This is a genomic window from Allobosea sp. GW823-FHT02B03, from assembly GCF_058797755.1.
In genome coordinates this window covers 172,305-227,010 of record NZ_JBXAJY010000003.1, presented here as the reverse complement: position 1 = coordinate 227,010, position 54,706 = coordinate 172,305, and the positions used below count along the sequence as shown (strand labels likewise).

The window sequence follows — 54,706 nt, the reverse complement described above, 5'->3', positions numbered from 1 at the left end:
ACGCTCTTGGCGTCCTCGCCCTCGCCGGCGATCACGCCGATGATCTCGTTGACGGCGACGTCGGCGGTGCCCTCCGGCACGACGATCTTCGCCAGCACGCCCTCATCGACCGCCTCGACCTCCATGGTCGCCTTGTCGGTCTCGATCTCGGCGATGATGTCGCCGGCCTTGATCGAGTCGCCCTCCTTCTTGAGCCACTTGGCGAGGTTGCCCTTCTCCATGGTCGGAGACAGCGCGGGCATCAGGATGTTCACGGGCATGGCTGGAGGCTCGCTTTTTCCAATGCGATGATCAGCATACGGCGGACAGTGCCCATGCCGAAGCTGAGGGAGACGAGAACGAAGGCGATATAGTCGAGACGTTCGAGCGCGGTGCCGGCGATTGTCCGCCCTCCCATCAGCTCGGGCGCGAAGGCCTGGACCGATTCAGGAATGAGCGTCAGGACGCCGGCCGCCGCCAGCACGAAGGAGATGAGGTCGACGCGGTGCAGGCTGAGCCTCGCCAAAGCGAGGTCGCGCGGCACCAGCGGGCGGGGCGCCAGCCGACGCTTCGGCTGGACATAGGCATAGGCCGACAGCCCCCCGATCAGTGCGAGGGCGACCGAAGCGATCATGGCTCCGATCGTCAACTGCACGTGTCAGGCCCTGTAGCAGACGGCCTTGGCCGCCGCGACGACCTCGCCGACATTCGGAAGCGCGAGCTTCTCGAGATTGGCTGCGTAGGGCATCGGCACGTCCTTGCCGGTGACACGGGCGACCGGGGCATCGAGATAGTCGAAGGCAGCCTCCATGATCTTCATGCCGATCTCGGCGGTGACGCCGGATTGCGGGAAGCCCTCCTCGACCGCGACGCAGCGATTGGTCTTCTGCACGGAGGCGATCACGGTCTCGATGTCCATCGGCCGGATCGTGCGCAGGTCGATGACCTCGGCCTCGATGCCGTCCTTGGCCAGCGCCTCGGCGGCGCCGAGCGCATAGGTCATGCCGATGCCGAAGGAGACGATCGTCACGTCGGTGCCGGGGCGCACCACCTTGGCCTTGCCGATCGGAACCAGGAAATCGTCGCCCTTCGGCACCTCGAAGGAGCGCCCGTAGAGGATCTCGTTCTCGAGGAAGATGATCGGGTTGGGATCGCGGATCGCGCTCTTCAGCAGGCCCTTCGCGTCCGAGGCGCTGTAAGGCATCACCACCTTCAGGCCCGGCACGTTCGAATACCAGGCGGCGTAGTCGTGGCTGTGCTGGGCGCCGACGCGGGCGGCCGCGCCGTTCGGGCCGCGGAAGACGATCGGGCAACCCATCTGACCGCCGGACATGTAGAGCGTCTTGGCGGCCGAGTTGATGATCTGGTCGATCGCCTGCATGGCGAAGTTGAAGGTCATGAACTCGACGATGGGCCGCAGGCCGGTCAGCGCCGCGCCGACGCCGATGCCGGCAAAGCCGTGCTCGGTGATCGGGGTGTCGATCACACGGCGCGCGCCGAACTCCTGCAGCAGGCCCTGGGTGACCTTGTAGGCGCCCTGGTACTCGGCGACCTCCTCGCCCATGACGAAGACGTCGGCGTCGCGGCGCATCTCCTCGGCCATCGCGTCGCGCAGCGCCTCGCGCATCGTCATCGTGACGACCTCGACTCCGGCCGGGAACTCCGACGAGGCGTCGTAAGACTTGGCCTGGGCCGGGACGCTCGGGGCCGATGCCGGCGCAGGCTTCTCGGCCGGCGCCTCGGCGGCCTTCTCCGGTTCGGCCGCAGCGGCCGGCGTTGCTTCCGCCTTGGCGGCACCGCTGGCGGCGGCGTTCACATCCTCGCCGTCGGCGGCGATCACGCCTATCGGCGTGTTGACCGCGACGTTTTCGGTGCCGTCGGCGATCAGGATCTTGGCGAGGATGCCCTCGTCGACCGCCTCGACTTCCATCGTCGCCTTGTCAGTCTCGATTTCGGCGATGATGTCGCCGGCCTTGACCTTGTCGCCTTCGGCTTTCAGCCATTTGGCGAGCTTGCCCTGCTCCATGGTCGGCGACAGCGCAGGCATGAGAATGTCGATCGGCATGAACGCACCTGGATTTCTGGAAAGCCCGTCGGGGCTGAAAGGTCGATGAGGGAGCGCAGCGCCTGGTCAGGCCTGCGCCGGCTCCAGCAGGATGTCGGTGAAGAGCTCCGAGACGTCCGGCTCGGGATCGTGCGTCGCGAACTCGGCTGCGTCGTTGACGATCTCGCGAACCTTGGCGTCGATCGCCTTGAACTCGTCCTCGCCGATCTTGTGCTCGCGCGTCAGACGGCCCCGCACCTGCTCGATCGGGTCGTGCTCCTCGCGCATGCGCTGGACCTCGTCCTTGGAGCGGTACTTCGCCGGGTCGGACATCGAATGCCCGCGATAGCGATAGGTCTGCATCTCCAGGATGTAGGGCCCCTTGCCGGACCGGGCGTGGTCGATCGCCCGCTGACCGGCGGCGCGCACCGCGCGCACGTCCATGCCGTCGACCTGCTCGCCGGGGATGCCGAAGGAGACGCCGCGGCGCGAGAAGTCGGTCTGGGCCGAAGCGCGGTTGACCGAGGTGCCCATGGCGTAGCGGTTGTTCTCGATCACGAACACCACCGGCAGCTTCCAGAGCTGCGCCATGTTGAAGCTCTCATAGACCTGGCCCTGATTGGCGGCGCCGTCGCCGAAATAGGCCATCGATACTCGCCCGTCCTGGCGATACCAGTTGGCGAAGCCGAGACCGGCACCGAGCGAGACCTGGGCGCCGACGATGCCGTGACCGCCATAGAAATTCTTCTCGCGGCTGAACATGTGCATCGAGCCGCCCTTGCCGCGCGAATAGCCGCCGCGCCGGCCGGTCAGCTCGGCCATCACGCCGCGCGATTCCATGCCGCAGGCCAGCATGTGGCCGTGGTCGCGATAGCCGGTGATGATCTGATCGCCTTCCTTTGAGGCCATCTGCATGCCGATCACCACGGCCTCCTGGCCGATATAGAGATGGCAGAACCCGCCGATCAGGCCCATGCCGTACATCTGGCCGGCCTTCTCCTCGAAACGCCGGATCAGCAGCATCTCGCGATAGGCGTGCAACTCCTCTTCCTTGTCGAAGACCGGAGTATTCGGGATCGCCTTGCTGTCACTCTTGGCCGTTCTCGCCGCAGCCTTCGCCGGGGTCTTTCCGGCCGCCTTGGCAGGAGCACCCGCCTTCGTCTTACGCGCGGCAATGGCCATAAGCAGTCCTCCGAAGCTCAACTGCTTCGGTTGTAGAGGAACGCCAAAGCCTTGGCGAGATAGGCATCTCGCACTGCAACATGATCTAACATGCTGGAATTACTTTATTATAAGAACTTAACTTGAATTCGGTTAATCGATCTTTTTGCGACTAATGCAGGGGCTGCCGACGCCTCAACGCCCCATCACGACGACGTCGTTGCGATGGATCCGCCCCAGGCTCGCCCGGGCACGCTCCTCGAGAAGGTCGCGATCGACGGCCTGGTCGCGCATCAGGCTGAGGCGCTTCTCCCAGACCTGCCGCTCGGCAGTGAGCTCCGCGATCTCGACTTCCATCTCGCCGAGCTTCTCCCGGAGACCGCCCAGCGCCTCCAGCCCGCGCGCACCGTGTTGCGCATGGAACAGGAAGTAGCCGACGACCCCGCTCGAGACGAGGTAGAGCGCCAGAGTGATCAGGATGGAGCGGACGCCGCGACGAATGACCATGCCACGACGCTAGAACGGCTTGGTTTATGCCGCGTTAACGAATGGGTTCAACCACCTGCAGAGCCGGGTCCGCCGGTGGCTTTTCACCCCTGCCAAGCGCGATCAGGTCGGCCTCGATCCGCCGCGCGATCGGCAGCCGGTAATGCAGCGGATCCCAGTAGTTCGTGTCCTCGCGGGTCAGCGGCGAGAGATGGGCATAATCGGCGATGATCGCTCCGTGCCGGGCCGCGATCGCCGCGATCCGCGCCTTGCAGGCCTGCTGCCGCTCGAACCCGGCCGTCCCCTCGCGCGGCAAGGTCGCGCCATGGATCGGAGGCAGGACAAGGATGCGGCGCGTCTGCTGCGGAAAGGCGGCGAGAGCCTGGTCGAGCCACGCCAGCGCCGGAAAGCGCCACGCGGCCCGCTGCTCCGCCGCGACGAACTCCGGCGGCGAGAGCGGCGCCAGATCGGACACCTTGCCGTCAGTGTGGCGATAGAGATGGAAACGGGCGCGGGCGAGGTCGTAGCTGGCTTCGGGCGGCGTGAAGACCTCATAGCCGTCACTGCGGATCCGCGGCGGCACCAGACCGAGCCGATGCCCGGCGAGTCGGACGGCGATTTCGAGCGTGGTGAAGTTGAGCTGCTTCGCCCAATCGTTCCATGTGGCATCGTCGTAGAGCCAGGGCGGGAACGGCCGCGGCGTCAGTCGCTTCTCTTCCGCTGTCGCGTCGGCGTCGCACCACAACGGGTCGATACCCCAGATCACGTATTTCGGCGCCGCGGTTTTGCGCGCGAACAGCGTGGCGATCTGCACCTGCTCCCAGGGCGTGGCGGCGTTCATGCCGAGATTGACCAGGTGCGTCTGCAGGCCTTGCGACAGAATCGCCGGATCGAGCAGCCGCAGGGTCGAAGTGCCGAGAATCGCGGAGTCGAAGGCGCCGGAGCGCACCAGCTGCGGGTACATGAAGCGCTGGTTCAGATCCATCAATGGCCGGGCCGACTGCCCGGCCTGAACGCGGGCCCCATAGGGATCAAGGGCCGCGATGAAGCCGAACAGGGCAGCGATGACGCCGAGCGCTGTCAGCCCGAATACCCTTGTCCAGCCGCGCCAGCGACGGATTTCCTCGCTCGCCATCGGCTCAGGCTGCCGCGATGGGGCGGGACCGTGGCAGGGCGCGTGAGCCCGCGCCGGCGGGCGCGGTCCGCATCTGGCTTGGCTTTCGGGACATGGCGAACGGTGACATCGGGAACCTCTGCGGGGCTTCTGCCATGAGGAAGCGCTACGAACAATGTTGACCGGAAGGCCGGCCCTGCCTATGCAGCGCGTCAGTGAGGGCGGGTAGCTCAGTGGTAGAGCACGTGACTTTTAATCATGTGGTCGAGGGTTCGATCCCCTCCCCGCTCACCACGGCCTTGGCGACGCCAGTCCGTCGCTTGGATCGAAACGGCAGCTCCGCAGAGCAAGCTTGAACGTCAGCCGGCCGGTTTTGCCCTGACATGGCCACCCCTCGCTGCTGCTCCGCCCGCGCCTTCCATAAAATCGGTAGAGAAAGCTCTCTTCGCGCGGCCGGGAGGCCGCCGCGGGGACAAGCACAGACGAAACAGAATTCAGTCATTGCCCGTAGTAATGCGAGGGGAGCCTCGGCATCCTTCATCCGCAGTGGTACAGCGTGTGCCGTTTCGACGATAACGAGAGCCGTAAGTGACATCGCGTCTACAACTTGACGGTATACAGGCGCTGCGGGGCCTTGCCGCCGGGCTGGTGCTCGTAGAGCACACAGTGAACGCAATCTCGACCCGCTATCTGGGGATTGCCCCTATAGATTCGCCGCTGTCGATATTTCCCTTCCCCGTGGGCGTCGACATCTTCTTCGTCATCTCGGGCTTCATCATCGCTTACTCCAGCCGCTCCCTCTACGGCCAGCCGGGAGCATGGCGGCAATTCGCCCTGCGGCGTTCAGCACGCGTCGTCCCTCTGTACTGGCTGACGACGAGCTTCATGATCGTCGCCTTCATCGCGATCGGAAGCCGGGCCTGGAGCGATGCATCCTGGTGGTCGGTTGCGGCGTCCTATCTTTTCCTGCCGGCCGCCAATGCCGAAGGACTGGTCTATCCGATCCTGACCGTCGGCTGGACACTCAACTATGAGATGGCGTTCTACGTGCTTTTCGCGATGGCCCTGGTTTTCACGGAACGCGTGGCGCTGATCGTCGTGGTCGGCCTGCTCGTTCTGCTTGCAGCGCTGGGGGCATTGGCTCAGCCCGTCGCTCTGGCGCCGCGCTTCTGGACGAGCCCGATCATCCTCGAATTCGCTGCGGGCATCGGCCTTTACTGGCTCTATCGGACTGGAAACCTCAGCCTTCCCAGCGGAGCGCGGTCATTCCTGGCGATTGCAGCAGTGAGTTGCCTCGCCTTGGCCACCGCCGATCCTGGGGCATGGAGGTGGCTCGTCTGGGGCGGTCCCGCAACGCTCCTCGTGGCTGCGGCGCTCGGGACTGGTACGGTTCACGGCGCGATGGCAACGGGGATCCGACGGGCCGGCGACTGGTCCTACGGCATCTACCTCGCCCATGTCCCGATCGCGATGATCGGCGCAATGGCCTGTCAGCTCCTGTTGCCTCAGACGAACTGGGTTTGGTTCGGCCTCTTCCCCGTCTACGTCGTCGTCACCTCGCTCGCCGTCGCCGCGCTTCTGCACCGCTGGGTCGAGCGTCCCCTGATGGATCGGGCGCGCAACGCCTTCCCGGCCAAGGAGGCAATCATGGCCGAGACGGGAGCCGGCGCTCCGAAACGGCTAGCGAGAAATGAGTTGGGGGCCGCGCAAGCGGAAAGCTAGCAGCCCGCCCTCGAAAAGGGCGGGCTGACCGCATTCAGGGGCGATTGACCGAAAGCACCTGATAGGTGTGCATCTCGTCGCCGTCATGGATGGAGACATATTCTCCGGCGACGAAGCGCTCCTCGCCGAGGCGATAGCCAGCCTCGTCGTCGTCCTCGCCTTCCTTGTAGTCGATGAACCAGCTCCCTCCCGGCTTGCGACGCAGCAGGCCGATCATGTCGGCCTGGCCCGGCTGGAAGCGGCGTACCCGGCAAGCCGCGCGATTGGCTTTCCATTCCGCCGGGTCGAGGCGGCTGTCGTCGTCGAGCGGAACCAGGAGATCATAACCGTTGCGGTCGTCACCCTGTGGCGCCCCCTTCTCACGTGCCAGCACAAGCCGGACATGCCTGAAACTGCGAGGGAGTGTGCTCATCACATGCCGTTCCTTGTCTGAGGTCGGGCAGGCCGGCTCCGGCCTGCTGCGGGAAGCGACTCACTGGCTCGATAGCGCCTGGCTGATCGCGTCCTTGATCCGCAGACGCTCCTTGCGAAGCTCGGTTTCTGTGAGCTGGTCGACGGGGGTGATGTTCGTTTCGGCCAGATGGACCTGATCGTTGACCTCGTCATAGCGAACCAGGAGCTGGGCGAAGTCGGGATTCGCGATCTTCAGCTTGTGGATCGCATCCCCAAGGCCCGGGAACTCGTCGGCCAAGATGTGTGGTGTGTTGGACATGGCAGAATCCTGTCTGGAAGAACGTTCTGCAGGCGATGCTACGGGCTCGGAACGAGGCGGGACTTGATTCAACGCAATTGTCCGCTGGCGGCATGGACCTTCGCGCAGGTGCGGCTGCGGCCAACTCGCCTGGCCAGCATCGATTTCCCGATGGGCAGCGTTCCGGGAGACCCCCCATTTGGGGGAAGCGCAATCTCGCCGGGCTGGACAATACTCCCTGGCAGGGGGAATTGCCGTGCCGGAATGTGAATGCGAGAGGCGCTTTCAGGCGCAGCTGGTTGCCGCCACGTCGCATTGGCTGGTGACGCTGGTCAATCTTGCAGGGGCGGGAGCTTTGCTCTTCCTCTGCTGGCCGTAGACGCGACCTCGCGCTTCAGTCCGCCCCGCTGCCGGCCTTTCTGGCGTGGCGCCGCGCACCATTTCGGACCGACCCGGACGGAGAGGCCTCCACCCCGCCTTTTACGCGAGACGGACATGCTGGACGTGCTCCCGTTCGCATGCATGATCGTCATGGGGCGACGGGACGACGACCGAGGAGCAAGCATGCAGCGTCGATCTTTCATCACCGGACTGTTGGCGCTCGCCGCCGGCGGCACCGGAACCCTGGCCGCCTTCGAAGCCGCGGCGGCACCCGCAACCCAGAGCATCGTTCCCCTGCTCCCGAATGCGGCCGCCGAGGATGCGGCTATGGCGGCGCCCGACGGAACGCCGATCGAGTCCGCCCAGAATCGCAACTCGGTGCATTGGCATCACCGCAACCGGCGGCACCGCCATCACCGGCGCCATGTTCGCCGCCGGCGCGTCTGCCGCATCCACTTCGATCGATGGGGACGCCGGGTGCAGCGCTGTCATTGGGTCTGGGGCTGACGCCCGCCAGCCGAGCACACACTCAATGGCCGGGCGATGTCATCGAGCGCCCGGCCTCCGCTGTGTCGCCTCGCCGGCTCGGGCCGGCGGGCTTCAGCCCAGCCGCCTGACGACAGGTCCCGAGCGCAGCGTTGGTCGCCGCCATTCGCGCCCGGTCGGGGGTGGGTAGAGTTCGATTGCAGGGACGCCAAAGGACATCGGCACCTGCCCGTCCAGCTCCCAGCAGCGCCAGCGCTGGAAATCGACCTCGTTCGCGACCGCCGAGCAGGCCTGGAGCTGCGTGCGCGGCCAGAACGCCTCCGCCGGTGTGGTTAGGCCTGCGCTGCCCACAGCAAGGCCGGCGATGAGCAAGCTCCTGTGCATCCGAGCGCCTTTCAAGTCGTAAGCCCCGCCTCGCGCAGTCCCCCTAAACGAGCCGTACTGAGCGCGAAGACTTGCTGAGTATGAGCCCTTTTGCCCCTCTTTCAGAGCGCTTGTTCAAGACGACGTGAACAAAACCCTGCTGCCGGCGTTGTTCAGGCATCCCGCATCATGCGGAAAGCCGACAGGAGGAAAACGATGTACAAGCGTCACGTTGCATTGACGGCGATTGGCGGCGTCATGCTTGCCGCCGCTGCGGTCGCCCAGACCACCTCTCCCAGCACGCCTCCGAGCCCGCAGCCCAGCGCGCCCGCGACCACTGCGCCGGCCATGCCAGCCCCAGCCCCTGAGACGGCGAAGGCGCCCGAGAACAATCTGGCCGGCCAGGGCAAATGGCGCGCTTCCAAGCTGATGGGCGTCGATATCTACGGGCCCGACAACAAGAAGGTCGGCGACGTCACCGAGGTCGTATTCGACAAGACCGGCAAGATCGAACTGGTCACCGTCGGAGTAGGCGGCTTCCTGGGCATCGGCTCGAAGGATGTCGCGATCCCGTTCGAGCAGGTCACCTGGAGCGACCAGCCCATGGCCGCCTCGGCCCCGGCTCCGTCGGGCAGCGCCGGTGGCGTCGTAAGCCAGCCGGCGCCTACCCCGCGTGCTCCGGAAATGTATCCGGACCACGGCAAGATCAACATGAGCAAGGAGCAGCTCACCAGCGCTCCGGCCGTGACCTACGCCGCCCGCTAAAGTCCTCCCTGAGGGCTTAGCGGCCGGACAAGAAGCCCGCCTCCGCAAGGGGCGGGCTTCTCCTTGCCGCCTGCCCCAGCCCGGATGCCCTACTCAGCCGGCGACCAGCCGCAGCGCGCCGGGCAGTGCCTCGGGCAGGTCGTCGGCGATCAGACCGAAGCCGAGCGCCTCTCCTGCCTTGCCATGCAGCCAGACTGCGGCGCAGGCCGCTTCGAAGGCCGGCATGCCCTGGGCTAGCAGGCCCGCGACGATACCGCCTAGCACGTCGCCGGAGCCTGCCGTCGCCAGCGCGGCCGAGCCCGTGGCATTGATGGCTGCCCGCCCGTCGGGAGCCGCAATCACGCTGTCCGGCCCCTTCAGCACGACCACCGAAGCGGTCGCTGTCGCGGCCGTCCGCGCGCGGACGAGACGCGATGCTCCGGCGGCGTAAGGGGGGCGATCGCCGAAAAGACGCAGGAATTCGCCTTCATGCGGCGTCAGCACGGTCGAAACCGACCGCCGGCCGGCGAGCTCCTCCAGCAGCTCGGACCGCGCTGCCAGAACCGTCAGCGCATCGGCATCGAGCACGAGCGGAAGCTTCGAGCACAGCGCCGCCGTCACAACCTCCGCTGCCATGGCGTCGAGGCCCAGTGCCGGCCCGGCGAGCAGCGCCGAGAGCTTTCGCGTCGCCAGTGCCGCCTCGAAGGCCGCACCGTCCGCCGCGGCAATCTGCATGAGCGCGTCGGGGCCACGGCCGGCATGGGTCGCAAGCGCTTCCGGCCGGCAGATGATCGTCGCCAATCCCGCCCCGATCCGCAGCGCCGCCCGCGCACCGAGCCGCGGCGCGCCGACACCGGCAAGCCCGCCAGCGGCGACCGCCACCGCACCGCGCCGGTATTTATGCGTCCCCGCCTCGTGCCGGGGAAGTTGACCCTGCCAGAGCGCCGGCTCGTTGCTGAAGGTCATCGGCGGGGGCTTGCCCGGACCGAACACCATCTCGGCAGTGATCCCGATATCGGCGAGGGTGACGACACCGCAGAGCGCCCTGCCGGGATACAACAGATGTCCGGGCTTCAACCGGAAGAAGGTAACGGTTTCGTCGGCCCTGATCGCCGGGCCGGCCGTCATGCCGCTGTCGCCGGAGACGCCACTCGGCACATCGACGGAGATGACGGGAAGGTCGCTCGCATTGACGCGCTCGACCAGCGCAGCGACGGCGCCATCGAGCGGGCGGTTGAGCCCTGCCCCGAACAGGGCGTCGACGATGATGGCGTGATCCTCCGGCCGAATCTCCGCCACGGCCAGGACGGGCCCCTGCCAGCCTGCCGCCGCTTCGCCGGCATCGCCGGTAAGCTGCCCGCGTTCGCCTGCCAGCGCCAGGGTGATCGCAAAGCCGCGCGCCTCGAGCAGACGCGCGGCGACGAAGCCGTCGCCGCCGTTCTTGCCAGGGCCGCACAGCACCAGGACGCGCTCGCCCGGGCGGCCGCGCCGCGAGACCGCATCGGCCACCGCGCGGCCCGCGCGCTCCATCAGCGTAAAGCCCGCAATGCCCGCCGCGATCGCGGCCTCGTCCGCGGCGGCCATCTCGGCGACGCTCAGCAGGGCAAGTGAATCTGGCGCGGGCTTGGTCATTCCCGGATCATCCATGAGCCGCAGCGCACCGACAAGAACGGCACGCTCGACCCGGATGTCCAATTATGCAGCACATGCACAAATTTTAGCCGGTTTTCTGCCGTCTGAACGGGCGCTTTTGCAGGCCTGCCGACATGGCGAGCGGGCCGCGCCGATGCTATGAGCAAGACGGCGGGGCTTGGTTGACCCGGCACGGTCGATGCTGGACGGTTGCCGAGGGCAGAACCGGGCCTGGGACTGCGAATTCGGTAATCTTACGCCACGGAGGCTGGTCGGCGCATGAAGAAGATCGAGGCGATCATCAAACCCTTCAAGCTCGACGAGGTGAAGGAAGCGCTCCAGGAAGTCGGCCTCCAGGGCATCACCGTGCTCGAAGCGAAGGGTTTCGGCCGCCAGAAGGGCCATACTGAGCTCTATCGCGGCGCCGAATACGTCGTGGACTTCCTGCCCAAGGTGAAGATCGAGATCGTGCTCGCCGACGACATGGTCGAGCGCGCCATCGAGGCCATCAAGAAGGCAGCCCAGACCGGCCGCATCGGCGATGGCAAGATATTTGTATCGTCCATCGAGGGGGCGATCCGCATCCGCACCGGCGAGTCCGGCGCGGACGCGATCTGAAGGAATTTTTCCGGAACCCGGCAGGCGTGCACCGGCGGCAAGGAAGCCGCGGACGACGTCGGTCGTGAGAACTGCAGTCGAGAGGAATGTCGAAAATGAAGAACGCCAAGGATGTGCTGAAGGCCATCAAGGAAAATGACGTCAAATACGTCGACTTCCGCTTCACCGACCCGCGCGGCAAGTGGCAGCACGTCACCTTCGACATCTCGATGATCGACGAGGAGATCTTCGCCGAGGGCACGATGTTCGACGGCTCCTCGATCGCCGGCTGGAAGGCGATCAACGAGTCCGACATGCTGCTGATGCCCGACCCGACCACGGCCTGCATCGACCCCTTCTTCTCGGCCTCGACCATGGTCATCACCTGCGACGTGCTCGAGCCGGCGACCGGCGAGCCCTATGGCCGTGATCCGCGCGGCATGGCCAAGAAGGCCGAGGCGTACCTCAAGTCGACCGGGATCGGCGACACCGTCTATGTCGGCCCGGAAGCCGAGTTCTTCGTCTTTGACGACGTCAAGATCGCTGCCGACCCCTACAACACCGGCTTCAAGCTGGACAATGTCGAGCTGCCGATCAACGGCATGACCGAGTACGAAGGCGGCAATCTCGGCCACCGCATCGCCACCAAGGGCGGTTACTTCCCGGTTCCCCCGCAGGATTCGGCGCAGGACATGCGCGGCGAGATGCTGGCTGCCATGGCTGCCATGGGCGCCAAGGTCGAGAAGCACCACCACGAGGTCGCCTCGGCCCAGCATGAGCTCGGCCTGAAGTTCGATACGCTGACGCACATGGCCGACCAGATGCAGGTCTACAAGTACTGCATCCACAACGTCGCCCAGAGCTACGGCAAGACTGCGACCTTCATGCCGAAGCCGGTCTATGGCGACAACGGCTCGGGCATGCACGTCCACCAGTCGATCTGGAAGAACGGCAAGCCGATCATGGCCGGCAACAAGTATGCCGACCTGTCGCAGGAGTGCCTCTGGTACATCGGCGGCATCATCAAGCACGCCAAGGCGCTGAACGCCTTCACCAACCCGTCGACCAACTCCTACAAGCGCCTGGTCCCGGGCTATGAGGCTCCGGTGCTGCTCGCCTATTCGGCGCGCAACCGCTCGGCTTCCTGCCGTATTCCGTGGACGACCTCGCCGAAGGCGAAGCGCGTCGAGGTCCGCTTCCCCGATCCGATGGCGAACCCCTATCTCGCCTTCGCGGCGCTGACGATGGCCGGCCTCGACGGCATCATCAACAAGATCGATCCCGGCCCGGCGATGGACAAGGACCTCTACGACCTGCCGCCGCGCGAGCTGAAGAAGATCCCGACCGTCTGCGGCTCGCTGCGCGAGGCGCTCGACGCGCTCAAGAAGGACAACGCCTTCCTCAAGGCCGGCGGCGTCTTCACCGACGACTTCATCGAGAGCTATATCGAGCTCAAGATGCAGGATGTGATGCGCTACGAGATGACGCCGCACCCGGTCGAGTTCGCGATGTACTACTCCTACTGAGCGTCGCGCTCAGGAGAAGATAACCTCCCGACCGCGACCTGTTTCGCGATCCAACTGACGAACCGGGGCGCAAGCGCCCCGGTTTTTTGTTGGAGGAACAGCGCCTCAGAGATAGCGATTGTGGCCGAAGGTGACGCTGCCGGCGGTCGTCGCCAATTGGTTGCCGTACTCGGTCGCGCCAACGCGGTTGAAAGTTGTGCCCGCGAAGAGGGTCGGAACGATCCCTCCGAGAGACGCGCTGCGGACGATGTTGCCGGAGACGACAACGCTGCGCCCGGTGTTCGACACCGCATCGTTGGAGACACCGATTCCGATCGGAGTGTTCATCACCAAATTGCCGGTCACGACCAGATCCCGCGCGCCAGTGTTGATGCCGGCCTGAATACCGACTCGCGATGCTCTATCGATGATATTGGCCGACACGACGCAATCCTGCTCGATCATTATGCCATTGCCGATGGTTGAGGGCGGATAGTAGCCCGCGTCCGGAATCGGATTGTTCAGGACATTGGCGATCCGATTGCCCTCGATGATGACACTGCGTGAGGTGCCGTCGCCGAACTGACCGGAATTTGCGACGTTGATGCCGTTTCCGACGGTTTCGAGCGAATTGTTCGCGATGATGGCGCCGTGGAGGTCGATGTTGGCACCAGGCGCCTCGACGAAGATCGCGACCTCTCGCGTATTGTATACGCTGTTGTTCGACACGATGAACTGCCCGCCCCCGTTGCAGCGGACAGCGGAGAATTTGGTATTGAATATCTTGTTGTTGGTGATCGTTACACCGATCGCCCGAAAGACGCTGACACCGTTGCCGTTTTGGCCTGTGCCGCCCGCAGCCGACTCGATGCCGTTGATTTCGTTGCCGGAGATCGTCGAGCTGTCGCCGGTCACGGCCGAGCGCCAGATCGCGATGCCGTTGTTCGACAGCAAGCTGAGCTTGTTGTCGTGGGCGCTGATCTTCGCGTTCTCGCTCCAGATGCCGATCGAGTGCGACGACAAGGAGCAGGATCGGATCAGCGCCTCGGCGCCGCCCGTAACGTAAAGCCCGATGCCCGGTGAGTTGGCGACACGGCAATCTTCGAAGACGATGCCCTTGGCAGCAGCTGACACCGCAATCAGGGCTGGGCGCTGCGCCACATAGTCTGTCAGCGCGCGATTCTGCCCGTCGAAGATCAGACCCTGAAAGCAGACATTCGACTGCCCTTCGACGCGAAGGAAAATATTCACGCCATTGAAGCGCAAAGTTACCGAGCCGGGGACAGCACGCGCCAGCAACGGCTTGCCGCCGCCATTGCTGGTCAGGACCGTGGCGGTACCGGAATCATAGATACCCGGCTGGAAGAACAGTGGCCGCCCCTGGTCGCGGGCATAGTCGAATACGGTTTGCAAGCCGGAAAAATCGGTCCAACCCGCCGTGGCAGCCGCCGTACGAGCAACTACGACATCGTCGAAAAGAATGAAGGATGGCATCAGAGGTTCCTAACGTGAACATAACGCGAACATTCCTATAGAAGGAATATTATCCTGTCAAGAAAATCCGAAAGGCAACTGTTTTCATTTGCTCAACCAGACCGTGCTAGTCGGACTGGTGGAGACCCGCCTCATGCAGACCGACACCAGACAAATTCCCGCATTGAGCCTTGATCGGACGACCGGCCGCGCCCGCGCATCGACCCCCGCCGATCGCTGCGCCCTGATGCTGCTCGATGCCTATGGAGGGCTGTCGCGCGCCTTTCAGCAGCGGGGTCTGTATCGAGCCTGCCGCCTCGCGGGGAACCTGCTCTGGAGAAAGCGGAGCGCCACGATCGTTCTCGCCCCGGAGGCCGCCGTTTCGTTTCCGGCGTCAGATCCGTACTGGAACCGCATGCTGCTGCGCTCCTACGATCATGAGCCGGAGCTCGCCCGCTTCCTTCGCGCACTCGAAAGCGTCGACTACGGATTCGTCGATTGCGGCGCCAATATCGGCTACTGGTCGGTATTCGCGGCGTCGAGCGCCGCCGGTGGCAAGTCCGTCCTGGCCGTCGAAGCGTCGGCATCGACCTTCACGTTGCTGTCCGCCAATGTGGCACCGCATTCAGGCAGGGTTCGAGCCTTCCACCGCGCCATTCTCGATCGCTCCGGCCTCGAGGTCCGGCTCAACGACGCCGCACACGAGGCCCGCGGCATAGCAGCCGACAACGAGGCGCCATTCGGCGAGGCAGTGCTATCGATCACGATCGACGACCTGATCGCGCAGGAAGGCTGGCAGGATCGCCGGCTCGTCGTGAAGCTGGACGTCGAGGGCGTCGAGCGAGAAGCACTGGCTGGCATGGAGGCCGCTCTCGAGGCCGACGCCCTAGTCATCTACGAAGATCACGGCGCTGATCCCACGCACGCGCTGACGCGGCACCTGATCGAGGATCGCGGTTTCGATGTGCATCTTCTGCTGGATGCGCGCACGATTCCGGTCGCGCGCGCACACGAACTGGATGGCTGGAAACGCGACCGCACCAAGGGTTACAACCTCGTGGCGCGGCGGAACAAGAAGAGCTGGAACGAGGTGCTGACCTGACCGACTGCCGCTCAGGTCTGCAGTGGCCTCATCCCACAGCAGACAAATCCCCTGCGCGGAGCAGCGAGCGATAGGCCGCGATCGTGCGTGCAACATGGCGCTCGGTGGTGAGTGGATCGGCCCAGTAGCGGCGGTAGGCCGACTGTCCCAATGCACGCACAGCATCGTCGTCGCGCAGCCGCGCCAACGCCGCTGCCAGCCCGTTGACGTCGCCGCCCTCGACGAGCATCCCGTCCTCTCCGTCGACGATCCAGCTCGCGGGCCCGGTCGTGCGGGCGAGCACGACCGGCACGCCGAGCGAACGGGCTTCCGCGACGACCAACGGGCCGGGCTCATACCAGAGCGAGGGCAGAACGAGGCAGCGCGCCTGCCCGATCTCATCGAAAACCCGATCGGCCGGCACCCAGCCCCTGATCTCGGCGTCCGGGTTCGCTGCACGGATCGCATCGGCGATCGGCCCCTCGCCGACGAAGCGCACGGGCATGCCGGCGCGGGCGGCGGCGCGCGCCAGGACATCGCCGGCCTTTTCCTGCGTGAAGCGGCCGAGGAAGAGCGCGTGTCGGTTGGCACCTGCATCCACCGGCGCCCGCCGCGGCGCTTCCATCATGTTCTCGACCACGACATGGCGGGCCGATTTCGGCAGAAACGGCTCGGCGAAGCGCCGGGCGAATTCGCTGACATGGATGAAGAGCGGCGCCTTCAGGCCGCGCATAGCTTCGTCCGAACGCCACTGCCTGGCGACCCGGACCAGTTTGTGGACATAGGACGCCCGGTCGCAATTGGCGGTGACGCAGCCGACCGACATCGGTGTCTGCTGGCATGGCGCGCCCGTCTTGAAGTCGAAATAGGCGCCGGTCGGGCAGAACGAGAAGTAGTCGTGCATGGTGATGGCGACCGGCAGGCCGCTGGCGCCAGCCGCCGCGATTGCCGCCGGGCTGAAGGCCTTGGTCCACTGGTGCAGGTGCACGAGCGTGTCGCCGCGCGGCTGTTCCGCCAGCAGCGCTGTCAGGAAGTCATGTGCGGCGGCGTTCCAGATGCCCTGGCGGGCCGCTGCGATCTTGCTGCCGACCTGCCAGACCTCTTCGCCCTGATAATGCGCGACCTCGATCCTCGGATGATCCAGCCGGTCGGAGACCGGGCCGATGGCGCAGGCGAAGACGACATCGACGCCGGCCTCGGCGAGCCCGCGCGCGCTCTCGATCGCGACCTTGGCGGCGCCGCCGTTGACGGCCCCGAAATCACTGACGATGACTACGCGCATGACGACCTCCGCAGAGGCGTTCTAGCGGCGAAAGATTGAGGAAGGGCTGACGCGCCTCAGCGCAGCGCGAGGGCGACCAGCCCGACCAGAGCGACCGCCGCTGCGAGCCACCAGAGGCGGCGCAGCTGGGCAGACTCCGCATCGCGTGTCTCGGGATGGCCGGAGAGCTCCTCATAGGCGAAAGCCTCACCGGCATGGCGCGCCGCACGCTCGAGCCCGGCAAGCCTGATCTTCGGCACTACGGCACGCGACGCCACGGCATTCCTCCCCTTGAGCACCAGCATATCCAAACCACCGACCAAGCCAAGCCCGCGCCGGACAATGGCGAGCATCGGGGCGGCATGGTTAACGATGCCTGAACCGCGCAGCGGCGACCGAAGTTCCCTTGCCTCTTGACAGCGGAGCGTGACGGCGCAGTGACATTACGTCTCGCGCCTCGTCATCCGGCCTTCCTGCCGAGGCGATATCGGTCTATTGCGGGCGGGTAGCGCCCTGCTTGCCACTGCCGGGCAGCGAATGCGCTATATTTTCTCGTTACGAATCACCTGGGCGCAAAAGCGATGGCTGACGATCTTTTCGGCGACGACGAAGGCAGGCTGGAAGGCGTGGAAGCACGCGCCCCCGCCGCCGCGCCGCCGAAGCCGGCACGCGCCCCTGCCCGCTCCGGCACCCTGTCCGAAACTGGCTACGACGCCTCCGCGATCGAGGTCCTGGAAGGGCTCGAACCGGTTCGCCGCCGGCCGGGCATGTATATCGGCGGCACCGACGAGCGCGCTTTGCACCACCTCTTCGCCGAGGTGATCGACAACGCCATGGACGAAGCGGTGGCCGGCCACGCCACCTTCATCGATGTCGAGCTGTTCGAGGACGGCTCGCTCGCCGTCACCGATAATGGCCGCGGCATCCCGATCGACCCGCACCCGAAATTTCCCGGCAAGTCGGCGCTGGAGGTCATCATGACGATCCTGCACGCCGGCGGAAAATTCGACTCCCGCGCCTACGAGACCTCGGGCGGCCTGCACGGTGTCGGCGTCTCCGTCGTCAACGCGCTGTCCGACCGGCTCGAGGTCGAGGTCGCGCGCGGCCAGGTGCTGTACCGCCAGATCTTCTCGCGCGGCATTCCGCAGGGGCCGCTGGAGACGGTCGGCCGCGTCGCCAACCGGCGCGGCACCCGCGTGCGCTTCCATCCCGACGCCCAGATCTTCGGCGAAGGCGCGCATTTCGTTCCGGCACGCCTGTTCCGCATGGCACGCTCCAAGGCCTACCTCTTCGGCGGTGTCGAGATCCGCTGGCGCTGCGCGCCGAGCCTGCTCAAGCCCGAAGGCGATGTCGCAGCCGAGGCGGTCTTCAAGTTCCCCGGCGGCCTGCGCGACTATCTCGCCGGCGAGATCGAGGGCAAGGACCTCGTCGCCGAGCCGATCTTCGGCGGGAAGCTCACCAAGGAGGGCGGCCACGGCTCGCTCGAATGGGCGGTCGCCTGGCTCGCTACCGGCGAGGACGGCTTCAGCTCCTCCTACTGCAACACCATCCCGACGCCCGAGGGCGGCACGCATGAGCAGGGCCTGCGCATCGCCCTGCTGCGCGGCCTGCGCGACCATGCCGAGCGTATCGGCCAGAGTAAGCGCATGGCGCAGGTCACCTCCGACGACGTGATGGCGACCTGCACGGCCATGCTCTCGGTTTTCATCCGCGAGCCGGAGTTCCAGGGCCAGACCAAGGACAAGCTGGCGACGCTCGAGGCGGCGCGCATCGTCGAGAACGCGGTCCGCGATGCTTTCGACCATTGGCTCGCGGCCTCGCCGCAGCAGGCCCTGAAGCTGCTCGACTGGTCGGTCGACCGGGCCGACGAGCGTCTGCGCCGCCGGCTCGAAAAGGAGGTCTCGCGCAAGACCGCGACGCGCAAGCTCCGCCTGCCCGGCAAGCTCGCCGATTGCAGCAATGCCGGCGCGGCCGGCTCGGAACTCTTCATCGTCGAGGGCGACTCGGCCGGCGGCTCGGCCAAGCAGGCGCGCAACCGCGCGACGCAGGCGATCCTGCCGCTGCGCGGCAAGATCCTCAACGTCGCCAATGCGACCCGCGACAAGCTCAACGCCAACCAGCAGCTCGCCGACCTGATCCTGGCGCTCGGTTGCGGCATCGGCACGCAGTTCCGCGAGGACGATCTGCGCTACGAGAAGGTCATCATCATGACCGACGCCGACGTCGACGGCGCCCATATCGCATCGCTGCTCGTCACCTTCTTCTGGCGCCAGATGCCGCGGCTGATCGAGAAGGGCCACCTCTACCTTTCGGTGCCGCCGCTCTACCGGCTGCGCCATGGCAGCAAATCGGTCTATGCCCGCGACGACGCGCACAAGGCCGAACTGCTCGAGACGGTGTTCAAGGGCAAGAAGCCGGAGATCGGGCGCTTCAAGGGCCTCGGCGAGATGATGCCGGCCGAGCTCAAGGAAACGACCATGGATCCGGCCAAGCGCATGCTGCTCAAGGTCATGGTCGACCACGAGAACAAGCAGGAGACCTCGGATACGGTCGAACGGCTGATGGGAAACAAGCCCGAAGCCCGCTTCGTCTTCATTCAGGAACGCGCTGCCTTCGCCGGCGAGCTGATCGACCTGTGATCTCGCGGCCCGGCAGCAGCGCGCGCGCCGGGCTCCCCCGCATTCCTGCCGGGCTGCGGCAACGGCGCCATGCGGACATCCTGTCGGCATGCGAAACCTCTCATCCTGTGCCTGCCATGAAACGCCGGAGCGCCCTGCCTCCACGCCCTGCCGCTGGCAGCTGATCGCATGGGGCAGCCTGCTACCCCTCCATCTCGACGCGACGGCGTGCCCGGGGCCCTGCCTTGGGAGGATATCGAGATCTTCCACGCGGTCGCGACCGCCGGTGCGCTGGCCGTGGCGGCGGTGGCGCTCGGGCTGAGCGAGACCACGGTCGCAAGACGGCTGCGCAGCTTCGAGGCAAGGCTGGGTTTCCCGCTGTTCAGGCGCGGCGCCAACCGGCTGATCCCGACCGAGATCGGCGCGGCGCTGGCGCAGGAGGCGGCGGCAGTCGCCGCGGCGGCTGCCCGCTTCGCCAATCGTGCGAAGGCGGCCTTGCCCGCCGACGACGCGCCGGTGCGGATCACTGCAACGACCTCGATCAGCCTGCTCCTGACGATGAATGCGACGAGGCTGTCGGCGGCCGCCGGCGGCGTCGAGATCGTCATCCTCAGCACGCGCGAGCGGCTCGACCTCGCGCGCGGCGAAGCGGAGATCGCGATCCGCATGCGCAAGCCGCCGGAAGGCACGGGCTATTTCGGCCAGAAGGTCGGCCGGCTCGTGCAGGCGCTCTATGCCAGGCGCGGCGTCGACCCTGCGAGTGCACCGATCATCTCGGTCAGCCGCGATGTCTCGTCGCGGATCGACGAACACATCCTCGCCTGGGCTGCCGGCCGGCCGATCGCGGCACGGGTCGCCGATTCCGCTGCACGCTACGAGAGCATCCGCTCTTCCGGCGCCGTCTCGATGGCGCCCTGCTTCATCGCCGATGCGGACGAAAACCTCGTCCGCATCGAGGAGCCGCCCGAGGCGACCGCCGACGCGATCTTCCTCGTCTCGCACGAGATCGCCCGCCAGCGACCTGCGGTGCTGGCCGTGCTGGCGGAGCTGCGCCGGGTGTTCCGGGAGAACCGCGCCAAGCTCGAAGGGGGCGACCGAGGCATCGGTACCCTGCCCTTCGCGAGCTGACCTTCCGACCCGGCGGCTTATGCAGTCATCGGGCGCGTGAAAATGTCGCTAACCAAGTCTTTACAGGCTCGGTTGCATTCTCTGCTTGTCGGCGTCTGACGCCATGCCTTCTTCAGGAGAGCGCGATGCGCCTCGTCATGGCCTTTCTGCGCAACGAACATGGCGGCATGGTCGCCGATGTCGCCAAAGCCGGCGCAGCGATCGCCTTCCTCTCGGTAATCGCGGCCAATTTCGTCTCCTACCAGACGGCGCATCTCGACCGCGACGGCATGCGACAGGCCGCCTCCGCCGCGGCCAAGGGACAGGTGATCGACCCGATGGTCACCGGTTCGCTCGCAAAGCGGGCCGGCGAGACCAGACTCGACCCCTGCGTCGTTCCGCGCTGACACCTCAATCGAGCCAGTCGAGCAGAGCCCTCGTCACGATCTCCGGCGCCTCCAGCGTCGAGAGATGACCGCAGCCGGGTATTTCCAGATAGCGCGCACTGGCGCCGATCCCGCTGGCGATCGCCTTCGCCTCCACTGGCGGCGTGATCTCGTCCTCGGCACCGACGATCACCAGGCTCGGCACCGTGATGGTCGACAGGCCGGGCCGTGAATCGACCCGCCCCATGATCGCCCGCTGCTGGCGGACGAAGCCGGCCGCGCCAACATCCTCGGCCATCTGGCGCACCAGGAGCCGCAGCGGCTCGTCGGCGAGCCGGGCCGGCGCCACCAGCTTCTGCCACAGCAAGGTCGTGACGTTGTCGAACGCTCCCTTCTCGGCGAGCGCGATCATCTGCTCGCGGGGCTGGTTGGTTTCCGGTGTCGCAGGCTTTGCGCTGGTGTCCAGCAGCGCCAGCCGCGTCACGCGCTCCGGCGCGCGCCGCATCACCTCGAACGCGACATAGCCGCCCATGGACAGCCCGCAGAGCGCGAAACGCTCAGGAGCGGCCGCCAGCAGACGCTCGGCGATCGCGCCAATAGTCTCGTCAGAACTCGTTTCAGCGACAAGAATCGGCCTGCCGGACGCCAAAGCCGGCCATTGCGGCGCATAGAGCGCTGCGGTGCAATTCAGCCCCGGGACCAGCACCAAGGGCTCGGGAACTGCCATGCTTCTCGCGCTCATCATCGTCTAACCTCGCTAGAATGTTGACTTTGCCCTGCTTTTTCTGCATTCCACGAACGTCCGAAGGCGCGCAGGCAAGCAAAGTCGCGCCACCGTGGTGGTCGATCGGTCATCCCGCCACGTGTCACCGACCCAGAAGAAGCGCAACCCTCGATGTCCTTCGCCGAACTCGGCCTCAGCGATAAAGTTCTGACGGCCGTCACTAACGCAGGCTACACGACGCCGACGCCGATCCAGGCCCAGGCCATTCCGCATGTTCTCGCCCGCAAGGATGTTCTGGGCATTGCCCAGACCGGTACGGGCAAGACCGCGGCCTTCACGCTGCCGATGCTGACCATCCTGGAGAACGGCCGCGCCCGCGCCAGGATGCCCCGCACGCTCATCCTCGAGCCGACCCGCGAGCTCGCCGCACAGGTCGAGGAGAACTTCACCCGCTACGGCGTCAACCAGAAGCTCTCGGTCGCGCTGCTGATCGGCGGCGTCTCCTTCGGCGATCAGGATGCCAAGATCACCCGCGGCGTCGACGTGCTGATCGCGACGCCCGGCCGCCTGCTCGACCATGTCGAGCGCGGCAAGCTCTTGCTCACCGGCGTCGAGCTGCTCGTCATCGACGAGGCCGACCGGATGCTCGACATGGGGTTCATCCCCGACATCGAGCGGATCTGCAAGCTGGTGCCGTTCACCCGCCAGACGCTGTTCTTCACGGCGACCATGCCGCCGGAAATCACGCGGATCAGCGAGCAGTTTCTGCACAATCCGGTGCGCGTGGAGGTCTCGCGCCCGGCGACCGCCGCCGCGACCATCACCCAGCGCCTGATCGCCTCGAACAGTCAGGATTACGAGAAGCGCGATGTCCTGCGGAAGCTGATCCGCGACGCAAAGGACCTGCAGAACGCGATCGTCTTCTGCAACCGCAAGCGCGATGTAGCAACGCTGCACAAATCCTTGCAGAAGCACGGCTTTCCGGCCGTCGCCCTGCATGGCGACATGGACCAGTACGCCCGCATGGCGGCGCTCGAATCCTTCCGCACCGGCGAGAACCCGATCCTGGTTGCGAGCGATGTCGCGGCCCGCGGCCTCGACATTCCCGCCGTCAGCCACGTCTTCAACTTCGACGTGCCGACGCATGCCGAGGACTATGTCCACCGCATCGGCCGCACCGGCCGCGCCGGGCGCGAAGGTGCCTCCTTCACCATCGTGACGCGCCATGACGACAAGCTGGTCGCGGCGATCGAGAAGCTGACCGGCAAGACCATCGAATGGGAAGGCCCGGGCCTCGACTCCCTGCCGCCGGCTGAGCCGCGCGAGGAGCGTCGTGGTCGCCGCGGCGAGGAGCGCCGGGGCGGCCGCAACGCCCGCGGCGGACGTGACGCCAAACCGCCGCGCAGCGAGCCGAAGGCGGAGGCCGAAGCCACCCGCGAGGCGGCGCCGCAGAGCGAGCGTCAGCCGCGGCGCGAGCCGGTCGCCGACCACGCCCCGCGCCGGAGCAGCGAACGGCCGCGCACGCCGCGGCGGGATGAGATCGACGACGGGCCGAAGGTCAAGGGCCTCGGCGATCACGTGCCGGCGTTCCTGCTGCGCTCGGTTCGGGCCGACTGAAGTCTTTCTCAAGCATCGGGCCCGCCGAACGGCAGAATTCGGCGAGGAAACGTTGCCTTAACTCCACTCCCTTAAGGTCCCGTCCGGGTTGAAGGTCGGCGCTTGCCGGCTTTCGGCGGGAAGCTTGTTCCAGCCAGACCAGGACAGGATGTCCCGTTTCGGTTGATGCAGGGCCGGTCATCGTCGCGAGACGAGAGATCGCCCGGCGGGGGACAGGCGTGATGAGCACCGACAATTCAGCTTCGCCGCAGGTTCACGATCTGGCGGAGCGCGTCGTCGCCGCCATGCGCCAGCATTACTCGCCCGGCTACCCCCGCTCCTTCGAGGTCTGGTACGCCCATCTCAGCGGCGAGATGCCGGCACTGAGCATCGCGATGAACGCGATCATCGCCGGCAGCAATGGCGAGGTCGGCATGGCCGACATCGACACGCTCTATGAGCGCTTCATCGGCACGGAGCGGCTTTCCCGTCAGGCCGAACGCACCAGCCTGCAGGTCCTCGGCGAGATCGACGCGATGATGGCGCTGGTCGACCAGACCCTCGCCTCCAGCGAAAAATACCATGGCCGGCTCTGCGCCATGTCCGACGAGGTCCCGCCTTCGGCCGATCGCCAGCGCCTGCGCGAGTGGGTCGAGGCGCTCGTGCTTTCGACCCGCGAGGAAGTGGCGCGCAAGACCCAGCTCGAAACCCAGCTCAGGGAAAGCGCGCACGAAATCCGCAACCTGCGCGAGGCCTTGGAATCGACGCGGGCCGAAGCGCTGACCGACCCGCTGACCGGACTAGCCAACCGCCGCCATTTCGAGGAGATGCTGCAGAAGGCGATCGATCAGGCCACCTTGCGGCGCGAACCCTTCGCGCTGGTCATGGCCGACATCGACTTCTTCAAGCATTTCAACGACACGCATGGCCACCTCACCGGCGACCAGGTGCTGCGCCTCGTATCACGGACCATGAAGGACAAGTTCAAGGACAAGGCAGTGATCACCCGCTTCGGCGGCGAGGAATTCGCGATCATCCTGCCCGACGCCGACGTCACCGCCGGAAAGTTCGGTGCCGAGACCGTGCGGCAAGCCTTGCTGACCCGCGAGCTGGTCAAGCGTTCGACCAATGAGAATCTCGGCCGCATCACCATCTCGCTCGGCGTCGCGGTCTATCATCGCGGCGACACGATCAGCTCGATCGTCGAGCGGGCCGACAGCGCGCTGATGCAGGCCAAGCGCGACGGCCGCAACCGGACCGTCACCGAGGACGCCGTGATGGATTCGACCAGGGTCGCCTGAGGGGCGCTACTGCGCCGCGACTGCACTCTCAGCCCGCGGCTTGATCTCGACCGATTCGCCGCAGCCGCAGGCCGAGACCTGATTGGGATTGTTGAAGACGAAGGTCGACGAGAAGCGATCCGTCCTGAAATCGAGCTCGGTACCCAGCAGGAACAGCACGGCCTTGCCGTCGACGACCACGGTCGCGCCCTTCTCGGTCACGACCTCGTCGCCCTTCCTGGCTTCGCGCGCGACCTCGAAGGTGTATTCCATGCCGGCGCAGCCGCCCTTCTTGACGCCGACGCGCAAGCCGAGTGCCGGCGTCCCCGCATCGTCATTGGCCGATTGCGCCATGATCTCGCGAATGCGCGCCGCAGCGGCGTCGGTCAGCGAGACCACCTTCAAACCAGGTATCGAGAACATTCCCTCGCCCCTCCTCGACCGGATTCAAGGTCCGGTGAAAACAGGATTGCATCCCGCAACATAGGGATTGGTGAACGCAACGTCGAGATGCGCCAATGCAGCCATGCCAATTCACCGGGGTGCATTGCGCGGCATCGCTGCCCGTGCACTGTGGCGCCTCATCTCCATTGTCCGGATATCGACCAGAAGCCGCCATGACCTATCGCCTGCACCGGCCCGAAGCGCTCCGCGCCCTCACCGCCGCCATGATCACCGCCGCCGGCTGGAGCGAGACCGAGGCCCGGGAGACGGCCGAGCATCTCGTGCTCGCCAATCTCAGCGGCCATGACAGCCACGGCGTCGGCATGCTGCCGCTCTATTTCAACTCGCTCGCCGACGGCAATCTGAAGCCGGAATCGAAACTGTCGATCCGGATCGAGGCCGGGCCGTTCCTGATCGCCGACGGCAATGTCGCGCTCGGCCAGCCGACGGCCCGCGATGCCGTGGAACGCGGCATCACCATCGCCCGGGCCGGTGGCGTCGCCATCCTGAACCTGCTCGACGCCCACCATATCGGTCGCATCGGCCACTATGCGGAGGTCGCTGCGGCGGCGGGGCTGATTTCGCTGTTCTGGGTCAATGTCGCCGGCCGCCCGCCGATCGTCGCCCCCTATGCCGCAAAGGAAGCGCGTTTCGGCACCAACCCGCATGCGATCGGCATTCCGGTGCCCGAGAATGACCCGATCATCCTGGATTTCGCCACCAGCCGCATGGCCCATGGCAAGGCACGCGTCGCGCTCAACAAGGGCGTGCCGGTGCCGGAGGGTTACATCATCGACGGCGAGGGCCGCCCGACGACCGACCCCAAGCACGTGTTCCAGCACGCCATTCCCGACCTGCCGCTCGGCGCGCTGCTGCCCTTCGGCGACCACAAGGGCGCCGGCCTCTCGCTGATCGCAGAGCTGCTCTCGGCCGGGCTGATGGGTGCCGCCCGCATCGACGAGAAACCGCACCGCAGCTGGATCATCAACTCGCTGTTCGGCGTGCTGATCGACCCTGCAAGGCTGGAACCCGACGCCAGCCTGCGCCGCAAGCGCATCGAGAGCTATCTTGCCTTCGTGCGCGCGGCCGCGCCGCAGGACCCGGCGGCGCCGGTTCTGGCTCCGGGCGACAAGGAACGTACCACCCGGATCGAACGCCAGCGCGACGGCATCCCGCTCGACGACGAGACCTGGTCGCAGATCGTCGCTGCAGCCAAGCGCCACGGCATCGACGCAGAAAGCTTCTGAGGCGATATGACCCTCGCCGAGTACAACGCCTTCTGCGCCGCCCTGCCAGCGACGGCCCATGTCGTGCAATGGGGCGGTGCCGATGTCTGGAAGGTCGGCGGAAAAGTCTTCGCCCTCGGCCGGGACGAGGCTGGCGGGTCCCTCTTCGTCTCGTTCAAGTGCTCGCCCATGGCCTATGAGATGCTGCGGGACGCGCCCGGCTGCCGCCCGGCGCCCTATCTCGCCTCGCGCGGCATGAAGTGGATCCAGCGCTTTTCCGATGAAAGCCTGCCGGACGATGCCTTTCGCGACTATCTGCGCGAGAGCCATCGGCTGGTCGCCGCCGGGCTGACGAAGAAGGTCCGCGCGGATTTGGGCTTGAGCGGCTGAGACGTGCGTGAGTCTCGGGCGCAGCGAAGCGCCGACCCGGGAACCTCATGACCAGAAGGTGCCATCCAGAGCCTCTTTCGGCCTGAGTTGCTCGGTTCAAGCCCGAGCATGAGGCGCCTTGCTCACAACGTCGCTTCACCGCGCAGCACTGGTACGCAGCCGCCGCCCACGGTCGCGCGGATTTCTCCGTCGACCCGCCGTGCAGCGACATGCAGCAGGCTCGGCCGCCCCATCTCGACACCTTGGGTGATCTCGAAGGCGACCGCCTCCTCGCTTCCCAGCGACAGCGTCAGCGCCGCCAGCGTTGCGCTGGCGCTGCCGGTCGCCGGGTCTTCCCATGTGCCGGCGAGCGGCGCGAACATCCGGGCGCGGGCGTTGCCCCCATCCCAGGCATAGAGGAACAGGGACAGGCGGCCTTCGAGCGCGGGGTTGGCACGCTCGAGCCTACGGTAGGCGTTGATGTCCGGCGTCGCGCGGGCGAGCGCTTCCGACTTGATCTCGACCAGCACGAACTTCACGCCGACCGAGGCCTGCTGCGGCTGGTGGCGGCTGACGACGATATCCTCGGGGGCGAGCCCGACGCAGGCTGCGATCGCATCGACCGGCAGCGTCAGGCCGAGCGAGAGCGGCTGCGGCGCGGCAATTGTCGCGCCGGTCACCCGGCCCTCGCCATCGCGCATCACCTTGACCTCGACGAGTCCCGCCATTTCCTCGAACAGCAGTAGGCCGTCGCGATCGCGGCCATGGGCGGCGAGCACGCAGGCCGTGCCGACATTGGGATGGCCGGCGAAGGGCATCTCGGCAGTGCGGTGGAAGATGCGGACCCGGGCGGTGTTCGCCGGGTCGCTCGGCGGCAGGACGAAGGTCGTCTCGCTATAGTTCATCTCGGCCGCCAGCGCCTGCATCTCGGCGTCCGACATGCCGCGCGCATCGGTGAAGACCGCGAGTTGATTGCCGCCGAAGCGACGGTCGGTGAAGACGTCGACGGTCTCGTAGGGATAGGTCGGCATGGCGGTTCTCCGGCAGCGCGATCAGGCTGCCGGGAGAGTGCCATTGGCGGCCCTGCGCGGGAAATCAGGATTCGGAATGCGACCGATCAGCCCGCGCTCGCCCGATGTCAGAAGCCAATCAGGCCCACCAACGCTCGCCGATCGCGAAACGCCCAGCCGCCTGCTCGATCACCTCGCCGAGCGAAAACAGCGTCTCCTCGTCGAAGGGCCGGCCGATCAGCTGCAGCCCGAGCGGCAGGCCCTGGCTGTCGAGGCCAGCCGGCACGGCGATACCCGGCAGACCCGCCATGTTCACCGTCACCGTGAAGATGTCGTTGAGATACATCTCGACGGGGTCGGCGGAACCCTTTTCGCCGATGCCGAAGGCGGCCGACGGCGTCGCCGGCGTCAGCACCGCGTCGATGCCTGAGGCATAGGCCTCCTCGAAGTCGCGCTTGATCAGCGTGCGGACCTTCTGGGCGCGCAGGTAATAGGCGTCGTAATAGCCCGAGGACAGCACATAGGTGCCGATCATGATGCGGCGCTTGACCTCGGCACCGAAGCCGGCGGCGCGGGTCTTCTCGTACATCTCGACGATATCGCGGCCCGGCTCGCGCAGGCCGTAGCGCACGCCGTCATAGCGGGCGAGGTTCGACGAAGCCTCGGCCGGCGCGACGATGTAGTAGGCCGGCAGCGCGTATTTGGTGTGCGGCAGCGAGATCTCGACGATCTCGGCTCCGGCAGCCTTCAGCCAGGCAATGCCCTGCTGCCAGAGCGCCTCGATCTCCGGCGAGATGCCGTCGATGCGGTACTCCTTGGGAATGCCGATCTTCATGCCCTTGACCGAGCGGCCGACGGAGGCCTCGTAGTCCGGCACCGGCTGGTCGACCGAAGTCGTGTCCTTCGGGTCATGCCCGGCCATCGAGCGCAGCATCACGGCGCAGTCGCGCACCGTCTTGCCGATCGGGCCGGCCTGGTCGAGCGAGGAGGCGAAGGCGACGACGCCCCAGCGCGAGCAGCGGCCATAGGTCGGCTTGATGCCTACCGTGCCGGTGAAGGCGGCCGGCTGGCGGATCGAGCCGCCGGTATCGGTCGCGGTCGCGGCGAGGCAAAGATGTGCGGCGACGGCCGCGGCAGAACCGCCCGACGAGCCGCCGGGAACGAGGTGGTTGCCCTCGACGCTGCCGGCCGCACCAGCGCCGACATTCGAGCCTTCCCGCCGCCAGGGATTCACCACCGGACCGAAGGCCGAGGTCTCGTTCGACGAGCCCATGGCGAATTCGTCATTGTTGAGCTTGCCGAGCATCACGGCGCCATCGCGCCAGAGCTGGCTCGAGACGGTCGATTCATAGGCCGGCACGAAATTGCCGAGGATCTTCGAGCAGGCGGTGGTGCGCACGCCTTCAGTCGCGAACAGGTCCTTGATGCCGAGCGGAAGGCCTTCGAGCGGCCCGGCCTCGCCTTTCGCCAGCCGCGCATCGGAGGCAGCCGCCTGCTTCAGCGCGTGCTCCGGCGTTTCCAGCACATAGGCGTTGAGTGCCCGCGCCTGCTCGACGGCGGCAACATGCGCCTTGGCGAGCTCGGTGGCGGAAAAGCTCTTGGCCTTCAGCCCGTCGCGGGCTTCGGTCAGGGTCAGGCGGGTGAGATCGGTCACGATGGAAAATCCGAAAAACTGGGCTGTCGGGCGCTTGGTCAGTACGGGCGCAAGGGCTGGTCCGCCTCGCAAGGCTCGCCGCGATGGCGAGCGCGCGCCTTACTCGATGACCTTCGGCACCATGAAATAGTCGTCCTCGGAGGCCGGGGCGTTGGCGACGATCGTCTTGGCGATCTCGCCATCGGTGACGACGTCCTGGCGCTTCTTCATCGCCATCGGCGTGACAGAGGTCATCGGCTCGACACCCGCGACATCGACCTCGTTGAGCTGCTCGACGAAACCGAGGATGGCGTTGAGCTCGCCTTGCAGCTTCGCGACATCAGCGTCCTCGACGGCGATGCGCGAGAGATGCGCGACGCGTTTGACGGTGGCGGCGTCGACCGACATGGGTGGGCTCCTGAACTTCGCAGCGCTGGCGAACATGAAGTGTGGTCACGGGCTATACGGCCCGCGAGGCCGGCCCGCAACACGCCGGGCGACGGGCCATGCGGGGGATCCCCTCTGCTGGAAGGAGAGGGTTCCCCGCGCTCAACGAGGATGCGGCGTGGCTTTCAGACCGCCACCGCCTTGCCCGTCTGCGGCACCAGCACCTCGATGCCGCTGCCCGCCATCGCCGAGACGAAGGCCGAAGCGTTCTGATCGATGATCGGGAAAGTGCCGTAATGGCAGGGAATCGCCAGCTTCGGCTTGACGAAACGCGTCATCGCAAGCGCTGCGGCCTTGCCGCCCATGGTGAAGCGGTCGCCGACCGGGCAGATGCAGATCTCGACGCCGTGCATCTCGGAAATCAGCGCCATGTCCGAGAAGATGTCGGTATCGCCCATGTGCCAGAGCGTCTTCTCACCGGCCGCCTTGACGATGGCGCCGTTGGGGCTGCCGACGGGTACGACGACACCGGCCTCGCCCATCCCGGCCGAGTGATCCGCGCGGACGAGGCTGACCGAGAAGGCGCCGAGATCGACGGTGCCGCCGGTGTTCATCGGCTCGAACTTCTTCAGGCCCTTGGACGCCAGGTGCATGCAAAGGTCGTAATTGCTGATCACGGTGGCATCGTTCGCCTCGGCGATGCTGAGCGCGTCGCCGACATGGTCGCCATGGCCATGGGTGATCACGATGTGGCTGACGCCCTTGGCCGCCGCTGCCGCATCGCCCTCGAAGGACGGATTGCCGGTGAAGAACGGGTCGATCAGGATCGAGGTGCTTGGCAAGTCGACGCGAAAGGCCGAGTGGCCGAACCAGGTGAGCTGCATGTCGGTCTCCACGAAAGTCTGGATGGCGGGTATAGCGGCTGCCGCCCACTCAATCGAGATGGACGGTGGGATACAGATCGTTCCAATCGGGATTGGAACGCCCGATCAGCGCGATTTTCCAGGACCGCCACCAATGCTTGACGCGCTTTTCCTGGGCGATCGCCTCGTTCGGATCGACAAATGATTCCGCATAAACCAACCGCATGACGCGATATCGCCGGGCGAACTCGGAGCCTTGACCGTCGCGATGTTCCCCGACGCGCTTCGACAGAGAATTGGTCACGCCCACATACAATGTGCCATTCTTCTGACTCGCAAGAATGTAGAGCCACATCAGCCGACCCTAGTCGTCCCGGGCGTAGCGGCGCAGCTGCGCAGACCCGGGACCCATGCCCGAAGATTGAGAGACTAGCCTGACTGCCCGCGGTCTTGACCACAACTCGATAGGCGCTCCGGCATGGGTCCCGGGTCTCCCTTCGGTCGCCCGGGACGACCGCTGTCATTCAAAGTCGAGGACCCAGCCATGACCGACGCAGCCACCCTCGCCCGCCGGATCGCTCAAGGCCGTGGTGACGAACCGGCCGATCTCGTCATCCGTGGCGCAAAACTGCTCGACCTCGTCTCCGGCGACCTCATCGAGACCGATATCGCGCTCTGCGGCGATACGATCGTCGGCACCTATGGCCACTATGAAGGCAAGGTGGTCTTCGATGCCAAGGGGCTGATCGCCGTCCCGGGCTTCATCGACACGCATCTGCATGTCGAATCCTCGCTGGTGACACCGCTCGAATTCGAGCGCTGCGTCCTGCCGCACGGCGTCACCACCGCGATCTGCGATCCGCACGAGATCGCAAACGTGCTGGGCGCCGAGGGCATCCGCTATTTCCTCGCCTGCGCGCAGGCGATGCGGATGGATCTGCGGGTCCAGCTCTCGAGCTGCGTGCCGGCGACGCATCTTGAAACGGCAGGCGCCGCGCTCGAGGCCGGCGATCTCACGCCGTTCATGAACCATCCCAGGGTGATCGGCCTTGCGGAGTTCATGAATTTCCCCGGCGTGCTGCATCGCGACCCCGGCTGCCTCGCCAAGCTCGCGGCCTTTGCCGAACGCCATATCGATGGCCATGCGCCGCTCGTGCGCGGCATGGACCTGAACGGCTATCTCGCCGCCGGTATCCGCACCGACCATGAGACGACGACGCTCGACGAAGCCAGAGAGAAGCTCGCCAAGGGCATGGCGGTACTCATCCGCGAGGGCTCGGTCTCCAAGGACCTGCACGCCCTGATCCCGCTGATCACGCGCGATGCCTCACCCTTCCTCGCCTTCTGCACCGATGATCGCAATCCGCTCGACATCGCCGAGGAAGGCCATCTCGACTTCATGATCCGCACGGCGATCGCCCATGGCGCCGACGTGCTCGCGACCTATCGCACCGCGAGCCTGTCGGCGGCGCGCAATTTCGGCCTTTTCGACCGCGGCTTCATCGGGCCGGGCAAGCGCGCCGACATCGTCTTGCTCGACGATCTCGCCGCCTGTCGCGTTGCCCATGTCTTCGCCGGCGGCAGGTTGGTCGAGGAGGCGCTGTTCGCCGATCGCCGGCCAGTCGCGCCGGTCGGGCTCGCCAGCGTCAAGAGCCGGCACCTGACGCCTGACGACTTCACGGTCCGGGCCCGCTCCGGCGAGACGCCGGTGATCGGCGTCGTCCCCGGCCGCATCATCACCGAGCGGCTGTCCATGCGCCTGCCGGAGCAGGACGATGCCGCCCTGCCCGATCTCGCCCAGGACGCGATCAAGGTCACGGTGATCGAGCGCCATGGCCGCAATGGCGGCATCGCCACCGGCTTCGTCCACGGCTTCGGCATGAGGCACGGCGCCATCGCCTCCTCGGTCGGCCATGACAGCCATAATCTCTGCGTCGTCGGCGTGGATGAGCCTTCCATGGCGGCGGCGGCGAACCGGCTGATCGCGCTCGGCGGCGGCTTCGCCGTGGCGGAAGCCGGCGAAGTCACGGCCGAACTCGCGCTTCCCGTCGCCGGCTTGATGAGCGAGCGGCCCTTCGAGGAGGTTCGCCATGGGCTGGAAGGGCTGCGCAGCGCTGCGAAGGCGCTCGGCGTCGTCCTAGCCGAGCCTTTCCTTCAGGTCGCCTTTCTGACCCTGCCGGTGATCCCGCATCTGAAGATCACCGACAAGGGAATCGTCGACGTCGATCGCTTCGACTTCGTCTGACGGCAGGCAGGCAAGTCTGACCTGCGTGCCGAGACGCTGCCTCAGTCGCGCGCGAAAAGTTCCGCGCAGCGCGAGAAGGACAGACCCATGCCGCCGGTATCGCGGCTGATGCGGATCGACTCGATGATTCCCTGCGGATCGGCCGCGATCTGGGCTTCGCAGACATAGTTGAGCTGCCGCGGCGGCTGGTAGCTCGTTGTCGTGGTCATGGTGCGCCGGCCGTCCAGCGTCTGGGTCGGCACGCTACGGGTCTGGAAGCTGCCGGGGCGATACGAGGTCGCCTCGCCGCCGCGCCAGGTGTAGATCTGGCCGCCATTGTCGCGCGGGAATCCGGTCACCGGCGGGCCGTTCGCGACGAAGAAGGAATCGGCGCTCTGTCCGACCCAATCGCTCCTGAGGTTCTCCGCCGCCTGCTGCGTGGTCTGGCATCCAGCCAGAGCCACGGCGATCGCGGCAACAAGCATAGTCGTCTTCATCTCGTCCCTGAACGGTTTCCCCGGCCCCCTATGCCGGCAGGGATGATCTCCTAGCGCAGAGACCTTCAGGTTTCGCGACGCGGTTCCGTAAAATCGACGGCACGCGATTAACCGGCCGGTCGCCGCAGCGCCGGCCGGATGAGCGTCAAAGATCGACCTCGATCCCGTCGGCCTTCGCCTTCGCGCGCAGGCCGTAGCGGCGCATGCCGGGGAGTCTGGTTCCGTCCTGTTCCTCAATGGCATGCGCCAGGAGCTTCATCCGTTCTGCGAACCAGTTCCCGCCCATGCTCGCCGGATCGATGGCGAGGATGAGCTGGCCGGTATCGGGCGGGCCGCCCTTGTCGTCGAGGAAGGAGGAAGCCTGGAAGGCGAAATGCGTACCGACCAGCGCGGCAGCCAGGATCTCGACCATCATGGCGAGCGTCGCGCCCTTGGCGTCGCCGAGCGGCACCATCGTGCCGGCGAGCGCGGCGGCCGGGTCCGTGGTCGGCTTGCCGGCTGTGTCCAGCGCCCAGCCCTCGGGGATGCTCTCGCCCTTCTGCTTGGCGGCAACGATCGGCCCGCGGGCGACCTTGGACAGCGCCATGTCGATGACCAGCGGCTCGCGACCGGCGAGCGGCGCGGCAAAGGCGATCGGATTGGTGCCGAAAACCGGCTTCGCCCCGCCCCAGGGCGCGATCGCTCCCGGCGTGTTGGCGAACAGCAAGGCGACCAGCCCCTGTTCGGCGAGTCTTTCGACATGCAGCCCGGCTGCACCGCAATGGTTCGAGCGACGGATCGGCGCCGCGACGATGCCTTGCCGGCGCGCGAGCTCGGGCAGCTCGACGATGGCCAGGTCGATCGCCGGATAGGCGAAGCCATGGGCGGCGTCGATCGCCAGCACGCTGGGCTTGGGCTGGCGTGCCGTCGGCACGGCCTGCCCGTCGATCTTGCCGGACTTCAGCATGGCGAGATAGGTCGGCACCCGAGACAGGCCGTGGCCCTTAAGGCCGTCCGCCTCCGCCGCCACGAGAGCCTGCGCCACCGAGGCGGCGTTGGCGGCCGACGCGCCGACGGCGACGAACAGCCCCGCGACCTTCTCTTCCGCCTGTATCAGCGACAGCCGCGTCATGCCCGGCCCTCCAGGGCAGCGATGACCCGCTCGGCGACGAGCCCGGAGACCCGCCCGTTCGATTCCACCGTGTTGCCCGCGATGTGCGGGGTCAGGATCAGGCTCGGCGTGCCGGCAAAGAGCTTGGCGCCGTCCGCCTTGAGCGGCTCCTGCTCGAAGACGTCGAGCGCCGCTCCTGCGAGCCTGCCGCCCTTCAGCGCCGCCACAAGGGCCGCCTCGTCCATGACGCCGCCGCGCGCCGCGTTGATCAGCACCGCATCGGGCTTCATCTTAGCGAAGGCGGCCTCGCCGATCACGCCGCGCGTCTCGGGCGTCAGCGGCAGATGGATCGAGATCACGTCCGACGTTGAAAGCAGGCCATCGAGTTCGAGTTTCTCGACGCCCTGCCAGACCGGCGCGCCCGCCGGCACATAGGGGTCGTAGGCGGCGACCGTCATGCCGAGAGCCTGAGCATGCCGGGCGACGTCGCGCGCGATCGCGCCGAAACCGACCAGCCCCATGCGCTTGCCGGCGATCTCGCGGCCGATCAGCTTGGTCTTCGGGAACTCGCCGGCGAGCATCGCCGCGTTGGCGAAGTACGCCCCGCGCAGCAGTGTCATCGCCGTGCCGATCACGTACTCGACCACGGAGAGGCTGTTGGCCCCGGTCGCCGGGAAGACCTTGATGTCGCGCGCCGCGCAGGCCGCCATGTCGATATTGTCGAGCCCGACGCCGAGCCTACCGACGACCTTGAGATTCCCAGCGGCCGCCAGCAGCTCGCCCCGCACCTGCGTCTGGTTGCGCACGATCAGGGCCGGCACCGTGGCGACCAGCCGGGCGAGTTCCTCCGGCTTGCCGAACAGCTCGGGATCGTGATGCACGGCATAGCGTGCCTTGAGCGACTCGACCGCCGCCTCGTCCATGAATTCGGTGATGACGATGTCGGTCATGGCGTCTCGCAGGGTTGGCTGTCTTCAGCCCATGAGGATAAGGCCGCCGGTCGCGACCACGAGGATGACGAGGCTCGTGCCGGTGACGAGCGCGATGTGGCGCCAGCCAAGCCGCGCCATCGCCGCGATCGAGGTGCCGAGGCCCAGCGCCGCGATGGCGATCAGCAACCCCCAGCGCGAGGCTTCGAGCAAGGCGGCCCGGATCGGCTCGTAGACGCCGGCAAGGGCGGGCTGTGTGGCGATGGCGCTGTTCACGAGGCACAGGATGAGGAACACGATCGCGAAGACCGGCACCGGCACCTTGGCCGCGCCGTGCTCGCCGCCATGGCGGGTCATCCACCAGCCGACGACCAGCACCGAAGGCAGGAGCAGGAAGACCCGGAAGAGCTTGACGATCACCGCCGCATTGGCCGCCTCGTCGGAGACCGACTGACCGGCACCAACGACCTGCGCGACGTCGTGGATGGTCGCGCCCAGCATGACGCCGGTCTGTTGCTCGTTGAGGCCCAGCCAGACACAGATCAGCGGGTAGGCCAGCATCGCGACCGTCGCCAGCGCATTCATGGCGATGACGGTGAAGGCGATATCCGCCGCCTTGCCGCGATAGTCGGGCACGACGGTCGCGGTGGCGAGCGCGGCCGAGGCGCCGCAGACGGCCGTCGCGACGCCGCCGAGGGCGCCCATGCCGGTCTCGCGGCCGAGCAGGCGCGCCAGCGCGAAGCCGACGACGATCGTCACGGCCATGGAACCCACGACCAGCACCGCCGTACCGATCCCGAGCGCGATGATGTCGCCGAGCGCGATGCGCAGCCCGAGCAGCGCGATCGCCCAGCGCAGCATTTTCTTGACGCAGAAGGTCATGCCCGGAAGGAAGCGCTGGTTGTTTGCGACCAGATGCAGCGCCATGCCGATCAGGAGCGCGATGACGACGGCGGGGATGCCGACCTTGCCGCCAGCCAGCTGCTTCAGCACCGGCTCGGCGAGCACCGAGACGATGGCCACGGCTGTCGAGAGCGCGATGCCCGGCAAAAGCTTGGCCAGAACGCCGCCGCGCGCTTCCTCGGTCAGAGCAGCCATATCATTCCAGTCCGATTACGAAGCGCAGATGCGGCTCGTCGCCGTAGCGCGGATTGACGAAGGTCTCGGTGAGCACCCCGCCATTCTTTTCGATGACGCGGCGCGAGAGGTGATTGTCGTGGTCGCAGACGATCTCGACCTGCGATAGCCCGACATCGCGCGCCTCGTCGAGTATCAGCGCCAATGCTTCAGTCGCATAGCCGCGGCCGCGATGGACCGGGAGCAGCGTGTAGCCGACATGGCCGAGCACATGCTCCGGCAGTTCGGCCGTGCCGTCTTGCCAGCGTAGGCCGATCGTGCCGATCAGCGGCTCGCCAGGCTGGTCGAGCGCGACGATCCAGCGCAGCCGGTCGGGCAGGCGCTGGACTTCGGCTCCATCGGCCAGGCGGATCATCTCGCCCGGCCGGAGCAGCCAGGCAATGAACTCGCCCGGATCCTGTTCGATCCGGGCAAGATATTCGCCGGTCACGTCGCGCGAATTGTTCGGCGACCAGCCGGCGCGCATCGCATCGGCATAGGCGTCGAGCAGCGCGAGCGAAGGCACGCGCAGGCCGACCCGCGACGCCTCCCCCGCCGAGCGCTGCCCTGGCGCCGCCACCTGGCTCACGCGCTCCGATAGAGCTTCGTCATCGAGAACTCGCGATGGCCCAGCGCCTCGGCTGCCGTGAGGCGGCCATTCGCCGTACGCACGATATTCTCGATCAGCGCGTCGCCCGCCTGCGGGATCGTCATGTCGCGGCGCAGGATGCCGGAGACGTCGACGTCGATATGCTCGGGCATGGTCCGCATCGTCTTCGGGTTGCCGGTGATCTTGATCACCGGGACGATCGGGTTGCCGATGACGTTGCCCTGCCCGGTCGGGAAGGTGTGCACGACATAGCCGCCCGCCGCCATCAGGGTCACGCACTCGGCCGCCGCCGAGGAGGTGTCCATATAGTAGAGGCCCGGCCCGCTCGCGGGCGCCTCGGCCGGCTGCAGGATGTCGATGAACTTGCACTCGCGGCCGATCTTCTCGAGGTTGCCGAGCGCCTTCTCCTCGATCGTCGTCAGGCCGCCGGCGATGTTGCCCTTGGTCGGCTGCGAATCGGAGAGATCGTCGGTCTTGTGGGCCTCGATGACGTCGTCCTGATAGGCCTTCCACATCTTGTACCAGCGCTCGCCGACCTCAGGCGTTGCCGCCCGGGCCTTGCAGAGATGCTCGGCCCCGGTGATCTCGGAGGTCTCGCCGAAGACGCCGTAGACGCCGCGCGGAATCCACTTGTCGTACATGTTGCCGACGGTCGGGCAGGAGGACAGGCCGGTGGTCGTGTCCGACTCGCCGCACTTGGTCGAGACCCAGAGCTCCTCGATGCCGCACTTCGTGCGCTGCAGCTCGGTCGCCCACTGCACGAACTCTTTGGCCACATAGGAGGCGCGGGCGATCGTCGAGATGTCGCCATGGCCCTCGATGCCGAAGCCGACGACCGGCTTGCCGGTCTTGGCGATGCCGTCGACGACGCGCTTGGTCCAGCCATCCTCGATGCCGATGACCACGACGGCGGCGACGTTCGGGTTCGAGCCGGTGCCGATCAGCGTGCGGAAATGGACCTCGAGATCCTCGCCGAACTGCAGGCGGCCATAGGCATGCGGGATCGCCAGCGTGCCCTTGACGTTGTTGGCGACGGCTTCGCAGGCGGCGTTGGAGAGGTCATCGAGCGGCAGCAGCAGCACATGGTTGCGCACGCCGACGCGGCCATTCTCGCGGCGCCAGCCGAAGAAGGAGTCGAGCGAGCGGCCGGTCGGGCGCTTGATCTGCGGCACCTTGAACTCGGGCGCCTCGATCTTGCGGCCTTTGACGCGGCCGAGCTTGCCCTTCACGAGATCGAAATTGGCGACGATGGACGACATCAGAAAATCCTCGACTGGGGGGCTCTACCGGCTGCGGGAGCCCGAATTTCAGGAACGGCGACAGGCAGCGCTCACCAGCGCTTCGTCTTCACGTTGTGGACGTGGAGATGCTCGCCCTGGCGGATGTCGCCGATGGCCTTGCCGATGTCCTGGCCGTACTTCCAGATCGTGTCGCCCTTCTTGATGTCCTTCAGCGCGACCTTGTGGCCGATCGGAATGTCCATCTTGGCGGTCAGCCGGAAATCGGAATTGTCGTGGGTGATGACGCCCAGCATGTCGGTGCCGGCCTTCAGACCCTCGACCACGACGACGCCGACGGTGTCCTTCTTCTCGTGCACCAAGAGATGCGGCTTGCTCATTCCGGCCTCCTTGCTTGTTCCTCGGGCGATTTGTCGGGCCTCGTGAAAATCGGGCTCGACCTTCCCGGCGCCAAGTCTTATATAAGACACATGAGTGTGCACAAGCTGGAAAATGCAGCACCGTCGAACGAAGCCGGCATGCCCGAGGCTCTGGGCTTCCGGCCGCTCTATCGGCAGGTGAAGGCGATCTTCGTGCGCCGCCTCGTCGATGGCGTCTGGGCGCCCGGCGCCGTGCTGCCGAGCGAAGGCCAGCTCGCGGCCGAGATCGGCGTGAGCCAGGGCACGGTGCGCAAGGCGCTCGACGAACTCGCGGCCGAGAACCTGGTCGTGCGCCGCCAGGGCCGCGGCACCTTCGTCGCCGAGCATGACGAGCGCCGCATCCTCTTCCAATTCTTCAAGCTCGCGCCCGACCAGGGCGCGCCGCGCTTTCCCGACAGCGTCGTCCTGAGCACCGCGACCGGCCTCGCCGATGCCGGCGAGCGCGAGGCGCTCGACCTTGCCGAGAGCGACAGCGTGATCCGGATCCGGCGCCTGCGCTCCTTCGGCGAGACGCCGCTGATCATCGAGACGCTGAGCCTGCCGCAGAGGCTCTTTCCCGGGCTCGAAGCGGGCCCGATCCCGAACAATCTCTACAGCCTCTATGCCGGCCATTACGGCGTGACGATCGCCCATGCGCGCGAGCGCCTGAAGGCGATCGCGCTCACGGCGGAGGATGCAGCCGTACTCGGCGTCGCCGCCGGCGACCCGGCCTTGCAGATCGACAGGCTCGCCTTGTCGCTCGACGGCATGCCCGTCGAGCGAAGGCTCAGCCTCTGCCTGACACAGGAGGTCCACTACCTCTCCGACCTGCGCTGAGGGGCGCCGGGCGGCAGAGACCGCACTTTCCAAGCAAGCCGCCGCAGAGCGGTCAGACTTAACCGGAGGAAGTGAATGATTGCAGGTTTCAGACGCTTGCTGGCGACGCGCCGTAGCGCCCTCGCCGGCTTGATGGCATTCGCGCTTTGCGCACCCGCCGCAGCACAGAATTTTCCCACCAAGCCGATCACCCTGATCGTGCCCTTCGCGGCCGGTGGCCCGAGCGACGTGATCGCGAGGCTGCTCGGCGAGCATATGGGCCGGACGCTCGGCCAGCAGGTCGTGGTCGAGAACGTCGCCGGCGCCGGCGGCACGGCAGGCGCCAAGCGCCTCGCCACGGCCGAGCCCGACGGCCACACCTTGCTGATCCACCACCTCGCTTTGGCGGCCGCGCCCGCGCTCTACAACAATCTCGGCTACGATACGCAGACCGCGTTCGCCCCGGTTGGCCTGGTCAACACCGGGCCGATGGTCGTTGCCGGCAAGCTCGCCCTGCCCCCGGTCGACGGCAAGGCCTTCTTCCCCTTTGCCAAGCAGCAGGCCGACAAGCTGACCGTCGCCCATGCCGGTGTCGGCTCGAACGCGCATCTTTGCGCCGTCCTGCTTTCGCAGGCTCTGGGCGTGAAATTCGCCCAGGTCGCCTATCGCGGCACCGGACCGGCCATGAACGACCTCGTCGCCGGCCAGGTCGACGTGCTCTGCGACCAGTCGACCACCGCGGTGCCGCAGGTGCAGGGCGACAAGATCCGTGCCTATGCGGTGACCTCGGCCGAACGCCTCGATGTCCTGCCCAATGTTCCGACTGCGGAGCAGGCCGGCACCAAGATCGACATGACGATCTGGCACGGGCTCTATGCGCCGAAGGGCACGCCCGCAGCGGCGCTCGACAAGCTCAACGCTGCCCTGACCGCTGCGCTGAAGCAGCCGAGCGTGCTCGAACGCTTCAAGGCCGTCGGCACCAGCGCCTTCCCGCAGGCCGAGTGGACCCGCGAAGCGCATGCAAAGCGCTTCTCCGCCGAGGTCGCGAAATGGGCGGCCTCGCTCAAGGCGGCCGGGGTCACCCAGCAGAACGTCAACTGATCGGCGACACGCGCCGCTCGCAACTGCGGGCGGCGCGTGCTACCGGCGGAACCATGTCCGCCAATCTCGTGCCCCTCGAAAGTCTCCTGGACCTGCCGAACCATGCCCGCCTGCTCGGGCTCGATCTCGGCACCAAGACGATCGGCCTCGCGCTTTCCGATGTCGAGCGCCAGATCGCGACGCCACTGGAGACGATCCATCGCGTCAAGTTCGGCCTCGATGCCGCAGCCCTGCTGAAGATCGCCGAAAAGCACGCCGTCGCCGGGCTGGTGATCGGCCTGCCGCTCAACATGGACGGCACCGAAGGCCCTCGCGCCCAGTCGACACGTGCCTTCATCCGCAACCTGTCACCGCTGACATCGCTTCCGATCGTCTTCTGGGACGAACGCCTTTCAACGCTCGCCGTGACGCGGACCCTGCTCGATGCCGACGCCTCGCGAGCCAAGCGTGCGGCGGTCGTCGACAAGATGGCCGCCGCCTATATCCTCCAGGGCGCGCTCGATAGGTTGGCCCGGCTGGCGCCGGAAGAAGAATAGACCGCAGCTCAGGGCATAGCCTGGTCGCAGACTGGCGACTTCAGCCGAGAAGGCATCGTCGTGCTCCGAGGTCGCAGGGCACATCCTCCCCCATGACGGCATGCGCCCGCAAAAGAATCGCCACCGCCGGCAGGCGATGGCGATCGATCAAGCGGATTGGCTGACGCAGAACTGCCTAAGCCAAGTTCGTGCCAGCTTTGTGCTCAGCGGTAGCTGCCGCCGGCCGGGTCGCGAATATTGTCCGGAGCATAGCCGTAGCCATAGTAGCGCGGGGCGTAATAGCGGCGCGGTGCGACATAGACCGGTTCCTCATAGACATAGCGCGGCCCATACCCGTACCCGTAGCCATAGACCGGTTCCGCGTAGGCCGGCCGGCTGGCCGCGATGGCCGCCGCGCCGAGGACGCCGAGACCGACGCCTGCTGCAATGGCGGCGCCGCGATTGGCCCGCCAACCGCGGCGGTAATAATACTGCGAGTACTCGGCCTGTGCTGAGTCGAGACGGCTCTTGTCGAACGAAACAGCGCGACCCTGCTCGGCCGATGCCGGTGCCATCGTCGCTGCCAGCAGGCCACCGGCCAGCGCTGCGGTCAGGGCGAGGCGGCTCTTTCCAAATTCAAGCATGGCTCTCTCCTCTAGGCGGGGTGTCCGCCCGTACCGTGGAATCTGGAGGTGGGCCGGTGAATGGCAGCTGAACCAATCGCGGCCGACCATTTTCTGGGACAATCGCCTTTCGACGCTGGCCGTCACGCGGACCTTGCTCGATGCCGACGGGCATGACGCCGACGGTCATCGCCGTGACATTGAGCCGACGCTGCAGACCGCAGCGCTGGCCGGAGGGCGCCGAAATCGGTGGGGAGTTGTCATCCTTCTCAAAACTCGCAGGAACCAAACAGGGTGGTGTACTGCCCGAAAGGCCGTCACCGCCGGAAAGCGGTGACGCTTTCACGATCTCGATCAGCCACGATCAGGCCCTTCTAAGGGCTGTCGCCGTTCGGCGAGAACGCGGCCGAACCGAAAGCTCAACGATACCCTGGACCCATAGGGTCCCAAGTATTGTTGGGGTAATAGACATAGGGCTTCTGGAGATAGGTTCCGCCCGCCGGGTCGCGAATGTTATCGACATACTGGCCACCAACATAATAGTAGCCATTGCTGCCCAAGTAACCGGGGGAACGTTGGACATAGCTTCCGCCCGCCGGATCCCGGATATTGTCCGGCGGATAGGCATAGGGGCTCGGCGTGTAGGTACGAACGGCAGGAGAACGATAGCCGGGCTCTACATAGACCATGTTACGCCGATATTGCATGTAGTTTGCGGGCACAGTGTCGAGACGACCTCTGTCGAGCTGCGCTTCTCCGCGCTCCCCCGCTATCGCCGGGGCAGTGGTCAAAGCGACGAGGCTGCAGGCAGCGGCGGCCGCTACGACGAGACACCTCTTTCCCAGTTCAGACATGGTTTTCTCCTCTCAGAGAGTATCCGCCCTGTCGGGGAAACCTGCCCAGGCTCGTTGCTGCGCCTGAACCTCCCGGAGCAATCGCGGACGGAGATAAACGTCGCCGCTGCCGAAAGGTTCCATGGCCGAAAGACTGCACGCAAAGATTGCATTTCAGGCAAGGCGAGGTCATGATCGGCGTACAGTCTTGTGCCAGAATGATTGTCAGAAGCAGCCAAACTCGATGAGCCAGCCCTCACAAAAGCGCCGACAAACCGCGAAAATAAAACCTAAAAACAATATGATAAGCGAAGGCGTGCCGCGTGATTCAGGTGTAATTCGGCATGGATCACGAGCCACTCCAACCCCACCCGCGGCTACACAACTTTCAGTTGCTCTCTATATCGAGGAGATGAGCCAGGAACTCGCGGTCATGGCGCGCGCTGCCCGGCTCGACAGCCTGGCCTACTTCATCGACATGACCCGGCTGGAGGCCGAGATAACCCGACGCAGCTGCGAAGCTCAGCAACTGGCGGGCAGGCGCACACAGGCGTGATTCAGAAGCGGCGCGACAGCGCTCCGCCCGCATGGCGCTGTACGGCGCCCTCCAGCTCCAGTTCGAAGATCGTCCGGCTGACCTCGCGGACCGGATCGCCGCTGGCTCGGACGAGATCGTCCAGGCCGATGGGCGCGACGCCAATCAGGCCGAGCAGCCGAGCCTTGCGATCTCCGGCATCCGGCGCTCGAAAGGCAGCCTCCGTCCGCGAGGCCCCGGCGTCCAGGCGGGGGGCCGCGCCGATACCCGGCAGGTCGAGCTCATCCCAAAGCGACTGCGAGGTCGCCGCCTCGCTTCCTTCCTCGCGCGCCAGCAGCGGCGGAGAGGCGAACAGATCGTTGCGCCCGAGCATAGGCCCCAGCACCTCGATCACATGCTCGGCTTCCGCACACAGGATCGCGCCTTCGCGTATCAGGTGATTGCCGCCCTCGGCCCTCGGATCGAGCGGCGAGCCCGGCACGGCGAAAACCTGCCTGCCCTGCTCATTGGCGAAACTCGCCGTGATCAGCGATCCCGATTTGCGCGCCGCTTCGACGACGATCGTGCCGAGCGCCAGCCCGGACACCAGCCGGTTTCGCCGAGGGAAATCGCGTCCGCGTGGCGCCCAGCCGATCGGCATCTCGCTGACCGCCGCGCCGCGCTCGCACAAACGTTCGAGCAGGGGCAGGTTCTGCGGCGGGTAGACCTCGTCGAGGCCGCCGGCCAGGACCGCGACGGTGCCGCTTTCGAGGCTCGCCCCATGCGCAGCGGTGTCGATCCCGCGCGCCAGCCCGGAAACGACCACGAAACCGGCGTCGCCGAGCTGCCGCGCGAGCAGCGCCGTAAGCTTCAGCCCGGCCGCCGACGCATTGCGCGAACCGACGATGGCGACGCAGGGCCGGTTCAGGACGGACGGATTGCCCTGGACGGTGAGCAGCGGCGGCGCCGAGTCGATCGCCTGCAAGGGCAGCGGGTAATCCGCTTCGCCCAGCGCAATCAGCCGCGCGCCGCGGCGCCCCAGCGTCTCGAATTCGCGCTCGGCCTCTGCCGGCGAGCAGATCTTCAGGCGTTTCCCGGCCTGGCGGGCGAGGTCAGGCAAGGCGTCGAGCGCCGCGGCGGCCCCACCGAAACGGTTGAGCAGCGCGCGGAAGGTGCGCGGACCGATGCTCTCGCTGCGGATCAGGCGAAGCCATTCCAGGCGCTGCCGATCGTCGAGAGCCGGGCCCGGCATGAGATTCTATCCCTTCTGGCCGATCTTGCCTTCGCTGCCCGCGAGCAGGCGCGCAATGTTCTCGCGATGCATGAACCAGAGCAGCACGGTGAGGATCGCCATCAGAGCGGCCGCCTGCGGGTCTCGCACCCAGAACCAGAACAGGAGCGGCGTCAGCAGCGTCGCGACCAGCGCCGACAGCGAGGAGTAGCGGCTGAGATAGGCGATGCTGAGCCAGATCGCGGCGAAGGTCACCGCGATCGGCCATTTCAGTCCGATCAGGATGCCGAGATAGGTCGCGACGCCCTTGCCGCCCTTGAAGCTGAGCCAGACCGGAAAGAGATGCCCGACGAAGGCGCCGAGACCAGCGACCAGCGCGGCATTCCTGCCGCCCAGCAGATAGCCGGCGAGCACGACCGCGGCCGTGCCCTTCAGCATGTCGCCGACCAATGTCAGCGCTGCGAGCTTCTTGTTGCCGGTGCGCAGCACATTGGTCGCGCCGATATTGCCGGAGCCGATGCTGCGCAGATCGGGTCCGCCAGAGAGCCGGGTCAGGATGATTCCGAAGGGGATCGAGCCGAGCAGATAGCCCAGGACGAGGGCCATCGCGCCCTGCGGGCCCGACAGTGCCCAGGTCAACGTGTCAGCCATAGAGCCTCCCCTGCCCTTTGGGCGAGATTAGAGCAGGATTCCGGAAAGTTGGAACCGGTTTTCGCATGGCGACCGCCAGGATGCTTGCTGCGGCAGCGGTGCTTCGGGCCTTCAGACGTGTTCGCCACGATAGACCGCAACGCCGCCGACCATGGTCACTTGCACCATGCCCTGCAGCCTCGCCTCGTCGAAGGGCGAGTTCTTGGCCCGCGACTTCAGTTTGCGCTTGTCGACGACAAAGGGGGCATCAGGATCGAGCAGGATGAGGTCCGCCGGCGCGCCGGCGACGAGCCGGCCGCAATCGAGGCCGAGCAACCCGGCCGGCCGGCCCGACAGCGCGGCGAAAAGCGCCGGCAGATCGATCTGGCCGGCGTGGAACAGCCGAAGGCTCGCGGAAAGCAGAGTCTCGATGCCGAGCGCGCCATTGGCCGCCTCGGCGAAGGGCTGGCGCTTGGTCTCGACATCCTGCGGGTCGTGGTCGGAGACGATCACGTCGATCAGCCCCTCCGCGATGCCCGCGACCATGGCAAGGCGCTCGTCCTCATGACGCAGCGGCGGCGAGACCTTGCAGAAGGTGCGGTACTCGCCGACATCGTTCTCGTTGAGGCAGAGATTGTTGATCGAGACTCCGCAGGTGACGGCGAGACCGTCCGCCTTGGCGCGGCGGATCAGCTCCAGCGAGTCGGAGCAGGAGATCATCGCGGCGTGGTAGCGGGCCCCGGTGGCCCGGGCGAGACGGATGTCACGCTCGAGCATCACCGTCTCGGCCTCGACCGGAATGCCGGGCAGGCCCTTGCGGCTGGCGAACTCGCCGAGATTCATCACCCCGTCGCCACGCAGCTCGGGGTCTTCGACATGGTTGATCAGCAGCGCGTCGAAGTCCCGGCCATAGATCATCGCCCGGCGCATCACCTGCGGGTTGCGCACCGCCTTCGCGCCATCGCTGAACGCGACCGCCCCGGCCTCCAGCAACAGGCCGAACTCTGTGATCTCCTTGCCGGCGAGCCCCTTGGTCAGCGCAGCCGACGGCAGGACGTTGACGATCGCCTTGTCACGGGCCCGGCGCTTGATGAAGTCAATCACCGAGGGATCGTCGATCGGCGGGTCGGTGTCAGGGCGGCAGAGCACGGTGGTGACGCCGCCGGCTGCAGCGGCCTGCGAGCCGGTGCCGAGCGTCTCGCGGAACTCCGCGCCAGGCTCACCGAGAAAGGCGCGCATGTCGACGAGGCCGGGCGCCAGGACGAGGCCGCGTCCCTCGATCCGCTCGGCCCCTTCCGGCAGTGCCGGAGCAGCTTCGCCCCAGGCGACCGAGGCGATCATGCCCTCGCGCACGAGCACGGAACCGCGCTGCTCGCGGCCGGACGCCGGATCGACGAGCGTGGCGTCGAGAATGGCGAGGTCACGCGCCTGCGTCATCGGGGTCTCCTTGCGGCCGGCGCTGCCGGCGAACCAATTCGGTCTGCGCGTGAGCGACCTGCTCCATGCGCGCGACATGCCGCCAGAAGGCACAGGCTCCGGCAACCAGGGCGGCGGCGATCAGCCAGTTCGTAGCCGAGCGCGGATCGGCGGCCAGGAAGATCGCGGCGCCAAACCCGAACATTGCCGCGACGAAGGCGCGCGCACGCCGCAGAATCCCGAGCGACCAGCCGAAGAAGCGGGAGATGAACCACGCCACGGCTCAGGCATTGGGCAGGTGCTGGGACAGCGCGTCCAGCACCGCCATGCGCACCGCGACGCCCATCTCGACCTGCTCGCGGATCAGCGACTGCGCGCCGTCCGCGACCTCCGAGGAGATCTCGACGCCGCGATTCATCGGGCCGGGATGCATCACCAGCGCGTCGGGCGCCGCCAGTTCGAGCTTGTCCCGGTCGAGACCGAAATAGCGGAAATACTCCTTGGGGGACGGCACGAAGGCGCCGTTCATCCGCTCGAGCTGCAGACGCAGCATCATCACGATATCGGCGCCCTCAAGGCCCTTGCGCATGTCGCGGAAGACCTCGACGCCCATGCGCTCGACCCCGGCCGGCAGCAAGGTCGAGGGCGCGATCAGCCTGACCTTGGCGCCGAGGGCGTTGAGCAGGATGATGTTGGAGCGGGCGACGCGCGAATGCAGGATGTCGCCGCAGATCGCAACGGTCAGCCCCATGATCCGCCCCTTGTTGCGGCGGATGGTCAAAGCGTCGAGCAGCGCCTGCGTCGGATGCTCATGGGCGCCGTCCCCGGCGTTGACCACCGAGCAGCCGACCTTGCGGGCGAGCAGGTTCACCGCGCCGGCCGCATGGTGGCGCACCACCAGGATGTCGGGGCGCATCGCATTCAGCGTCGCCGCGGTGTCGATCAACGTCTCGCCCTTCTTCACCGAGGAGGAGCCGACCGACATGTTCATGACGTCGGCGCCGAGCCGCTTGCCCGCCAGTTCGAACGAGGCCTGCGTGCGGGTGGAGGGTTCGAAGAACAGGTTTATTTGGGTGCGGCCGCGCAGGGTCGCGGTCTTTTTCTCGACCTGTCGCGACAGCGCCACATAGGCGTCGGCCCGGTCGAGGAGCGCCTCGATATCCAGATGCGAAAGCCCCTCGATTCCGAGGAGATGGCGGTGCGGATAGAGGGGTGCTTGCGAGGTCATTAAAGCAGGCTGTTTAGGCGCGCCCCAACCCGCGCGCAAGATGGCGCGCGGGCTGCTGCACAGGCTTTCTCAAGCAATCTCCACGCCGGCACCTGCCGACATGCGAAGCTTCACTCGCCCTTCACCGCATAGACGTGCTCCGGCCCGGGGAAGCGACGTGCCTTCACCTCGTCGGCATAGGCCGACACCGCCTCCCGCACCTGCCCGGCGAGGCTGCCATAGGTCTTGACGAATTTCGGCACGCGCCCGGTCAGCCCAAGCATGTCGTCGAGCACCAGGATCTGCCCGTCGCAGGCGGCCGAGGCGCCGATGCCGATGGTCGGGATCGCGACCCTTTTTGTGATCTCGGCCGCCAGCGGCTCGGCCACGGCCTCGACCACCAGCGAAAAGGCTCCCGCCTCGGAGATCGCCTCGGCATCGGCCAGGATCGCCGGCCATTCCGCCCGCTCGCGCCCCTGCGCCTTGAAGCCGCCGAGCGTGTTCACCGCCTGCGGCGTCAGCCCGACATGCCCCATCACCGGCACGCCGCGCTCGACCAGGAAGCGCACCGTCTCGGCCATGCGCAGCCCACCTTCGAGTTTCACCGCGCCGCAGCCGGTCTCCTTGAGGATTCGCATCGCATTGCGCAGCGCCAGCTCGCGGCTCTCCTCATAGGATCCGAACGGCATGTCGACGACGATCAGCGCCTTCCGTGTCGCCCGCATCACCGCCTGTCCGTGCAGGATCATCATGTCGAGGGTCACAGGCACCGTGCTGTCGAGCCCGTAAACCACCATGCCGAGCGAGTCGCCGACCAGGATGAAATCCGCGACCTCGTCGACCAGCGCCGCCATCGGCGCCGTATAGGCGGTCAGCGAGACGATCGGCTCGCCCGATTTGCGTCGGCGGACATCCTGCGCGGTGACGCGGCTGACGCGGACTTGAACGGACATCGGCGCTCCCCCATTTCTGCTGCACCGCCCAGTTCGCGGTTGCGGGAGCGCCCTACCCCGTTCCCCACTTGACGCAAAGCACAATCGCAGTTTGACAGCGGCGACGGGCTGAACCACTTTCGCGCGCAAATTCCGAACCTTCGGAGCCTCCACCTGCCGCGCCCGCCGCCTTCCCGGCCGGGTGCGCGGTGGCGGAGGCTGTCTCATCGAGTATCCGCATCATGAAGCTTCTCGTCGTCGAGTCGCCGGCCAAGGCCAAGACGATCAACAAGTACCTGGGCTCCGACTACGAGGTCATCGCCTCGTTCGGGCACATCCGCGACCTGCCGGCCAAGGACGGCTCGGTCGATCCCGAGAACGATTTCGCCATGCTCTGGGAGATCGAGGGTCGCGGTGCCAAGCAGGTGTCGGAGATCGCCAAGGCCGCCAAGAACGCCGAGAAGATCATCCTGGCGACCGACCCGGATCGCGAGGGAGAGGCGATTTCCTGGCACGTTCTGGAGGCGCTGAACCAGAAGCGCGCGATCAAGGGCATCCCGGTCGAGCGCGTCACCTTCAACGCCGTCACCAAGGAAGCGGTGCAGACCGCGCTCGCCAATCCGCGCCAGATCGACCAGGCGCTGGTCGACGCCTATCTCGCCCGCCGCGCGCTCGACTATCTCGTCGGCTTCACGCTCTCGCCCGTGCTCTGGCGCAAGCTGCCGGGCGCCCGCTCGGCCGGGCGCGTCCAGTCGGTGGCGCTGCGGCTGGTCTGCGATCGCGAGCGCGAGATCGAGGCCTTCCGAGCCCGCGAATACTGGTCGCTCACCGCGACGCTCGCGACCAGGACCGGCGCGACCTTCGACGCCCGCCTCAGCGGCGCCGACGGCAAGAAGATCACCCGGCTCGACATCGGCACCGGCGAGGAAGCCGCCGCCTTCAAGGCCGCGCTCGATACGGCGGCCTTCAGCGTCGCCGAGGTCGAGGCCAAGCCGGTCAGGCGCCACCCCCAGCCACCCTTCCAGACCTCGACGCTGCAGCAGGAAGCCTCGCGCAAGCTCGGCCTCGCCCCGGCCCGCACCATGCAATTGGCCCAGCGCCTCTATGAAGGCGTCGACATCGGCGGCGAGACGGTCGGCCTGATCACCTATATGCGTACCGACGGCGTCGACATGGACGGCTCGGCGATCGCCGCGGCGCGCCGCGTGATCGGCAAGGAGTTCGGCGACAATTACGTCCCGCAGGCTCCGCGCAAATACACGGTCAAGGCGAAGAACGCACAGGAGGCTCACGAAGCCATCCGCCCGACCGATCTCGGCCGCTTGCCGGCGATGGTCGCGCGCCATCTCGAGCCCGAGCAGGCCAAGCTCTATGAGCTGATCTGGAAGCGCACCATCGCCAGCCAGATGGAATCCGCGTCGATCGAGCGCACCACGGTCGACATCGCCGCCAAGGTCGGCGCCCGCGATCTCGAACTGCGCGCCACCGGCCAGGTCGTGCTCTTCGACGGCTTCCTGACGCTCTATCAGGAGAGCCGAGACGACGAGGAAGACGAGGATTCGAGGAAGCTGCCGCCGATGAAGGCCGGCGACCCGCTGGAGAAGCGTGCCATCGCCGCCGACCAGCACTTCACCGAGCCGCCGCCGCGCTTCTCGGAAGCGAGCCTGGTCAAGCGCATGGAAGAGCTCGGCATAGGCCGTCCCTCGACCTATGCCGCGACGCTCGGAACGCTGCGCGACCGCGAATATGTCCGCATCGAGAAGAAGCGCCTCGTGCCCGAGGACAAGGGCATGCTCGTCACGGCGTTCCTGGAGAGCTTCTTCAAGCGCTATGTCGAGTTCGATTTCACGGCGAGCCTCGAGGAGAAGCTCGACCGCGTCTCCAATGCCGAGATCGACTGGAAGGCGCTGCTGCGCGAGTTCTGGGAAGAGTTCACCGCGACGATCGGCGAGACCAAGGAGCTACGTGTCACCGAGGTGCTCGACTCGCTGAACGGCATCCTCGGCGATTACGTCTTCCCGCCACGCGCCGACGGTGGCGATCCGCGCCGCTGCCAGGTCTGCGGCACCGGCACGCTCTCGCTCAAGCTCGGCAAGTTCGGCGCTTTCGTCGGCTGCTCGAACTATCCCGAATGCCGCTTCACCCGGCCACTGACCGTGCCGGCCGAGGGCGAAGGCTCCGGTGAAGGCGGCGGCCAGATGGTCAATGGTGTGCGCGTGCTCGGCACCGATCCGGATAGCGGGCTCGAGGTCAGCGTCCGTGAGGGCCGCTTCGGGACCTATGTCCAGCTCGGCGAGGGCGAGAAGCCGAAGCGCTCCAGCCTGCCCAAGGGCGAGAATGCCGCAACGCTCTCACTCGAGAAGGCGCTCGCGCTGCTCTCGCTCCCCCGTGAGGTTGCGCGCCATCCGGAGAGCGGCGAGCCGATCCTTGCGGGCATCGGCCGTTACGGGCCTTACGTCCAGCACGGCAAGACCTACGCCAACATCGACAAGGACGACGACATCCTCGACATCGGCGCCAACCGCGCCATCGACCTGATCGTCGCCAAGGAAAGCGGCGCCGGCGGCCGGCGCTTCGGCGCTGCGGCCGCGCCCGGCCGTGAGCTCGGCGACCATCCCTCCGGCGGCAAGATGGTGGTGCGCGCCGGCAAGTACGGGCCCTACGTCAACTGGGGCAAGGTCAACGCCACCCTGCCGAAGTCGATGACGCAGGAGGAGATCACGCCCGAGCAGGCCATCGAGCTGGTCAATGCCAAGGCGGCAGCGGGCGGCGGCACCAAGACCAAGGCGAAGGCAAGCGCCAAGCCTGCGGCCGCCAAGGCGCCGGCAAAGGCGAAGAGCACCACAGCCAAGAAGACTGCGACGCCCAAGAAGGCCAGCGCAACCAAGAAGACCGCCAAGACCGAGGACTAGTCTCGACCGGGCGGAGTGCAGTTAACGCTGCATTCAAAACCCTAGGTTACCCTGCGTCGCCGCAATCAAAACGACGGCGCAGGGGAACAGCATGAAATCCATCAGGACCCAGATTCTGGGGTTGATCGCGATTGTCGCGACCGGCGCCTTGGTTGCGGTCGGCTTCGCCTTGCTGGCGATGGCGCGCATCGACACGATGAACACACGCTCCTCGCAGCAGAACCATATCGCGCTCTCGGCCGAGCGGCTCAATGTGGCGGTCAACCTCGTCGTCGCCGATTCCTACCTCATCTACACCGCCCGAAACCCGCATCTGGCGGGCATCGCGGCGACGACGGTGGAGGCCGGACTGTTCAATGTCGAGCAGCGCCGCAAGGACCTCGCCGAGATCATGCCCTCCAGCGAGAGCGAGCGCATGGAAAAGGTCAGCGGGCTCATCGCCGAGTTCATCGCCATCCGCACGGAAACGACGCGCCTGGTCCGCGAGATTTCGGCCCGCGCCGCCGAAGCCTGGGGCAACAGCGATGCGAGCAGGAAGAACCGCGCCGCACTTCAGGAAGAGCTGACCTCGCTCAGCAGCTTCAACGAGACGCGCGCCAATGAGCTTGATACAGAGTCCAGCGCTTTCTCGGCGCAGGTGCGGATCTGGCTGCCGACAGCGCTGATCCTGGTGCTTGGTGGCGCCATTGCAGGCGCGCTCATCTTCTCCCGGCGCTCGATCATCCGCCCCCTCGTCGATCTCGGGGGAACGATGACTCGCCTGACCGCGGGCGACACCCGGATCGAGGTTCCCCACACCGCGCGCCGCGACGAGATCGGCGAGATGGCGCGGGCAGTTTCCGTGCTGCGCGAGAGCACCGAGCAGGTCGCGCTGCTGCAGGAAAAGGAGCGCGAGGCTTCCGCGGCGCGCATTCGTTCCGCCGACGCGATGGCCTCGGTGGTGTCGGATGTCGGCGAGGTCGTCACCGCGGCCGCTGCCGGCGATTTCTCGGCGCGGCTGCAGATCGACGATGGCGACGCACAGATGCAGCAGCTGGTCGAAGGCATCAACGAGATCAACACCGTGGTCGACAACGCCACGACCGAGTTCGTCGCGGCGCTGCAGGCGCTGGCTGCCGGCGATCTGACCCAGCAGGTCCCGACCGCCTATCGCGGCCGCTTCGCCGAGCTGAAGGACGCGATCAACGAGACGATGGCGCGTCTGTCCTCGACGGTCAGCACCATCCAGGCGATGTCGGCCGATGTCGGCCTTTCGGCCCGCGAGATCAACACGGGCTCCGACGACCTGTCGAAGCGCACGGAGGAACAGGCCTCCTCGCTGGAAGAGAGCGCCGCGACGACCGAGGAGCTCGCGGCCTCGGTCAAGGCTGCGGCCCAGGCCGCCCAGCAGGCCGTGCGCCAGGCCGGCGAGGCCATGCAGGTCGCGCAGGCCGGCGGCAACATCGTCACCGAGGCCGTCTCGGCCATGGAGCGCATCGAGCAGGCCTCGAAGAAGATCTCCGACATCACCCGTGTCATCGACGACATCGCCTTCCAGACCAACCTCTTGGCGCTGAACGCGGCGGTCGAGGCGGCACGGGCCGGCGATGCCGGCAAGGGCTTCGCCGTGGTCGCGTCCGAGGTCCGCACGCTCGCGCAGCGCTCCGGCGAGGCCGCCAAGGATATCTCGGGCCTGATCTCGTCCTCCAACACCGAGGTCGAGGCCGGCGTGAAGCTGGTTCGCCAGGCCGGTGACGCGCTGACCCGCATCGTCGCCGCGTCGCAGAACGTTCAGGCCACCGTCTCGGATGTTGCCGCCGCCTCGAACGAGCAGGCCAACGGCATCGAGGAGATGAGCCAGACGGTGGCCCATATGGACGAGATGACACAAGCGAACGCGGCGCTGGCCGAACAGAGCGCTGCCTCGGCCAGCGCGCTGTCGAGCAAGATCGGTGAGCTTAATGCCCTTGTCTCCGGCTTCCGGACGAGCGCGGGCTCCGGCAGCGGGGCGTGCCAGTCGGTCGTCATCGAGCCGATCGGCGCCCCTGAGCCGGAACGGCTGCGCAGGCTGGCGGAAGCCGCCTTTGCCGAGCATCAGCCGGCGCCTCGCCGGGAGCGCCCGACAGCGATCCCTGCGCCCGCCTCGGCCCGCAAGGTCGCCAATGCGCGCGGCGGCGACGCCGGCTGGGAAGAGTTCTGAAACTGAAGCGCCGGTCGGGCGGCACCATCGCTGCTGCCCGACCCCAAACCAAAGCCCGCGAGATCGGCGATGAGCCTTGCGCAAAGCTGCCCGGTCAGCGCCGCCCTATGCGCTGCAGATGGCAGATCTTGACCCGCCCACCCCGGCCGTCAGGGCGCCAGTTGCAGCCCGGGTTGCGCGGCTTGCCTCGGTAGAGGTGATAGACGCCGCGATTCCGGCGGTCGAAGCGCTGGTTGGAAGCGTCGTGCCCGCCGATGCGGACATTGCTGCCGAAGCGCACCTCGGCATTCGCCGGCATCGCCGAGACGAGCAGCAGAGCGAACATGCCCGCAATCGGGAGCCCTCCTGCCCCGGTCCGCAACCTCGCCATCCCGCCTCCTACAGAAATCCGATCCAGCGCCCGGCCAGCAGCGTCGCCAGCCAGAGCGTCGCCGAGACCGCCGCCCGGAAACGCATTGCGCCCGTCACCGTGCCGTCCGCGAGCGCCCTGCGGTAGCCGCCGGCATGCTGCAGCCCGATATTGGCGATGGCGAGCACGAGCAACCCTAACTTCCAGAGGAAGGCCTCATTGGCGAGATACTCGTCCGGCTTGACGGTAAACAGCCAGAACCCCGTCGCCAGCGCCAGCGCCAGTCCGAAGGCGGCGGCGCGCATCAGGAAGGCGCCGATCACCGCCAGCGGCACGGCACGGAAAAAGCCGAGCAGCCGCAGGTCGAGCGGCAGGACCGCGCCGACGAGCAGGCCGACCCCGAGGATATGGGCAGCGTTGACGAAGAGATAGGCCGTGCCGGACTGCCGGATCAGCACGGCACCCGGCCAGGCCTCAAGGCCGGCGACGAGATCCATCGGCAGCGTCAGTTCGTGCGGATCCGCTCCGGATACATGTCGTAGTTCTTGCCGGCGAGCACGATCCGGACCGCTTTCATATGCGCCTTGCTCTTGTCGAGATGCCGGTTGCCGATCGCGGTCACCGCATCGCCCGCCTTGGCGGTCGTGCCGGTGAAGCCGGAGCGCTCGGTCTGGTTGGGATTGCCGAGATCGACCTGCCAGACCTTGCCGTCGGCGGCGGTGACCATCAGCATCGGATGCGGCGGCGCCATCGCGATGCTGCGGATCGTGCCCTTCAGCTCCATCTGCTCGCCTTCGGCCCAGGACCAGCCGTGATGGGCGATGACCGGCGCGCCGGCCAGCATGGTTCCAGCCAGCGTCAGCCAGACCAGGCTGCGGCGGGAAATCGGCGAAAGAAGGCTGAGACGCGTCATGGATCGGCTCCCCATGGCTTCTGGCGGCTGCCGGGGACTATACCGCCCGGCGTCGCCCTGCCCATGGAAG

At 66.7% G+C, this 54,706-nt stretch carries 57 protein-coding genes and 1 tRNA gene (1 of these 58 running past the window's edge); 21 read left to right on the top strand and 37 right to left on the bottom strand.

The genetic code is table 11. The annotated features are described in order from the left end of the window. From AC1REK_RS10715 to AC1REK_RS10690, 6 genes are all read right to left on the bottom strand, one after another. Positions 1–260 carry the beginning of a pyruvate dehydrogenase complex dihydrolipoamide acetyltransferase gene (locus tag AC1REK_RS10715; RefSeq protein WP_492268053.1) on the bottom strand. Its footprint begins 1,111 nt before the window's first position, so only the first 260 of its 1,371 coding nucleotides appear in the window; its start codon is at positions 258–260; its stop codon lies off the left edge, out of view. Then, positions 251–613: a hypothetical protein gene (locus tag AC1REK_RS10710; RefSeq protein WP_492268054.1), complete on the bottom strand. Its 363-nt coding sequence runs from the start codon at positions 611–613 to the stop codon at positions 251–253. Before AC1REK_RS10710 ends, AC1REK_RS10715 begins: the two co-directional genes overlap by 10 nt. Before the next feature lie 24 nt (positions 614–637). Further along, positions 638–2,044, bottom strand: a complete 1,407-nt coding sequence (locus AC1REK_RS10705) for a pyruvate dehydrogenase complex E1 component subunit beta (protein WP_492268055.1) — start codon at positions 2,042–2,044, stop codon at positions 638–640. Between the two features lie 66 nt (positions 2,045–2,110). Then, positions 2,111–3,205 (bottom strand): pyruvate dehydrogenase (acetyl-transferring) E1 component subunit alpha, encoded by a 1,095-nt coding sequence (gene pdhA / locus AC1REK_RS10700; RefSeq protein ID WP_327521729.1) that lies wholly within the window; start codon positions 3,203–3,205, stop codon positions 2,111–2,113. Positions 3,206–3,379: 174 nt separating this feature from the next. Further along, positions 3,380–3,691, bottom strand: coding sequence for an FtsB family cell division protein (locus tag AC1REK_RS10695; RefSeq protein ID WP_066469090.1), 312 nt, complete (start codon positions 3,689–3,691; stop codon positions 3,380–3,382). Between the two features lie 34 nt (positions 3,692–3,725). Further along, on the bottom strand, positions 3,726–4,805 hold the full coding sequence (locus AC1REK_RS10690) for a hypothetical protein (protein WP_492268056.1): 1,080 nt from the start codon (positions 4,803–4,805) through the stop codon (positions 3,726–3,728). Between the two features lie 198 nt (positions 4,806–5,003). Between AC1REK_RS10690 and AC1REK_RS10685 the strand changes: the two genes are divergently transcribed. After that, positions 5,004–5,078 (top strand) — tRNA-Lys (locus AC1REK_RS10685). 294 nt (positions 5,079–5,372) lie between these two features. Beyond that, positions 5,373–6,506, top strand: coding sequence for an acyltransferase family protein (locus AC1REK_RS10680; RefSeq protein WP_492268057.1), 1,134 nt, complete (start codon positions 5,373–5,375; stop codon positions 6,504–6,506). A 34-nt stretch (positions 6,507–6,540) separates the two neighbouring features. Here the strand turns inward: AC1REK_RS10680 and AC1REK_RS10675 are convergent, their stop codons facing one another. Together AC1REK_RS10675 and AC1REK_RS10670 are read right to left on the bottom strand one after the other, a co-directional pair. Continuing rightward, on the bottom strand, positions 6,541–6,918 hold the full coding sequence (locus AC1REK_RS10675; protein ID WP_316021319.1) for a hypothetical protein: 378 nt from the start codon (positions 6,916–6,918) through the stop codon (positions 6,541–6,543). Between the two features lie 60 nt (positions 6,919–6,978). Continuing rightward, positions 6,979–7,218, bottom strand: a complete 240-nt coding sequence (locus tag AC1REK_RS10670; RefSeq protein ID WP_492268058.1) for an HP1242/YdcH family protein — start codon at positions 7,216–7,218, stop codon at positions 6,979–6,981. 474 nt (positions 7,219–7,692) lie between these two features. On the opposite strand from AC1REK_RS10670, the gene AC1REK_RS10665 reads away from it, so the two are divergent. Both AC1REK_RS10665 and AC1REK_RS10660 read left to right on the top strand, forming a co-directional pair. Then, positions 7,693–8,085 (top strand): hypothetical protein, encoded by a 393-nt coding sequence (locus AC1REK_RS10665; protein WP_492268059.1) that lies wholly within the window; start codon positions 7,693–7,695, stop codon positions 8,083–8,085. A gap of 558 nt (positions 8,086–8,643) precedes the next feature. Continuing rightward, positions 8,644–9,192: a PRC-barrel domain-containing protein gene (locus AC1REK_RS10660; protein ID WP_492268060.1), complete on the top strand. Its 549-nt coding sequence runs from the start codon at positions 8,644–8,646 to the stop codon at positions 9,190–9,192. A 93-nt stretch (positions 9,193–9,285) separates the two neighbouring features. Here the strand turns inward: AC1REK_RS10660 and AC1REK_RS10655 are convergent, their stop codons facing one another. Next, a complete protein-coding gene (locus AC1REK_RS10655; protein ID WP_492268061.1) occupies positions 9,286–10,803 on the bottom strand; it encodes an NAD(P)H-hydrate dehydratase in 1,518 nt (505 codons plus the stop codon). Positions 10,804–11,082: 279 nt separating this feature from the next. Here AC1REK_RS10655 and AC1REK_RS10650 point away from each other — a divergent pair, with 279 nt between their 5' ends. Both AC1REK_RS10650 and glnA read left to right on the top strand, forming a co-directional pair. Beyond that, positions 11,083–11,421: a P-II family nitrogen regulator gene (locus AC1REK_RS10650; protein WP_066469077.1), complete on the top strand. Its 339-nt coding sequence runs from the start codon at positions 11,083–11,085 to the stop codon at positions 11,419–11,421. Between the two features lie 95 nt (positions 11,422–11,516). After that, positions 11,517–12,926, top strand: coding sequence for a type I glutamate--ammonia ligase (glnA, locus tag AC1REK_RS10645; protein WP_316021324.1), 1,410 nt, complete (start codon positions 11,517–11,519; stop codon positions 12,924–12,926). A 105-nt stretch (positions 12,927–13,031) separates the two neighbouring features. Here glnA and AC1REK_RS10640 read toward each other — a convergent pair whose 3' ends face one another. Next, positions 13,032–14,399, bottom strand: a complete 1,368-nt coding sequence (locus AC1REK_RS10640) for a TIGR03808 family TAT-translocated repetitive protein (RefSeq protein ID WP_492268062.1) — start codon at positions 14,397–14,399, stop codon at positions 13,032–13,034. Between the two features lie 133 nt (positions 14,400–14,532). Between AC1REK_RS10640 and AC1REK_RS10635 the strand changes: the two genes are divergently transcribed. Beyond that, entirely contained in the window at positions 14,533–15,480 is a 948-nt protein-coding gene (locus AC1REK_RS10635; protein ID WP_492268063.1) for an FkbM family methyltransferase, read from the top strand. Positions 15,481–15,508: 28 nt separating this feature from the next. On the opposite strand, the gene AC1REK_RS10630 is transcribed toward AC1REK_RS10635, so the two are convergent. Together AC1REK_RS10630 and AC1REK_RS10625 are read right to left on the bottom strand one after the other, a co-directional pair. Then, entirely contained in the window at positions 15,509–16,741 is a 1,233-nt protein-coding gene (locus AC1REK_RS10630) for a glycosyltransferase family 4 protein (RefSeq protein WP_492268064.1), read from the bottom strand. Between the two features lie 56 nt (positions 16,742–16,797). Then, positions 16,798–16,998, bottom strand: a complete 201-nt coding sequence (locus tag AC1REK_RS10625; protein ID WP_327521739.1) for a hypothetical protein — start codon at positions 16,996–16,998, stop codon at positions 16,798–16,800. Between the two features lie 303 nt (positions 16,999–17,301). Between AC1REK_RS10625 and parE the strand changes: the two genes are divergently transcribed. The 3 genes from parE to AC1REK_RS10610 all read left to right on the top strand — a co-directional run bounded on the left by parE (position 17,302) and on the right by AC1REK_RS10610 (position 20,852). Further along, positions 17,302–19,359, top strand: coding sequence for a DNA topoisomerase IV subunit B (gene parE, locus AC1REK_RS10620; RefSeq protein ID WP_316021328.1), 2,058 nt, complete (start codon positions 17,302–17,304; stop codon positions 19,357–19,359). Between the two features lie 207 nt (positions 19,360–19,566). Then, positions 19,567–20,466 (top strand): LysR family transcriptional regulator, encoded by a 900-nt coding sequence (locus tag AC1REK_RS10615; RefSeq protein ID WP_492268065.1) that lies wholly within the window; start codon positions 19,567–19,569, stop codon positions 20,464–20,466. A 125-nt stretch (positions 20,467–20,591) separates the two neighbouring features. Next, positions 20,592–20,852 carry a hypothetical protein gene (locus tag AC1REK_RS10610; RefSeq protein ID WP_492268066.1) on the top strand — a complete coding sequence of 87 codons (261 nt, stop codon included), beginning with the start codon at positions 20,592–20,594 and terminating at the stop codon, positions 20,850–20,852. Positions 20,853–20,856: 4 nt separating this feature from the next. Here the strand turns inward: AC1REK_RS10610 and AC1REK_RS10605 are convergent, their stop codons facing one another. Then, positions 20,857–21,558, bottom strand: a complete 702-nt coding sequence (locus AC1REK_RS10605) for an alpha/beta fold hydrolase (protein ID WP_492268067.1) — start codon at positions 21,556–21,558, stop codon at positions 20,857–20,859. Between the two features lie 168 nt (positions 21,559–21,726). Here AC1REK_RS10605 and AC1REK_RS10600 point away from each other — a divergent pair, with 168 nt between their 5' ends. Both AC1REK_RS10600 and AC1REK_RS10595 read left to right on the top strand, forming a co-directional pair. Further along, the gene (locus AC1REK_RS10600) at positions 21,727–23,172 is read left to right on the top strand and encodes a DEAD/DEAH box helicase (protein ID WP_492268068.1); all 1,446 of its coding nucleotides are present in this window, start codon (positions 21,727–21,729) and stop codon (positions 23,170–23,172) included. A gap of 221 nt (positions 23,173–23,393) precedes the next feature. Then, positions 23,394–24,452 (top strand): GGDEF domain-containing protein, encoded by a 1,059-nt coding sequence (locus AC1REK_RS10595; protein ID WP_327521744.1) that lies wholly within the window; start codon positions 23,394–23,396, stop codon positions 24,450–24,452. A 6-nt stretch (positions 24,453–24,458) separates the two neighbouring features. On the opposite strand, the gene AC1REK_RS10590 is transcribed toward AC1REK_RS10595, so the two are convergent. Beyond that, a complete protein-coding gene (locus AC1REK_RS10590) occupies positions 24,459–24,854 on the bottom strand; it encodes a HesB/IscA family protein (protein WP_492268069.1) in 396 nt (131 codons plus the stop codon). A gap of 194 nt (positions 24,855–25,048) precedes the next feature. On the opposite strand from AC1REK_RS10590, the gene AC1REK_RS10585 reads away from it, so the two are divergent. Then, entirely contained in the window at positions 25,049–26,122 is a 1,074-nt protein-coding gene (locus AC1REK_RS10585) for a malate/lactate/ureidoglycolate dehydrogenase (protein ID WP_316021083.1), read from the top strand. Between the two features lie 6 nt (positions 26,123–26,128). Further along, on the top strand, positions 26,129–26,491 hold the full coding sequence (locus tag AC1REK_RS10580) for an MmcQ/YjbR family DNA-binding protein (protein ID WP_492268070.1): 363 nt from the start codon (positions 26,129–26,131) through the stop codon (positions 26,489–26,491). A 122-nt stretch (positions 26,492–26,613) separates the two neighbouring features. On the opposite strand, the gene AC1REK_RS10575 is transcribed toward AC1REK_RS10580, so the two are convergent. The 5 genes from AC1REK_RS10575 to AC1REK_RS10555 all read right to left on the bottom strand — a co-directional run bounded on the left by AC1REK_RS10575 (position 26,614) and on the right by AC1REK_RS10555 (position 30,718). After that, on the bottom strand, positions 26,614–27,501 hold the full coding sequence (locus AC1REK_RS10575; protein WP_492268071.1) for a PhzF family phenazine biosynthesis protein: 888 nt from the start codon (positions 27,499–27,501) through the stop codon (positions 26,614–26,616). Positions 27,502–27,619: 118 nt separating this feature from the next. Next, positions 27,620–29,134, bottom strand: a complete 1,515-nt coding sequence (gene gatA, locus AC1REK_RS10570) for an Asp-tRNA(Asn)/Glu-tRNA(Gln) amidotransferase subunit GatA (protein WP_492268072.1) — start codon at positions 29,132–29,134, stop codon at positions 27,620–27,622. A 99-nt stretch (positions 29,135–29,233) separates the two neighbouring features. Continuing rightward, positions 29,234–29,521, bottom strand: coding sequence for an Asp-tRNA(Asn)/Glu-tRNA(Gln) amidotransferase subunit GatC (gatC, locus tag AC1REK_RS10565; protein WP_316021079.1), 288 nt, complete (start codon positions 29,519–29,521; stop codon positions 29,234–29,236). Between the two features lie 164 nt (positions 29,522–29,685). Then, the gene (locus AC1REK_RS10560) at positions 29,686–30,384 is read right to left on the bottom strand and encodes a metal-dependent hydrolase (protein WP_492268073.1); all 699 of its coding nucleotides are present in this window, start codon (positions 30,382–30,384) and stop codon (positions 29,686–29,688) included. A gap of 49 nt (positions 30,385–30,433) precedes the next feature. Continuing rightward, entirely contained in the window at positions 30,434–30,718 is a 285-nt protein-coding gene (locus AC1REK_RS10555) for a GIY-YIG nuclease family protein (protein WP_492268074.1), read from the bottom strand. A gap of 189 nt (positions 30,719–30,907) precedes the next feature. Between AC1REK_RS10555 and ade the strand changes: the two genes are divergently transcribed. Further along, positions 30,908–32,608 (top strand): adenine deaminase, encoded by a 1,701-nt coding sequence (ade, locus tag AC1REK_RS10550; protein WP_492268075.1) that lies wholly within the window; start codon positions 30,908–30,910, stop codon positions 32,606–32,608. Between the two features lie 41 nt (positions 32,609–32,649). Here ade and AC1REK_RS10545 read toward each other — a convergent pair whose 3' ends face one another. The 7 genes from AC1REK_RS10545 to AC1REK_RS10515 all read right to left on the bottom strand — a co-directional run bounded on the left by AC1REK_RS10545 (position 32,650) and on the right by AC1REK_RS10515 (position 38,447). After that, the gene (locus tag AC1REK_RS10545) at positions 32,650–33,072 is read right to left on the bottom strand and encodes a hypothetical protein (protein ID WP_492268076.1); all 423 of its coding nucleotides are present in this window, start codon (positions 33,070–33,072) and stop codon (positions 32,650–32,652) included. Positions 33,073–33,229: 157 nt separating this feature from the next. After that, positions 33,230–34,195, bottom strand: a complete 966-nt coding sequence (locus tag AC1REK_RS10540) for an Ldh family oxidoreductase (RefSeq protein WP_492268077.1) — start codon at positions 34,193–34,195, stop codon at positions 33,230–33,232. After that, a complete protein-coding gene (locus AC1REK_RS10535) occupies positions 34,192–35,124 on the bottom strand; it encodes a hydroxyacid dehydrogenase (protein WP_492268078.1) in 933 nt (310 codons plus the stop codon). Before AC1REK_RS10535 ends, AC1REK_RS10540 begins: the two co-directional genes overlap by 4 nt. A 24-nt stretch (positions 35,125–35,148) precedes the next feature. Further along, positions 35,149–36,201 carry a YeiH family protein gene (locus tag AC1REK_RS10530; protein WP_492268079.1) on the bottom strand — a complete coding sequence of 351 codons (1,053 nt, stop codon included), beginning with the start codon at positions 36,199–36,201 and terminating at the stop codon, positions 35,149–35,151. A gap of 1 nt (position 36,202) precedes the next feature. After that, positions 36,203–36,808 carry a GNAT family N-acetyltransferase gene (locus AC1REK_RS10525; protein ID WP_492268080.1) on the bottom strand — a complete coding sequence of 202 codons (606 nt, stop codon included), beginning with the start codon at positions 36,806–36,808 and terminating at the stop codon, positions 36,203–36,205. Next, complete coding sequence (locus AC1REK_RS10520; RefSeq protein WP_316021071.1) at positions 36,805–38,088, bottom strand: UxaA family hydrolase; 1,284 nt, start codon at positions 38,086–38,088, stop codon at positions 36,805–36,807. The genes AC1REK_RS10525 and AC1REK_RS10520 overlap by 4 nt, the downstream gene beginning before the upstream one ends. A gap of 71 nt (positions 38,089–38,159) precedes the next feature. Next, positions 38,160–38,447 (bottom strand): UxaA family hydrolase, encoded by a 288-nt coding sequence (locus tag AC1REK_RS10515; RefSeq protein ID WP_316021070.1) that lies wholly within the window; start codon positions 38,445–38,447, stop codon positions 38,160–38,162. A gap of 138 nt (positions 38,448–38,585) precedes the next feature. Here AC1REK_RS10515 and AC1REK_RS10510 point away from each other — a divergent pair, with 138 nt between their 5' ends. From AC1REK_RS10510 to ruvX, 3 genes are all read left to right on the top strand, one after another. Next, positions 38,586–39,302: a GntR family transcriptional regulator gene (locus AC1REK_RS10510; RefSeq protein WP_492268081.1), complete on the top strand. Its 717-nt coding sequence runs from the start codon at positions 38,586–38,588 to the stop codon at positions 39,300–39,302. Positions 39,303–39,377: 75 nt separating this feature from the next. Further along, positions 39,378–40,382, top strand: coding sequence for a tripartite tricarboxylate transporter substrate-binding protein (locus AC1REK_RS10505; RefSeq protein WP_316021068.1), 1,005 nt, complete (start codon positions 39,378–39,380; stop codon positions 40,380–40,382). Positions 40,383–40,435: 53 nt separating this feature from the next. After that, a complete protein-coding gene (gene ruvX / locus AC1REK_RS10500) occupies positions 40,436–40,918 on the top strand; it encodes a Holliday junction resolvase RuvX (RefSeq protein ID WP_492268082.1) in 483 nt (160 codons plus the stop codon). A gap of 203 nt (positions 40,919–41,121) precedes the next feature. Here ruvX and AC1REK_RS10495 read toward each other — a convergent pair whose 3' ends face one another. Together AC1REK_RS10495 and AC1REK_RS10490 are read right to left on the bottom strand one after the other, a co-directional pair. Continuing rightward, positions 41,122–41,541, bottom strand: a complete 420-nt coding sequence (locus AC1REK_RS10495) for a hypothetical protein (RefSeq protein WP_327523743.1) — start codon at positions 41,539–41,541, stop codon at positions 41,122–41,124. Between the two features lie 398 nt (positions 41,542–41,939). After that, complete coding sequence (locus AC1REK_RS10490; protein ID WP_492268083.1) at positions 41,940–42,374, bottom strand: hypothetical protein; 435 nt, start codon at positions 42,372–42,374, stop codon at positions 41,940–41,942. Positions 42,375–42,495: 121 nt separating this feature from the next. On the opposite strand from AC1REK_RS10490, the gene AC1REK_RS10485 reads away from it, so the two are divergent. Continuing rightward, entirely contained in the window at positions 42,496–42,909 is a 414-nt protein-coding gene (locus AC1REK_RS10485; RefSeq protein WP_492268084.1) for a hypothetical protein, read from the top strand. A gap of 1 nt (position 42,910) precedes the next feature. Here the strand turns inward: AC1REK_RS10485 and dprA are convergent, their stop codons facing one another. The 6 genes from dprA to panB form a co-directional block, all read right to left on the bottom strand. Further along, positions 42,911–44,119 (bottom strand): DNA-processing protein DprA, encoded by a 1,209-nt coding sequence (gene dprA, locus AC1REK_RS10480; RefSeq protein WP_492268085.1) that lies wholly within the window; start codon positions 44,117–44,119, stop codon positions 42,911–42,913. A 6-nt stretch (positions 44,120–44,125) separates the two neighbouring features. Continuing rightward, the gene (plsY, locus tag AC1REK_RS10475; RefSeq protein ID WP_327523740.1) at positions 44,126–44,749 is read right to left on the bottom strand and encodes a glycerol-3-phosphate 1-O-acyltransferase PlsY; all 624 of its coding nucleotides are present in this window, start codon (positions 44,747–44,749) and stop codon (positions 44,126–44,128) included. A gap of 111 nt (positions 44,750–44,860) precedes the next feature. Next, positions 44,861–46,165, bottom strand: coding sequence for a dihydroorotase (gene pyrC, locus AC1REK_RS10470; RefSeq protein WP_492268086.1), 1,305 nt, complete (start codon positions 46,163–46,165; stop codon positions 44,861–44,863). After that, complete coding sequence (locus tag AC1REK_RS10465; RefSeq protein ID WP_492268087.1) at positions 46,149–46,424, bottom strand: hypothetical protein; 276 nt, start codon at positions 46,422–46,424, stop codon at positions 46,149–46,151. The genes pyrC and AC1REK_RS10465 overlap by 17 nt, the downstream gene beginning before the upstream one ends. A 3-nt stretch (positions 46,425–46,427) precedes the next feature. Then, positions 46,428–47,372, bottom strand: coding sequence for an aspartate carbamoyltransferase catalytic subunit (locus AC1REK_RS10460; RefSeq protein ID WP_327523737.1), 945 nt, complete (start codon positions 47,370–47,372; stop codon positions 46,428–46,430). A 110-nt stretch (positions 47,373–47,482) separates the two neighbouring features. Then, entirely contained in the window at positions 47,483–48,304 is an 822-nt protein-coding gene (gene panB, locus AC1REK_RS10455; RefSeq protein ID WP_492268088.1) for a 3-methyl-2-oxobutanoate hydroxymethyltransferase, read from the bottom strand. A 221-nt stretch (positions 48,305–48,525) separates the two neighbouring features. Here panB and topA point away from each other — a divergent pair, with 221 nt between their 5' ends. Both topA and AC1REK_RS10445 read left to right on the top strand, forming a co-directional pair. Continuing rightward, on the top strand, positions 48,526–51,195 hold the full coding sequence (gene topA, locus AC1REK_RS10450; RefSeq protein ID WP_492268089.1) for a type I DNA topoisomerase: 2,670 nt from the start codon (positions 48,526–48,528) through the stop codon (positions 51,193–51,195). A 91-nt stretch (positions 51,196–51,286) separates the two neighbouring features. After that, on the top strand, positions 51,287–53,374 hold the full coding sequence (locus AC1REK_RS10445; RefSeq protein ID WP_492268090.1) for a methyl-accepting chemotaxis protein: 2,088 nt from the start codon (positions 51,287–51,289) through the stop codon (positions 53,372–53,374). A 94-nt stretch (positions 53,375–53,468) separates the two neighbouring features. Here AC1REK_RS10445 and AC1REK_RS10440 read toward each other — a convergent pair whose 3' ends face one another. The 3 genes from AC1REK_RS10440 to AC1REK_RS10430 are packed head-to-tail and all read right to left on the bottom strand — an operon-like array spanning position 53,469 to position 54,636. Then, entirely contained in the window at positions 53,469–53,699 is a 231-nt protein-coding gene (locus AC1REK_RS10440; protein WP_492268091.1) for a hypothetical protein, read from the bottom strand. A 53-nt stretch (positions 53,700–53,752) separates the two neighbouring features. Continuing rightward, complete coding sequence (locus AC1REK_RS10435; protein WP_492268092.1) at positions 53,753–54,220, bottom strand: DUF2214 domain-containing protein; 468 nt, start codon at positions 54,218–54,220, stop codon at positions 53,753–53,755. An 8-nt stretch (positions 54,221–54,228) separates the two neighbouring features. Further along, a complete protein-coding gene (locus AC1REK_RS10430) occupies positions 54,229–54,636 on the bottom strand; it encodes a DUF6152 family protein (RefSeq protein WP_492268093.1) in 408 nt (135 codons plus the stop codon). Positions 54,637–54,706: the final 70 nt, after the last annotated feature.

Bases quoted from the DNA above. Each gene is read 5' to 3' on its own strand.
- AC1REK_RS10670 (WP_492268058.1), bottom strand. From the start codon at position 7,218: ATGTCCAACACACCACACATCTTGGCCGACGAGTTCCCGGGCCTTGGG.
- AC1REK_RS10510 (WP_492268081.1), top strand. From the start codon at position 38,586: ATGCCCGAGGCTCTGGGCTTCCGGCCGCTCTATCGGCAGGTGAAGGCG.
- AC1REK_RS10675 (WP_316021319.1), bottom strand. From the start codon at position 6,918: ATGAGCACACTCCCTCGCAGTTTCAGGCATGTCCGGCTTGTGCTGGCA.
- AC1REK_RS10590 (WP_492268069.1), bottom strand. From the start codon at position 24,854: ATGTTCTCGATACCTGGTTTGAAGGTGGTCTCGCTGACCGACGCCGCT.
- AC1REK_RS10650 (WP_066469077.1), top strand. From the start codon at position 11,083: ATGAAGAAGATCGAGGCGATCATCAAACCCTTCAAGCTCGACGAGGTG.
- pyrC (WP_492268086.1), bottom strand. From the start codon at position 46,165: ATGACGCAGGCGCGTGACCTCGCCATTCTCGACGCCACGCTCGTCGAT.
- AC1REK_RS10690 (WP_492268056.1), bottom strand. From the start codon at position 4,805: ATGGCGAGCGAGGAAATCCGTCGCTGGCGCGGCTGGACAAGGGTATTC.
- AC1REK_RS10515 (WP_316021070.1), bottom strand. From the start codon at position 38,447: ATGAGCAAGCCGCATCTCTTGGTGCACGAGAAGAAGGACACCGTCGGC.
- AC1REK_RS10665 (WP_492268059.1), top strand. From the start codon at position 7,693: ATGCTGGACGTGCTCCCGTTCGCATGCATGATCGTCATGGGGCGACGG.
- topA (WP_492268089.1), top strand. From the start codon at position 48,526: ATGAAGCTTCTCGTCGTCGAGTCGCCGGCCAAGGCCAAGACGATCAAC.
- AC1REK_RS10430 (WP_492268093.1), bottom strand. From the start codon at position 54,636: ATGACGCGTCTCAGCCTTCTTTCGCCGATTTCCCGCCGCAGCCTGGTC.
- ade (WP_492268075.1), top strand. From the start codon at position 30,908: ATGACCGACGCAGCCACCCTCGCCCGCCGGATCGCTCAAGGCCGTGGT.
- AC1REK_RS10545 (WP_492268076.1), bottom strand. From the start codon at position 33,072: ATGCTTGTTGCCGCGATCGCCGTGGCTCTGGCTGGATGCCAGACCACG.
- AC1REK_RS10530 (WP_492268079.1), bottom strand. From the start codon at position 36,201: ATGGCTGCTCTGACCGAGGAAGCGCGCGGCGGCGTTCTGGCCAAGCTT.
- dprA (WP_492268085.1), bottom strand. From the start codon at position 44,119: ATGCCGGGCCCGGCTCTCGACGATCGGCAGCGCCTGGAATGGCTTCGC.
- AC1REK_RS10600 (WP_492268068.1), top strand. From the start codon at position 21,727: ATGTCCTTCGCCGAACTCGGCCTCAGCGATAAAGTTCTGACGGCCGTC.
- AC1REK_RS10585 (WP_316021083.1), top strand. From the start codon at position 25,049: ATGACCTATCGCCTGCACCGGCCCGAAGCGCTCCGCGCCCTCACCGCC.
- AC1REK_RS10445 (WP_492268090.1), top strand. From the start codon at position 51,287: ATGAAATCCATCAGGACCCAGATTCTGGGGTTGATCGCGATTGTCGCG.
- gatC (WP_316021079.1), bottom strand. From the start codon at position 29,521: ATGTCGGTCGACGCCGCCACCGTCAAACGCGTCGCGCATCTCTCGCGC.
- AC1REK_RS10580 (WP_492268070.1), top strand. From the start codon at position 26,129: ATGACCCTCGCCGAGTACAACGCCTTCTGCGCCGCCCTGCCAGCGACG.
- plsY (WP_327523740.1), bottom strand. From the start codon at position 44,749: ATGGCTGACACGTTGACCTGGGCACTGTCGGGCCCGCAGGGCGCGATG.
- glnA (WP_316021324.1), top strand. From the start codon at position 11,517: ATGAAGAACGCCAAGGATGTGCTGAAGGCCATCAAGGAAAATGACGTC.
- AC1REK_RS10640 (WP_492268062.1), bottom strand. From the start codon at position 14,399: ATGCCATCCTTCATTCTTTTCGACGATGTCGTAGTTGCTCGTACGGCG.
- AC1REK_RS10710 (WP_492268054.1), bottom strand. From the start codon at position 613: ATGATCGCTTCGGTCGCCCTCGCACTGATCGGGGGGCTGTCGGCCTAT.
- parE (WP_316021328.1), top strand. From the start codon at position 17,302: ATGGCTGACGATCTTTTCGGCGACGACGAAGGCAGGCTGGAAGGCGTG.
- AC1REK_RS10520 (WP_316021071.1), bottom strand. From the start codon at position 38,088: ATGTCGTCCATCGTCGCCAATTTCGATCTCGTGAAGGGCAAGCTCGGC.
- AC1REK_RS10460 (WP_327523737.1), bottom strand. From the start codon at position 47,372: ATGACCTCGCAAGCACCCCTCTATCCGCACCGCCATCTCCTCGGAATC.
- AC1REK_RS10630 (WP_492268064.1), bottom strand. From the start codon at position 16,741: ATGCGCGTAGTCATCGTCAGTGATTTCGGGGCCGTCAACGGCGGCGCC.
- AC1REK_RS10560 (WP_492268073.1), bottom strand. From the start codon at position 30,384: ATGCAGCTCACCTGGTTCGGCCACTCGGCCTTTCGCGTCGACTTGCCA.
- AC1REK_RS10660 (WP_492268060.1), top strand. From the start codon at position 8,644: ATGTACAAGCGTCACGTTGCATTGACGGCGATTGGCGGCGTCATGCTT.
- AC1REK_RS10655 (WP_492268061.1), bottom strand. From the start codon at position 10,803: ATGACCAAGCCCGCGCCAGATTCACTTGCCCTGCTGAGCGTCGCCGAG.
- AC1REK_RS10575 (WP_492268071.1), bottom strand. From the start codon at position 27,501: ATGCCGACCTATCCCTACGAGACCGTCGACGTCTTCACCGACCGTCGC.
- AC1REK_RS10535 (WP_492268078.1), bottom strand. From the start codon at position 35,124: ATGACCGACATCGTCATCACCGAATTCATGGACGAGGCGGCGGTCGAG.
- AC1REK_RS10605 (WP_492268067.1), bottom strand. From the start codon at position 21,558: ATGGCAGTTCCCGAGCCCTTGGTGCTGGTCCCGGGGCTGAATTGCACC.
- AC1REK_RS10485 (WP_492268084.1), top strand. From the start codon at position 42,496: ATGGCCGAAAGACTGCACGCAAAGATTGCATTTCAGGCAAGGCGAGGT.
- panB (WP_492268088.1), bottom strand. From the start codon at position 48,304: ATGTCCGTTCAAGTCCGCGTCAGCCGCGTCACCGCGCAGGATGTCCGC.
- AC1REK_RS10555 (WP_492268074.1), bottom strand. From the start codon at position 30,718: ATGTGGCTCTACATTCTTGCGAGTCAGAAGAATGGCACATTGTATGTG.
- AC1REK_RS10490 (WP_492268083.1), bottom strand. From the start codon at position 42,374: ATGTCTGAACTGGGAAAGAGGTGTCTCGTCGTAGCGGCCGCCGCTGCC.
- AC1REK_RS10635 (WP_492268063.1), top strand. From the start codon at position 14,533: ATGCAGACCGACACCAGACAAATTCCCGCATTGAGCCTTGATCGGACG.
- AC1REK_RS10495 (WP_327523743.1), bottom strand. From the start codon at position 41,541: ATGCTTGAATTTGGAAAGAGCCGCCTCGCCCTGACCGCAGCGCTGGCC.
- AC1REK_RS10705 (WP_492268055.1), bottom strand. From the start codon at position 2,044: ATGCCGATCGACATTCTCATGCCTGCGCTGTCGCCGACCATGGAGCAG.
- AC1REK_RS10435 (WP_492268092.1), bottom strand. From the start codon at position 54,220: ATGGATCTCGTCGCCGGCCTTGAGGCCTGGCCGGGTGCCGTGCTGATC.
- AC1REK_RS10695 (WP_066469090.1), bottom strand. From the start codon at position 3,691: ATGGTCATTCGTCGCGGCGTCCGCTCCATCCTGATCACTCTGGCGCTC.
- AC1REK_RS10595 (WP_327521744.1), top strand. From the start codon at position 23,394: ATGAGCACCGACAATTCAGCTTCGCCGCAGGTTCACGATCTGGCGGAG.
- AC1REK_RS10610 (WP_492268066.1), top strand. From the start codon at position 20,592: ATGCGCCTCGTCATGGCCTTTCTGCGCAACGAACATGGCGGCATGGTC.
- ruvX (WP_492268082.1), top strand. From the start codon at position 40,436: ATGTCCGCCAATCTCGTGCCCCTCGAAAGTCTCCTGGACCTGCCGAAC.
- AC1REK_RS10440 (WP_492268091.1), bottom strand. From the start codon at position 53,699: ATGTTCGCTCTGCTGCTCGTCTCGGCGATGCCGGCGAATGCCGAGGTG.
- pdhA (WP_327521729.1), bottom strand. From the start codon at position 3,205: ATGGCCATTGCCGCGCGTAAGACGAAGGCGGGTGCTCCTGCCAAGGCG.
- AC1REK_RS10540 (WP_492268077.1), bottom strand. From the start codon at position 34,195: ATGACGCGGCTGTCGCTGATACAGGCGGAAGAGAAGGTCGCGGGGCTG.
- AC1REK_RS10505 (WP_316021068.1), top strand. From the start codon at position 39,378: ATGATTGCAGGTTTCAGACGCTTGCTGGCGACGCGCCGTAGCGCCCTC.